The sequence below is a fragment of the Tritonibacter sp. SIMBA_163 genome, from assembly GCF_046535935.1.
Lineage (GTDB): Bacteria > Pseudomonadota > Alphaproteobacteria > Rhodobacterales > Rhodobacteraceae > Epibacterium > Epibacterium scottomollicae.
Genome location: NZ_JAWJBP010000010.1, coordinates 57,672 through 113,636 on the forward strand (window position 1 = coordinate 57,672; position 55,965 = coordinate 113,636).

At 63.8% G+C, this 55,965-nt stretch carries 52 protein-coding genes (2 of these 52 running past the window's edge); 22 read left to right on the forward strand and 30 right to left on the reverse strand.

Annotated elements, in window-relative coordinates:
• Positions 1–118, forward strand: partial view of a penicillin-binding protein 1C gene (gene pbpC, locus R0J92_RS14740; RefSeq protein ID WP_411052238.1) — the 3' end only. Its footprint begins 1,931 nt before the window's first position; the window shows 118 of its 2,049 coding nt (coding positions 1,932–2,049); its start codon lies beyond the left edge, outside the window; it ends in the stop codon at positions 116–118.
• A 27-nt stretch (positions 119–145) separates the two neighbouring features.
• Positions 146–1,012, forward strand: coding sequence for a 2-keto-4-pentenoate hydratase (locus R0J92_RS14745; protein WP_411052192.1), 867 nt, complete (start codon positions 146–148; stop codon positions 1,010–1,012).
• A 222-nt stretch (positions 1,013–1,234) separates the two neighbouring features.
• On the opposite strand, the gene R0J92_RS14750 is transcribed toward R0J92_RS14745, so the two are convergent.
• From R0J92_RS14750 to R0J92_RS14765, 4 genes are read right to left on the reverse strand one after another with little or no spacing between them, the layout of a single operon-like run.
• Positions 1,235–3,277 (reverse strand): hypothetical protein, encoded by a 2,043-nt coding sequence (locus tag R0J92_RS14750; protein WP_411052193.1) that lies wholly within the window; start codon positions 3,275–3,277, stop codon positions 1,235–1,237.
• Between the two features lie 45 nt (positions 3,278–3,322).
• Entirely contained in the window at positions 3,323–6,085 is a 2,763-nt protein-coding gene (locus R0J92_RS14755; RefSeq protein ID WP_411052194.1) for a DUF4159 domain-containing protein, read from the reverse strand.
• On the reverse strand, positions 6,082–6,990 hold the full coding sequence (locus R0J92_RS14760) for a DUF58 domain-containing protein (protein WP_411052195.1): 909 nt from the start codon (positions 6,988–6,990) through the stop codon (positions 6,082–6,084). The genes R0J92_RS14755 and R0J92_RS14760 overlap by 4 nt, the downstream gene beginning before the upstream one ends.
• The gene (locus tag R0J92_RS14765; protein ID WP_411052196.1) at positions 6,987–7,994 is read right to left on the reverse strand and encodes an AAA family ATPase; all 1,008 of its coding nucleotides are present in this window, start codon (positions 7,992–7,994) and stop codon (positions 6,987–6,989) included. Before R0J92_RS14765 ends, R0J92_RS14760 begins: the two co-directional genes overlap by 4 nt.
• Positions 7,995–8,058: 64 nt before the next feature.
• Between R0J92_RS14765 and R0J92_RS14770 the strand changes: the two genes are divergently transcribed.
• Both R0J92_RS14770 and R0J92_RS14775 read left to right on the forward strand, forming a co-directional pair.
• Positions 8,059–8,640 carry a DUF1285 domain-containing protein gene (locus R0J92_RS14770; RefSeq protein ID WP_411052197.1) on the forward strand — a complete coding sequence of 194 codons (582 nt, stop codon included), beginning with the start codon at positions 8,059–8,061 and terminating at the stop codon, positions 8,638–8,640.
• A 267-nt stretch (positions 8,641–8,907) separates the two neighbouring features.
• Positions 8,908–9,675 carry a hydroxypyruvate isomerase family protein gene (locus R0J92_RS14775; protein WP_411052198.1) on the forward strand — a complete coding sequence of 256 codons (768 nt, stop codon included), beginning with the start codon at positions 8,908–8,910 and terminating at the stop codon, positions 9,673–9,675.
• A gap of 153 nt (positions 9,676–9,828) precedes the next feature.
• On the opposite strand, the gene R0J92_RS14780 is transcribed toward R0J92_RS14775, so the two are convergent.
• From R0J92_RS14780 to R0J92_RS14795, 4 genes are all read right to left on the reverse strand, one after another.
• Complete coding sequence (locus R0J92_RS14780) at positions 9,829–10,077, reverse strand: hypothetical protein (RefSeq protein ID WP_411052199.1); 249 nt, start codon at positions 10,075–10,077, stop codon at positions 9,829–9,831.
• A gap of 106 nt (positions 10,078–10,183) precedes the next feature.
• The gene (gene polA, locus R0J92_RS14785; protein ID WP_411052200.1) at positions 10,184–12,988 is read right to left on the reverse strand and encodes a DNA polymerase I; all 2,805 of its coding nucleotides are present in this window, start codon (positions 12,986–12,988) and stop codon (positions 10,184–10,186) included.
• Positions 12,989–13,221: 233 nt separating this feature from the next.
• Positions 13,222–13,707, reverse strand: a complete 486-nt coding sequence (locus R0J92_RS14790) for a flavodoxin family protein (RefSeq protein ID WP_411052201.1) — start codon at positions 13,705–13,707, stop codon at positions 13,222–13,224.
• 42 nt (positions 13,708–13,749) lie between these two features.
• On the reverse strand, positions 13,750–13,932 hold the full coding sequence (locus R0J92_RS14795) for a zinc-finger domain-containing protein (RefSeq protein ID WP_106164358.1): 183 nt from the start codon (positions 13,930–13,932) through the stop codon (positions 13,750–13,752).
• Between the two features lie 70 nt (positions 13,933–14,002).
• Here R0J92_RS14795 and R0J92_RS14800 point away from each other — a divergent pair, with 70 nt between their 5' ends.
• Positions 14,003–14,932, forward strand: a complete 930-nt coding sequence (locus R0J92_RS14800; protein WP_411052202.1) for an ABC transporter ATP-binding protein — start codon at positions 14,003–14,005, stop codon at positions 14,930–14,932.
• Complete coding sequence (locus R0J92_RS14805; RefSeq protein ID WP_411052203.1) at positions 14,932–15,399, forward strand: GNAT family N-acetyltransferase; 468 nt, start codon at positions 14,932–14,934, stop codon at positions 15,397–15,399. Before R0J92_RS14800 ends, R0J92_RS14805 begins: the two co-directional genes overlap by 1 nt.
• Before the next feature lie 19 nt (positions 15,400–15,418).
• Here the strand turns inward: R0J92_RS14805 and R0J92_RS14810 are convergent, their stop codons facing one another.
• Entirely contained in the window at positions 15,419–15,880 is a 462-nt protein-coding gene (locus R0J92_RS14810; RefSeq protein WP_411052204.1) for a DUF1203 domain-containing protein, read from the reverse strand.
• A 328-nt stretch (positions 15,881–16,208) separates the two neighbouring features.
• Here R0J92_RS14810 and gpmI point away from each other — a divergent pair, with 328 nt between their 5' ends.
• The 4 genes from gpmI (at position 16,209) to R0J92_RS14830 (ending at position 21,462) form a co-directional block, all read left to right on the forward strand.
• Entirely contained in the window at positions 16,209–17,729 is a 1,521-nt protein-coding gene (gpmI, locus tag R0J92_RS14815) for a 2,3-bisphosphoglycerate-independent phosphoglycerate mutase (protein ID WP_411052205.1), read from the forward strand.
• Positions 17,729–18,877: a murein hydrolase activator EnvC family protein gene (locus tag R0J92_RS14820; protein WP_411052239.1), complete on the forward strand. Its 1,149-nt coding sequence runs from the start codon at positions 17,729–17,731 to the stop codon at positions 18,875–18,877. The genes gpmI and R0J92_RS14820 overlap by 1 nt, the downstream gene beginning before the upstream one ends.
• 7 nt (positions 18,878–18,884) lie before the next feature.
• Positions 18,885–20,222: a S41 family peptidase gene (locus R0J92_RS14825; RefSeq protein WP_106164352.1), complete on the forward strand. Its 1,338-nt coding sequence runs from the start codon at positions 18,885–18,887 to the stop codon at positions 20,220–20,222.
• 178 nt (positions 20,223–20,400) lie between these two features.
• Positions 20,401–21,462 (forward strand): bifunctional transcriptional activator/DNA repair enzyme AdaA, encoded by a 1,062-nt coding sequence (locus tag R0J92_RS14830; RefSeq protein WP_411052240.1) that lies wholly within the window; start codon positions 20,401–20,403, stop codon positions 21,460–21,462.
• Between the two features lie 173 nt (positions 21,463–21,635).
• Here the strand turns inward: R0J92_RS14830 and R0J92_RS14835 are convergent, their stop codons facing one another.
• The 3 genes from R0J92_RS14835 to R0J92_RS14845 form a co-directional block, all read right to left on the reverse strand.
• Positions 21,636–22,013 (reverse strand): hypothetical protein, encoded by a 378-nt coding sequence (locus R0J92_RS14835; RefSeq protein WP_411052206.1) that lies wholly within the window; start codon positions 22,011–22,013, stop codon positions 21,636–21,638.
• Between the two features lie 22 nt (positions 22,014–22,035).
• Positions 22,036–22,797: a DUF6478 family protein gene (locus tag R0J92_RS14840; protein ID WP_317385015.1), complete on the reverse strand. Its 762-nt coding sequence runs from the start codon at positions 22,795–22,797 to the stop codon at positions 22,036–22,038.
• Positions 22,798–22,930: 133 nt separating this feature from the next.
• Positions 22,931–23,617: a hypothetical protein gene (locus R0J92_RS14845; RefSeq protein ID WP_411052207.1), complete on the reverse strand. Its 687-nt coding sequence runs from the start codon at positions 23,615–23,617 to the stop codon at positions 22,931–22,933.
• 453 nt (positions 23,618–24,070) lie between these two features.
• On the opposite strand from R0J92_RS14845, the gene R0J92_RS14850 reads away from it, so the two are divergent.
• The 4 genes from R0J92_RS14850 to R0J92_RS14865 all read left to right on the forward strand — a co-directional run bounded on the left by R0J92_RS14850 (position 24,071) and on the right by R0J92_RS14865 (position 30,569).
• Positions 24,071–27,184, forward strand: a complete 3,114-nt coding sequence (locus tag R0J92_RS14850) for an ABC transporter transmembrane domain-containing protein (RefSeq protein WP_411052208.1) — start codon at positions 24,071–24,073, stop codon at positions 27,182–27,184.
• A gap of 51 nt (positions 27,185–27,235) precedes the next feature.
• Positions 27,236–28,117: a CPBP family intramembrane glutamic endopeptidase gene (locus R0J92_RS14855; RefSeq protein ID WP_411052209.1), complete on the forward strand. Its 882-nt coding sequence runs from the start codon at positions 27,236–27,238 to the stop codon at positions 28,115–28,117.
• A gap of 62 nt (positions 28,118–28,179) precedes the next feature.
• A complete protein-coding gene (gene accD / locus R0J92_RS14860; protein ID WP_106164347.1) occupies positions 28,180–29,136 on the forward strand; it encodes an acetyl-CoA carboxylase, carboxyltransferase subunit beta in 957 nt (318 codons plus the stop codon).
• Positions 29,137–29,297: 161 nt separating this feature from the next.
• Positions 29,298–30,569 (forward strand): bifunctional folylpolyglutamate synthase/dihydrofolate synthase, encoded by a 1,272-nt coding sequence (locus R0J92_RS14865; protein WP_411052210.1) that lies wholly within the window; start codon positions 29,298–29,300, stop codon positions 30,567–30,569.
• Positions 30,570–30,648: 79 nt separating this feature from the next.
• Here the strand turns inward: R0J92_RS14865 and zapE are convergent, their stop codons facing one another.
• The gene (gene zapE, locus R0J92_RS14870; RefSeq protein WP_411052211.1) at positions 30,649–31,719 is read right to left on the reverse strand and encodes a cell division protein ZapE; all 1,071 of its coding nucleotides are present in this window, start codon (positions 31,717–31,719) and stop codon (positions 30,649–30,651) included.
• A gap of 158 nt (positions 31,720–31,877) precedes the next feature.
• Here zapE and R0J92_RS14875 point away from each other — a divergent pair, with 158 nt between their 5' ends.
• A complete protein-coding gene (locus tag R0J92_RS14875) occupies positions 31,878–33,119 on the forward strand; it encodes an MFS transporter (protein ID WP_106164345.1) in 1,242 nt (413 codons plus the stop codon).
• Positions 33,120–33,158: 39 nt separating this feature from the next.
• Here the strand turns inward: R0J92_RS14875 and R0J92_RS14880 are convergent, their stop codons facing one another.
• The 9 genes from R0J92_RS14880 to R0J92_RS14920 all read right to left on the reverse strand — a co-directional run bounded on the left by R0J92_RS14880 (position 33,159) and on the right by R0J92_RS14920 (position 41,549).
• Positions 33,159–34,094: an alpha/beta fold hydrolase gene (locus R0J92_RS14880; protein ID WP_411052212.1), complete on the reverse strand. Its 936-nt coding sequence runs from the start codon at positions 34,092–34,094 to the stop codon at positions 33,159–33,161.
• Positions 34,091–35,008 (reverse strand): ornithine cyclodeaminase family protein, encoded by a 918-nt coding sequence (locus R0J92_RS14885; RefSeq protein ID WP_411052213.1) that lies wholly within the window; start codon positions 35,006–35,008, stop codon positions 34,091–34,093. Before R0J92_RS14885 ends, R0J92_RS14880 begins: the two co-directional genes overlap by 4 nt.
• Positions 35,005–35,625 carry an HAD family phosphatase gene (locus R0J92_RS14890; RefSeq protein ID WP_317385023.1) on the reverse strand — a complete coding sequence of 207 codons (621 nt, stop codon included), beginning with the start codon at positions 35,623–35,625 and terminating at the stop codon, positions 35,005–35,007. Before R0J92_RS14890 ends, R0J92_RS14885 begins: the two co-directional genes overlap by 4 nt.
• Before the next feature lie 14 nt (positions 35,626–35,639).
• Positions 35,640–36,602, reverse strand: coding sequence for a DMT family transporter (locus R0J92_RS14895; protein WP_411052214.1), 963 nt, complete (start codon positions 36,600–36,602; stop codon positions 35,640–35,642).
• Positions 36,603–37,255: 653 nt separating this feature from the next.
• The gene (locus tag R0J92_RS14900) at positions 37,256–37,555 is read right to left on the reverse strand and encodes a putative quinol monooxygenase (RefSeq protein ID WP_411052215.1); all 300 of its coding nucleotides are present in this window, start codon (positions 37,553–37,555) and stop codon (positions 37,256–37,258) included.
• Between the two features lie 15 nt (positions 37,556–37,570).
• Entirely contained in the window at positions 37,571–38,023 is a 453-nt protein-coding gene (locus tag R0J92_RS14905) for a YaiI/YqxD family protein (protein ID WP_106164340.1), read from the reverse strand.
• Complete coding sequence (gene sthA, locus R0J92_RS14910; protein ID WP_411052216.1) at positions 38,020–39,540, reverse strand: Si-specific NAD(P)(+) transhydrogenase; 1,521 nt, start codon at positions 39,538–39,540, stop codon at positions 38,020–38,022. The genes R0J92_RS14905 and sthA overlap by 4 nt, the downstream gene beginning before the upstream one ends.
• A 4-nt stretch (positions 39,541–39,544) precedes the next feature.
• The gene (fghA, locus tag R0J92_RS14915) at positions 39,545–40,378 is read right to left on the reverse strand and encodes an S-formylglutathione hydrolase (RefSeq protein ID WP_106164448.1); all 834 of its coding nucleotides are present in this window, start codon (positions 40,376–40,378) and stop codon (positions 39,545–39,547) included.
• Between the two features lie 238 nt (positions 40,379–40,616).
• Positions 40,617–41,549 (reverse strand): AEC family transporter, encoded by a 933-nt coding sequence (locus R0J92_RS14920; protein ID WP_411052217.1) that lies wholly within the window; start codon positions 41,547–41,549, stop codon positions 40,617–40,619.
• Between the two features lie 242 nt (positions 41,550–41,791).
• On the opposite strand from R0J92_RS14920, the gene R0J92_RS14925 reads away from it, so the two are divergent.
• The 3 genes from R0J92_RS14925 (at position 41,792) to R0J92_RS14935 (ending at position 43,691) form a co-directional block, all read left to right on the forward strand.
• Positions 41,792–42,418 (forward strand): TetR/AcrR family transcriptional regulator, encoded by a 627-nt coding sequence (locus tag R0J92_RS14925; protein WP_411052218.1) that lies wholly within the window; start codon positions 41,792–41,794, stop codon positions 42,416–42,418.
• Positions 42,419–42,601: 183 nt separating this feature from the next.
• Complete coding sequence (locus R0J92_RS14930; protein WP_411052219.1) at positions 42,602–43,315, forward strand: ArsR/SmtB family transcription factor; 714 nt, start codon at positions 42,602–42,604, stop codon at positions 43,313–43,315.
• A 31-nt stretch (positions 43,316–43,346) separates the two neighbouring features.
• Entirely contained in the window at positions 43,347–43,691 is a 345-nt protein-coding gene (locus R0J92_RS14935; RefSeq protein WP_106164336.1) for a DUF2794 domain-containing protein, read from the forward strand.
• 156 nt (positions 43,692–43,847) lie between these two features.
• On the opposite strand, the gene R0J92_RS14940 is transcribed toward R0J92_RS14935, so the two are convergent.
• From R0J92_RS14940 to R0J92_RS14950, 3 genes are all read right to left on the reverse strand, one after another.
• Entirely contained in the window at positions 43,848–44,588 is a 741-nt protein-coding gene (locus R0J92_RS14940; RefSeq protein WP_411052220.1) for an NlpC/P60 family protein, read from the reverse strand.
• Positions 44,585–46,003, reverse strand: coding sequence for a leucyl aminopeptidase family protein (locus tag R0J92_RS14945; protein ID WP_411052221.1), 1,419 nt, complete (start codon positions 46,001–46,003; stop codon positions 44,585–44,587). The genes R0J92_RS14940 and R0J92_RS14945 overlap by 4 nt, the downstream gene beginning before the upstream one ends.
• 131 nt (positions 46,004–46,134) lie before the next feature.
• The gene (locus R0J92_RS14950) at positions 46,135–46,473 is read right to left on the reverse strand and encodes a hypothetical protein (RefSeq protein ID WP_106164333.1); all 339 of its coding nucleotides are present in this window, start codon (positions 46,471–46,473) and stop codon (positions 46,135–46,137) included.
• Between the two features lie 196 nt (positions 46,474–46,669).
• Here R0J92_RS14950 and R0J92_RS14955 point away from each other — a divergent pair, with 196 nt between their 5' ends.
• A complete protein-coding gene (locus tag R0J92_RS14955) occupies positions 46,670–47,320 on the forward strand; it encodes a carbonic anhydrase (protein ID WP_106164332.1) in 651 nt (216 codons plus the stop codon).
• Between the two features lie 33 nt (positions 47,321–47,353).
• Here R0J92_RS14955 and R0J92_RS14960 read toward each other — a convergent pair whose 3' ends face one another.
• Positions 47,354–48,499, reverse strand: a complete 1,146-nt coding sequence (locus R0J92_RS14960; RefSeq protein WP_411052222.1) for a DUF3095 domain-containing protein — start codon at positions 48,497–48,499, stop codon at positions 47,354–47,356.
• Between the two features lie 275 nt (positions 48,500–48,774).
• Between R0J92_RS14960 and R0J92_RS14965 the strand changes: the two genes are divergently transcribed.
• From R0J92_RS14965 to R0J92_RS14975, 3 genes are all read left to right on the forward strand, one after another.
• A complete protein-coding gene (locus R0J92_RS14965) occupies positions 48,775–49,797 on the forward strand; it encodes an aspartate-semialdehyde dehydrogenase (RefSeq protein ID WP_106164330.1) in 1,023 nt (340 codons plus the stop codon).
• 161 nt (positions 49,798–49,958) lie between these two features.
• Entirely contained in the window at positions 49,959–51,605 is a 1,647-nt protein-coding gene (locus tag R0J92_RS14970) for a mucoidy inhibitor MuiA family protein (protein ID WP_411052223.1), read from the forward strand.
• A gap of 131 nt (positions 51,606–51,736) precedes the next feature.
• Positions 51,737–52,060 carry a hypothetical protein gene (locus R0J92_RS14975; RefSeq protein WP_411052224.1) on the forward strand — a complete coding sequence of 108 codons (324 nt, stop codon included), beginning with the start codon at positions 51,737–51,739 and terminating at the stop codon, positions 52,058–52,060.
• 78 nt (positions 52,061–52,138) lie between these two features.
• Here the strand turns inward: R0J92_RS14975 and R0J92_RS14980 are convergent, their stop codons facing one another.
• The 4 genes in view from R0J92_RS14980 to R0J92_RS14995 are tightly spaced (at most 12 nt apart) and all read right to left on the reverse strand, a layout consistent with a single transcriptional unit that may run on beyond the window.
• On the reverse strand, positions 52,139–52,918 hold the full coding sequence (locus tag R0J92_RS14980; RefSeq protein WP_411052225.1) for an aldolase/citrate lyase family protein: 780 nt from the start codon (positions 52,916–52,918) through the stop codon (positions 52,139–52,141).
• A 12-nt stretch (positions 52,919–52,930) separates the two neighbouring features.
• Positions 52,931–53,731, reverse strand: a complete 801-nt coding sequence (gene hpaH / locus R0J92_RS14985) for a 2-oxo-hept-4-ene-1,7-dioate hydratase (protein ID WP_411052226.1) — start codon at positions 53,729–53,731, stop codon at positions 52,931–52,933.
• Entirely contained in the window at positions 53,728–54,585 is an 858-nt protein-coding gene (locus R0J92_RS14990; RefSeq protein WP_411052241.1) for a fumarylacetoacetate hydrolase family protein, read from the reverse strand. Before R0J92_RS14990 ends, hpaH begins: the two co-directional genes overlap by 4 nt.
• Positions 54,585–55,965: the 3' portion of a pyridoxal phosphate-dependent decarboxylase family protein gene (locus tag R0J92_RS14995; RefSeq protein WP_411052227.1), read on the reverse strand. Its footprint extends 32 nt past the window's final position; only the last 1,381 of its 1,413 coding nucleotides appear in the window; its start codon lies beyond the right edge, outside the window; its stop codon occupies positions 54,585–54,587. The genes R0J92_RS14990 and R0J92_RS14995 overlap by 1 nt, the downstream gene beginning before the upstream one ends.

Here is a 55,965-nt window from a genome sequence, read left to right on the forward strand (position 1 = left end):
GCTGCGGTCCCGTGATCTCGACCTGCCGAGCCCCGGGCCGGGCCACGCCACGCTTGTGGTGATCGACGCGGACGGGCAATCTGCCCGGGTGACCGTCGAGATCGAGGAGACGGGCTGACGCGAGCGAAATGAGGAGGCGAGCGGAATGCAGCAGGCAGGACACTGGATTTGGGCGCTGATCGCGGCGGGGGTGATCGGGGCGGGCAGCGCTGCTGCCGATTGCGCCAGCGACGAGGAGGTGGCGCGGTTTGTGGCGGATTACATGGATCATCGTCCAACCGAAGCACTGGGGCAGGGCGGCACGATGGTGGACGCACTTTGCACCCAAGCCCGTCTGAGTGATGCCTTGGCTGCGCATCTGGGGCCGGTGATCGGCTACAAGGCAGGGCTGACCAGCACCCCGGCGCAGGAGCGGTTTGGCGCCAGTGCGCCGGTGCGCGGCGTGCTTTATCGTGACATGATGATGGAAAGTGGCGCGACGCTCGACGTGCCCTGGGGCGCGGTGCCGATGGTGGAGGCGGATCTGGTGCTGGAGATCGGCGATTCCGCCGTCAATTCCGCCACCACGCGCGAGGAAGTGATGCAGAACATTGCCAGCATCCGCCCCTTCATCGAACTGCCGGATCTTGCGGTGGACCAAAGCCAGCCGATGACGCCGGAAACGATCACCGCAATGGGGGTGGGCGCGCGACGCGGGGTTCTGGGCGCAGCGATCGCAGTGGAGGACGCCGCCGCAATGACCAAGGCGCTGGCCGAGATGCAGGTGCAGCTGCGCGACGGCGCGGGCGAGGTCGTGCTCTCCGCGCCAGGATCCTCCGTTCTGGGGCATCCGGCGGAGACGATCCTCTGGCTGCACGCGGTTGGCGTGACCTTCAAGGCGGGAGATTTGGTCTCGGTGGGCTCTTTCGGACCATTGGTGCCACCCGGCAGCCTCAAGGGCGGTGCGACGGTGAGTTACGAGGGCCTGCCGGGAAGCCCGGAGGTGTCGGTGCTGTTTGGGCCGTCGTCTTGAGGTACATTGTCCAAGCCCACCTGCCCGCGGTGGTTTGCAAGACCATCTGAGGAGTAAAGGGTTTCGCATCGGGCTTTGCCCGATGCGACCCGCGCCGCGCCAAAGGCGCAGCGCTTGGCCCACTGCGTGAAAAATGCCTCAGGCCACAAGAGCGGGCGGAGGTGCTGTTGCTCCAACGCCGCACGACTCAGGCTCAGGTCTGTAAGCGACCCATGAGTTACGTCAGCTGCGCCCTTCGCGCAGCCAGGCGCCGATCAGCAGTGACGCGGCCAGCAGTACCAACAGCCACGCGGGCAACAGCGGCGACTGGGTCACGGCGGTGGTCTCATAGGCGCCACGCGGCACCAGACCAATCCAGCCACGCCCCGCCGCGGGCCGCCCCTCGCGGATGTTGCGCAACGATGGCAGCCCATCCTCCAGCGCCACAGCACCGCCGCGCAGGCTGCGCACCAAGGGCGACATCACATCGGCGGTGGCGATGGTCTGTTCGAACTCCCGGGGCGCGGCGGGGCCAAGGCCGATCACCGCACGTTCGTCGCCCTCCGCCAGATGGTAGAGGCCGATCTGATCACTTTCATAACGCCCCTCCCAGAGACCCGGGCGTGCCTCGCGCAAGCGAACCTGCGAGGTGCTGCCGTCCGGGGCGGTCACCGTCACCGGGCCGACGGTTTCCCCAAGCGTGCGCCGCTGGATCCGCATGCGCTGGCCGGTGGCCTCGGCGGAGAGCACCTCTTCTTCCAGCTCCGGCTCCTTCATCATCCAATGGGCGAGACGGCGCAGCAGTTCCAGCTGCGGTCCGCCGCCCTCATAACCGCGACTCCACAGCCAGGCGTGGTCCGAGGCCAGTAGCGCGACACGGCCCTCCTCCACCCGGTCCAGCGTCAGCAGGGGGCGCTCGCCGATGCCACGCATCAGTGTGGTGCCGCCGGTGGTGTCCAGCTCCACCTGCCGCATCCAGCGGCCCCAGTCCTCGGCGCCGGTCAGCTCTGCGGTAACCGGATGCTGCAGGCCGGTCTCGCTGATGGTGGGGCGATAGGGCTCTTCCAATACGCGGGCCGAGGGGCTGGCAGGCAGAACTTCCGCGAGAGGTGTGCGAAAGATACTGTCGGCGCTGGCGAAATCCGGCCCCGCCGCCACCAGCACCGCGCCACCGCGGCGCACGTAGTTGGCCACATTCTCGAGATAGGCTGAGGGCAGGATGCCGCGTCGCTTGTAACGGTCAAAGATGATGAGATCGAAATCCTCGATCTTCTCCAGGAACAGTTCGCGGGTTGGGAAGGCGATCAGCGACAGCTCGTCCACCGGCACACCATCCTGTTTTTCGGGTGGCCGCAGGATGGTGAAATGCACCAGATCGACGGCGCTGTCGGATTTCAGCAGGTTGCGCCAGGTGCGCCCGCCCGGATGCGGCGCGCCAGAGACCAGCAGCACCCGCAGCCGGTCCCGCACGCCGTTGATCTGCAACAACGCGGCGTTGTTGCGCGCGGTCAGCTCGCCCTGGGCCTCGGGGACGCGGAACTCCACCACGTTGCGCCCGCCATGGGGCAGGGTCAGCGGCAGGTCGAAATCGACCCCCACCGGCAGGCGGAAAGTCTGCGCCTCGCCACCATCGATGGAGATCTGCAACTCTGTCAGCCGCGCACCCGCAGGCACCGCGCCCTGATCCTCGACCCGGAGCGTCAGGGTGATCGGTTCGCCGATGATGCCGAAGGAGGGTGCGTTCTTGACGATCAGGCGGCGGTCCCAGTCGTCCGAGCGGCCCGTCATCAGCAGATGCAGCGGTGCGGGCAGGTCAGGCGCGCGGGCCATGTCGTGCACTTGCCCGTCGGACAGCGCGATCAGCCCGGCCACCCGGGCGCGTGGCTCATCGGCCAGGGCTCGGGTCAGCGCGTCCATCAGCTGGGTGCCGCCATCGTCTGGGCTGTCCTCCACGGTGATCCAGCGCACCTCGGTGTTGGCGCGCCCGGCCAGTGCGGTTTCCAGTTCGGCGCGCGCAACCGTCATCTGGTCGGGGCGGTCGGACAGGTGCTGGCTGGCGGTGCGGTCCTCAGCCACGATGACGATATCACTGAGCGGGCTGCGGTCCTCGACCTGCATCACCGGGCCAGCCAGCGCGGCCAGCAGCACCAGTGCTGCGCCCGCACGCAGCGCCCAGCCTGAAAGCCGCCGCCAGATCGCCAGCCCCAGCCCCAGCGTGCTCAGCCCGGCCAGACCGGCCAGCACCAGCCAGGGCACCAGCGGGTCGAAGAGGATGGATTGCGTCATTGCGGATGGGCTCCTTGCGGCGCGAATTGGAAGGGGACCATGGCGCTATTGCCCCAATCGATCGAGCAGTGCCGGCACATGCACCTGGTCGGATTTGTAGTTGCCGGTCAGCACATGCATCAGCAGGTTGACGCCAAAGCGCCGTGCCAGTTCCCGCTGCCGTTCGCCGGCAAAGCCGCGTCCGACCGGGTAAAGGGGGGCGTTGTCTTGATCCACCGCCCAGGCCGCGGCCCAGTCGTTGCCGCCGATGACCACCGGTGTCACCCCGTCGTTGAGGTTGCGAAACGGCAGCCCCTCGACCTGTTCGGCATCCTCGGGCGCGGCCTCGACCCAGATCTGACCACGCGGATGACGACCAGGAAAATCCTGTAGCAGATAGAAGGCCCGGGTCAGCACGTGGTCGGCGGGCAACGGCTCCAGTGGCGGGATGTCCAGCGGCAGCGCCAGTTGCTGTAGTCGCCGCGCCGCGTTGCTGGTGGCTCCGGCCTGCGCCAGATCCGCATCGCGGGTGTCAAAGAGGATCATGCCGCCGGTGCGCAGATAGGCGTTGAGCTTGGCATAGGCATCGGAGGAGGGCAGCGGCTGGCCTTCCGTCACCGGCCAGTAGAGGAAGGGAAAGAACGCCAGCTCATCCGTCTCCAGATCAACGCCGTAAGGCGGTGCAGGCTCGATCGACGTGCGGAGGGTCAGAACGTTGCTCAGCCCCTGTAGCCCCTCGGAGGTAATGCGGTCGGTCTTGGCATCGCCGGTCAGAACATGTGCCAAAGTCAGCTCAGCGGTAAGGTCGGTCGGGGTGGTGGCCGGTTGGGCCAGCATCTCCTGCGGCACCCCAAGCATGAGACCACTCATCAGGAAGATTGCCGCGGTACGGGCAGGTGACCAGAGGCCGGACACCAGCAACGCTGCGGCAATATCCAGCGCCAGCATCACCAGCGCCGCACCTAACAGCAGACCGCCAAGCGGCCGTTCATCTGCCCCCTCATAAGTCATCACCGGCACCGACGCGGGCCAGGATGTGGGCAGCACATCATCGCCCTCCCGCAGGACGTTGCGGGCATAGGCACGGCTGCCGCTGGTATAAAGCCCCGGTTGCAGCTCGGGACCAGAGGGCGCATCGACCAGATCCGGCCCGGCGACCCCGGCCAGCGTGTCGGCGTCCGTCAGGCGGCCAAAGCCATCAAGAACCTCGGCGGCCTGCCAGGTGGTGCCCTCCAGATCAGCGGCCACCGGAGGTTTCGCGGCGGAGGACACCGCGAGGCGCTCCAGCATCTCGACGAACAGGCCCGACAGCGGCAGGGTGCTCCATTCCGCATTGGCCGTGACATGGAACAGGATGACCTGCCCCTGACCCAGCGGCTTGCGGGTGACCAGTGGCGTGCCGTCGCTCAGCTCGGCCACCACACGGCTGGCCAGCTCGGGGTCCGGCTGCGCCATCACCTGCGAGCTGACCGTGACCTCCTGCGGGATCTCCAGCCCGTAAAAGGGCGAGCCCTCGCCAAAGGGCGCCAGCGCCTTGGGTTCGCCCCAGCTCATGGCGCCGCCGATGCTACGTCCGCCGATGCGCAGGCGCACTGGCATCAGCGGCTCCTCGGTGTCGCGGGCGGTGTCGCTGGCGGCCAGACGTGGCCCGGCAAAGCGCAGCAGCAGCCCGCCCTGATCCACCCAGTCGATCAGGGCTTTTTCCTGTGCCGGGGCCAGTCGGGCCACATCGGCCAGCACCACCACATCCGGGTTGGCGGGCAGAAGGTCCGACAGCGCCCCTTCCAGCAGCTCCGCCGTTGGCTCCAGCGCCTGACGCAGATAATGCAGAGGGGACAGCAGTGCGAGACCCTCGTCGCTGCTCTGGGCCGAGATCAGCGCAACCTCGCGTCGCCGCAGCCGATCATCGGTCAGCGAAACTGCCCCGGCAGAGCGGGTGTTGAGGATTTCAAAGCGGCTGATGCGGGCGCGCAGCTCCATCGGCAATGCCAGCTGCGCCTCGGTATGATGCGCTGCCGCGTCGAACTCCAACGTAGCCGAGGCCAGTGCGCGTTCGGTGCCGCTGGGGTCGGGGCCAAGCGCCTGCACCGTGGCCTCTTGCGTCAGACCCGCCGTGCTGCGCGCGGCGTGGAGCACGATCAGGCCATCTTCATATGTGGCAGGCAGCAGGCCGATCACCGGCGCGCCGCTTTCGTAGACATCAATTTCGCCACGTTCTGCCAGCGCGGTGACCAGATCGCTGCGGCCCTGCATTTCCACCCCATCGCTGAGCCAGAGCGTGTCGAAACCGCCATCGGTCTCGGAAATCACGTCGAGGGCCGTGGCCACCTGAGCAGGGGCGGCGACCCATGGCGCGGGTGTCATCCCCGCCAGCTGCCGGGTCCATTGCGCGGCAGCGAGGAATTGCAACGGTTCCGGTGCGGTGAGACGCAGCATGGCGACGGGGCGCCCCGCCCGCCCGGCTTCGGAGAGCTCCGCTTCGATCTGAGCGCGGTTCTGCTCCCAATTTGGCGCTCCGCCCCAGCCCGAGTCCATCACGATCAGCAGGGGGCCGGAGCCGCCGTGTTCCTGTACCGGGTTCAGGACCGGACCAGAGAGGCCAATGATCGCCGCCGCAACCGCCAGCATGCGCAGGAGCAACAGCCACCATGGGGTGCGATCCGACAGGCTTTCGTCATCCTTCAACCCCAGAAGCAGCGTCACCGCAGGGAACGGCTGCCGCTTTGGCGCGGGCGGGATGGCGCGCAGCAGCAGCCACAGGATTGGCAGCACCAACAGCCCCAGCAGCAACCAGGGACTGGCAAAACCTATGCCCGCGATCATGGTCATTGGCGTCGCTCCAATGCGTGATAAAGCCAGAGCAGGCCAGATTGCGCGCTGTCCCCGGTATGATGCAGCCCCAGTGTCCAGCCCGCAGCGCGGCACAGGCGCTCCAGCGCGTCCCGCCGTTCGGCCAGGCGCTCCAGATAGCGGTCGCGCAGGGCGGAGGCTTTCAGTGTTTCATGGGTGACGCCATTGCCCGGACCTTCAAAGCGGGTGCGCCCGGCAAAGGGGAACAGTTCTTCGCTGGGGTCCAGGACCTGCAACAGCACGCCGCGCAGCCCACGATCCGCAGCTTTGGTGAGCGCGATCTCCAACTCCTCAAACGGGCCGAGGAAATCGGACACAAACAGCGCCCTGGCATGCGGGATCAGCGCCCTGTGCTCTGGCGGGGCGTAGGGGGTATCGTCATCATCGGTGAAATGCTGTGCCATGCGCAGGACTTGCATATTGCCACGGCGGGGCGGCAGCCGCCCGCCGGTCAGGCCGACACGCTCGCCCCCACGGATCATCAGCACCGCTGCAGCCAATGACAGCAGGCGAGCCCGGTCGATCTTGCGCGGCAGGTTTGTGTCAGAGGTAAAGCGCATGGATTGCCCCTGATCGACCCAAAGGTGAACGGTCTGGGCGATTTGCCATTCCCGTTCGCGGACAAATTGCTGATCGCCTCGGGCTGATCGGCGGTGGTCAATCATGCGGCGACTGTCGCCCTGCTGCACCGGGCGATACTGCCAAAAGTCATCACCGACGCCCGAGCGCCTGCGTCCGTGCTCCCCCAACAGAACCGCGCCCGCCAGCTGCTGCGCCTGCACGAGCAGGGGCGGCAGGACACTGGCGGCCTCTTCGGCGCGAGTGCGGAGATGTCCGGCGGGGCTATCCGCGATGCTATTGCGAGAGGACGCGGGCTGGCTCACGCTGCGGCCTCGGTCCGGACCAATGCGGCGGCGGTCTCGTCGATCAGATCCGCCAGGTTGTCACCGCGTGCCCGTGCGGCAAAGTTCAGTTGCATCCGGTGGCTCAGCACCGGGCGGGCCATGTCGATCACATCCTCGGCGTTGGGCGCCAGCCGCCCTTGCAGCAGCGCCCGCGCCCGGACCGCCATCATCAGCGCCTGCGCGGCGCGCGGTCCCGGCCCCCAGGCCACGGTCTGTGCCACCCGGGCGGTCACGTCAGGTTCGTCAGGACGGAAGGCGCGCACGAGATCGAGGATCACTTCGACCACCGATTCACCGACGGGCATCCGACGCAGAAGCGTCTGCGCGGCGATCAGTTCGGCAGCGGTAAAGACCTGATGTGCCTCCTCTTCCTCGACGCCGGTGGTGGCCAGCAGGATATCGCGCTCGGTGTCGCGGTCAGGGTAGGGGACGTCGATCTGCAGCAGGAAACGGTCCAGCTGTGCTTCGGGCAGCGGATAGGTGCCCTCCTGTTCGATCGGGTTCTGGGTGGCCAGCACGTGGAACGGCGCCTCCAGCGCCCGATCCGCACCGGCAACGGTGACGGTCTTTTCCTGCATCGCCTGCAAAAGCGCCGATTGCGTTCGGGGCGAGGCGCGGTTGATCTCATCCGCCATCAGCAGCTGGCAGAAGATCGGCCCCTGCACAAACCGGAACGCCCGAGTGCCGTCGGCGGCGGTGTCCAGTACCTCCGAGCCGAGGATATCGGCGGGCATCAGGTCGGGCGTGAATTGCACCCGGTTGCCATTGAGGCCCATAACCGTCGATAGCGCCTCGACCAGGCGGGTCTTGCCGAGGCCGGGCAGGCCGATCAGCAGCCCGTGACCACCGCAGAGCAGCGTCGCCAGCGTCAGGTCCACCACCCGTTCCTGGCCGATGAACCGGCGGGTGATGGAGGTCCGTGCCTCCTGCAGCTTGGTTTCCAGCGCTTCGATGTCGGACAAAAGATCCTGTGCTTCGCTCATGACTTCCCTTCCCGTGGGCTTATATGGTTTGAGTGTATCGCGCGCAGATGGAATGGCAAAACGAATGAGTGGACAAAAAGTTGTGACCCCCAATGCAGATGCCCTTGAAGCAAGCGCAAAGGCGGCTGGCAAGGGCGGATTGCCGCCGGTGCATCTGTGGAATCCGCCGTTCTGCGGTGATCTGGATATGCGGATTGCGCGCGACGGCAGCTGGTACTACCTCGGCTCCCCGATAAACCGGTTTGAGCTGGTGAAGCTCTTCTCCTCGATTCTGAAGCTGGAGGACGGGAAATACTATCTCGTCACACCGGTGGAAAAGGTCGGCATCACGGTGGATGATGCGCCTTTTGTGGCGGTGGATTTCGATGCCTCGGGACAGGGGGAGGCGCAGGATCTGATCTTCACCACCCATGTGGGGGATCGCGCGACAGCGGGACCCGAAAATCCGATCCGGGTCGAACGTGACCCGCAGACTGACGAACCGGCGCCCTATGTGCACATCCGAAACGGGCTGGAGGCACTGATCGACCGCAAGAGTTTCTACCGGCTGGTGGAGCGTGGCGTTGCGCGCGATGGCTGGTTCGGTCTCTGGTCCGGTGGCGAGTTCTTTCGCATCATGCCTGCGGACGAGCTGGATCTCGCCTGAAAGGGCGCCGCACGATCCTGACGCTTGCACCTGTGTGGGCTGCAGGCTCAGACTTTGGCCCGAGGCGGTGGCGAAGGGACGACATGGTGTGCGACGTGGATCATTAAAATTGCACAAATCGAGGGCATTTCCATCCGTGCTGCGCAAAGGCATATCTTCGCACCGAGAGAGCAGATGCAGTTCAAAGTTAAGTTAAATCGATCTACGCCAGCCGCAGGTCTGTGGTATAGTCAGACGTAGGGGCTGCATGCGCAGCAGGAGGTGAGAATGCCAAGGTTCGCGGCCAATCTATCCATGCTCTTTGCGGAGCTGCCCTATCTGGACCGGTTTGCCGCGGCATCCGCTGCCGGGTTCAAGGCGGTGGAAGTGCTGTTTCCCTATGAGTTTGCAGCGAAAGAAACTCAGAGAGCGCTCCTGGCCAATGGTCTGGAGCTGCTGCTGATCAATGCCCCGCCGCCGAATTATGCGGGCGGTGACCCGGGCTATGCTGCGGTGCCTAAGCTGACGGACCGCTTCCAGCGCGACATCCGTCGGGTGATGCGCTATGCGGATATGCTGAAAGCGCAACGTGTCCACGTGATGGCAGGGCCCGCCAAGGGGGATGCTGCACGGGCGACCTATGTGCAGAACCTGCAGATGGCTGCGGATTCTGCCCCCCATCAGCAGTTCACGATCGAACCGCTGAACAGCGGTGATTTCCCCGGCTATTTTCTGGATGACTATAACCTTGCGGTCGAAATCCTGGATGAGGTGGATCGGGACAACGTCACTCTGCAGTTCGACGCCTATCATGCTCAGCTGATACATGGCGACGCGTTGAAGGTCTGGGAGGTCTTCGGCCACCGCGCCACCCATGTGCAGTTTGCGGCAGCGCCATCGCGTTGCGAGCCGGGGCGCGGCGCGCTGGATTTCGATCAGTTCTTCGCGGCGGTGGATGACAGCGGCTATACCGGGTGGGTCAGTGCGGAATACACCCCAAGTACGCTGCGCACCGAGGACAGCCTGCGCTGGATGCGGACTTTGCAGGCGGCCTGATTACACCTGTTGTCACGCGGCGGGGCGCGATGCGTGATCTGTTACGCAATCCGGGCAGGGGGGCTCCCGCCCGCCATTCAATCATCACAGATGATCTCTGGCCGTTGGGCCCGGCGCCGCTGACGCGGCGCGGAGCCAGGCCGCCAGCTCAGCTTATTGCAGGCAAAGGAACAGGTCGAGATTGCGACCGCGGGCGCGATCCTTCCGGGTGGATGCATGTTCCGCCCGCTTGCCCTGTCCCTGACGACAGACACGCTCCGCTTCGTCAGAGGCCACATTCAAAGCCCAGCGGCGCTTGAACGTCTCGCTGGTGGCGATGGTGACGCTGTCGCCGTTATAGGCCGTGACTTCCGGGTTGATATGATGGGCGCAGGCAGACAGCGCCGCGAGCGCTGCGGTCAATATGATCGGTTTCAAAGGTTTTCATCCAATTGGCTTTGGTCAATGACCGGCGGCCACGTCGGGCGCCCGCCGGAAAGGGCTGTGCCGATGAGGGGCATGAGGCGCTTTAATGCGCCTCTGCCCAGTTCTGGCCGCGACCGGCGTCCACCACCAGTTTCACGTCCATATGCACCGCCGGATCGGCAGCGCCTTCCATGATCTTGCGGGCGACCGAAATGGTCTCATCCACGTGACCTTCTGGAACCTCGAATATCAATTCATCGTGCACCTGCAACAACATGCGGGCCGGCAGATGGGCGATCGCCTCCGGCATCCGAACCATGGCGCGGCGGATCACATCCGCCGCCGTGCCCTGGATCGGCGCGTTGATCGCTGCGCGTTTGGCAAAGCTCGCCCGGGGTCCCTTGGCGGCGATCTCCGGCGTGTGGATCTTGCGCCCAAACAGCGTCTGCACATAGCCGTGCTCCTTGGCGAAATTCACCGTGTCGTCCATATAATGACGAATGCCGGGGAAGCGTTCGAAGTAGCGGTCGATAAAGCCCTGCGCCTCGCCGCGCGGGATGCGCAGGTTGCGCGCCAGGCCAAAGCCCGAAATTCCGTAAATCACCCCGAAGTTGATCGCCTTCGCCTTGCGGCGGATTTCCGAGGTCATCTCGTCCAGCGGCACGTCGAAGATCTCCGAGGCGGTCATGGCGTGAATGTCATGACCGTCGGCAAAGGCCTGTTTCAGCGCGTCGATTTCCGCCACATGGGCGAGGATGCGCAGCTCGATCTGAGAATAGTCGAGCGACAACAGAACGTTGCCTTCATCCGCGACAAAGGCCTCGCGGATGCGCCGACCCTCTTCGCTGCGCACCGGGATGTTCTGCAGGTTCGGATCGGAGGAGGCCATGCGCCCGGTGTTGGCACCGGTCTGCAGGTAGGAGGTGTGCACCCGGCCGGTCTCCGGGTGGATATGTTCCTGCAGCGCGTCGGTGTAGGTCGATTTCAGCTTGGACAACTGCCGCCAGTCCAGCACCCGGGCGGGCAGCTCATGCTCGGTCGCCAGATCCTCAAGAATATCGGCGCCGGTGGAATACTTGCCGTTCTTGCCGCGCTTACCACCCGGTAGGGACATCTTGTCGAACAGGATCTCGCCCAGCTGCGCTGGTGAGCCGACGTTGAAGCTCTCGCCCGACAGCTCGTGGATTTCCGATTCCAAAGCCGCCATCTTCTGCGAAAAGGCGTTCGACATCCGGCTCAGCGTGTCGCGGTCCACCTTGATGCCGTGACGCTCCATCTGTGCCAGCACCGGCACCAGCGGACGTTCCAGCGTCTCGTAGACCGTGGTCACCTGTTGCTGATGTAGCTGTGGCTTGAACTGCTGCCACAGGCGCAGGGTGATATCGGCATCCTCTGCCGCATAGGGCGTGGCCTCGTCGATCGGCACCCGGTCGAAGGTGATCGCGGATTTGCCCGTGCCCAGCAGAGATTTGATCGGGATCGGCTGGTGGTCGAGATAGCGTTCCGACAGCGTGTCCATGCCATGCCCGTGCAGGCCGCCGTGCAGCGCATAGGACAGCAGCATGGTGTCGTCGATCGGCGCCACTGTGATGCCGTTGCGGACGAAGATCTTGGCGTCATACTTCATGTTCTGGCCGATCTTGAGGATCGCTTCATCCTCCAGCACCGGCTTCAGCATCTCCAGCGCCTGCTCCAGCGGCATCTGCCCCTCGGCCAGATTGTCAGAGCCAAACAGATCGTCGGAATTGCCCGCCTTATGGGTCAGCGGCACATAGCAAGCCTGCCCGGGGGTGACACAGAGGCAAATCCCCACCAGATCGGCGATCATCTCGTCAAGGCCGGTGGTTTCGGTGTCCACCGCGACATAGCCATGCTCGCGAATGCGGTCGATCCACTGCTGCAGCGTCTCGGCATCGCGCACTGTGGTATATTCGGCACTGTCAAACCCAGGGGCCTCGGGCAGATCCGCCTGCGCGGCCGGGGCGGCGGTCTCGGGGATCGTCGGTGCCTCCTGGCCCAACTGATCGGCCAGCCGTTTGGTCAGGGTACGGAACTCCATTTCCGACAGGAAGCCCAGTAGCACCTCCGGGTCGGGGTCGCGCACTTCCAGCTCGTCGAGAGTGAAATCCAGCGCCATCTCGCAATCCAGCTGCACCAGCGTTTTCGACATCTCGATCTGTTCGCGCTTGTCGATCAGGGTCTGGCGGCGCTTGGGTTGCTTGATCTCCTCGGCACGGTCCAGCAGTTCCTCAAGGCTGCCGAATTCATTGATCAGCAGCGCGGCGGTCTTGATGCCGATGCCGGGGGCGCCGGGCACGTTGTCGACCGAGTCGCCCGCCAGTGCCTGCACGTCCACCACCCGCTCGGGGCCGACGCCGAATTTCTCGCGCACGCCGTCGCTGTCGATGCGCTTGTTCTTCATCGCGTCGAGCATCTCGACGCCATCGCCCACCAACTGCATCAGATCCTTGTCCGAGGAAATGATGGTGACGCGGCCACCGGCGTCGCGCGCCTGACAGGCCAGCGTGGCGATGATGTCGTCGGCCTCGAAGCCTTCGGTCTCTTTGCAGGCGATGTTGAAGGCGCGGGTGGCCTCGCGCGTGAGCGGGAACTGAGGCACCAGATCCTCGGGCGCGGGCGGGCGGTTGGCCTTGTATTGGTCGTAAAGATCGTTGCGAAAGCTCTTGCCGGAATGGTCGAAGATCACCGCCACATGGGTCGGCGCGTCCGGGCCGGTGTTGCCCTCCACATAGCGCTGCAGCATGTTGCAAAAGCCCGCAACCGCGCCGATCGGCAGCCCGTCGGATTTGCGCGTCAGCGGCGGCAGCGCGTGGTAGGCGCGAAAGATGAAGGCGGAGCCATCGATCAGGTGAAGATGGCAGCCTTTGCCGAATTGCGTTCCGCTCATGACCGTCGCGCTCCTTCTCGGAAAATCGTTCGTGTTCTGTTTCTGGGTTATCAATGATCCGGGGGCCAAGGGCAATTGGAGTTTGGGATTGGAGGGCTGATCGGCAGGTTGCAGAGGACAGTGCCTGACCTTGGGGAGGCGTCACCGTCCGGCCGATAGGTCGGACAGCCCCCGACCCTCCCCCCGGGAGGGGGCTTCACCCCCACCCAGGCTCGGGGGCTGTCCTCAGTGCTTCAAAACATGCCCATCGCGAGACCCGCCGCCATTGCCTGACCCAAGTCGCGGCACATCTGCAAGTCAGCCTCGGGGATCACCTTGTCGGCCAGAATGTCCTCGGGCGTCTGCGCATGGGTGCAGACAATCAACGGATCCTGCACCGCCTTCAGTCGCCAGCCCTGCGCGATCCGTGCCAATTGCCGGGCGGCATTCTCGCCATCCGATCCGGCGCAGATCATTTGCGCATAGGCGCGCCCGTTGAGGCGCCCCAGAACGGGATAATAACAGCGGTCGAAGAATTCCTTCATCGCGCCGGATAGCGCGGCGAGGTTCTCGGGGCCGCAGAACAGATAGCCGTCTGCGGCCAGAAGATGCTCCGGCGTGGTCTCATCGGCGGTCAGCAGATGGGTGGTGATCTCTTCCGCAGCGCCCGCGCGGGCGGCTTCGGCCATTTGGTGACTGCCGCCGGTGCGGGAGTGATAGACAATCAACAGCTCTGCCATGCATCAAAGCCTAACGGCTCATGCCAAGGCGCGAAAGCCGGATCAGGCGATTTTGCCTTCGAAATCCTTGTGGATGAACCTGCAGTCGCAATAGGGGCATTCCACAAATCCAGTGTCCTCGGGGATCTGCAGATAGACTCGTGGATGTCCCAATGCGCCTTCGCTGCCGTCGCAGGCCACTCGCATGCTGTCCACGATTTTGGTTTCCGGCGCTTCAATGGTCATCGCTGGCGGTCCTCTGGCTAATGGGTTAGGAGCTTTATGAGCCATGAAAATACCGGGGGCAAGGGTCGCGATGACTGATGAGGCAATCCGAATTGAAGCTTTGCGCAAAACCTACAAAGGCCAGAAGGGCCAGCCTGAAAAGCACGCGCTGAAGGGCATCGACCTCACGGTGCCGCGCGGATCGGTTTTTGGTCTCTTGGGGCCAAACGGTGCGGGCAAGTCGACGCTGATCAACATCCTCGCCGGGCTGGTGCTGAAGACCTCCGGCAAGGTGACGATCTGGGGCTTCGATCAGGATCAGAACCCCCGTCAGAGCCGGGCCTCGATCGGGGTGATGCCGCAGGAGCTGAACCTCGATCCCTTCTTCACCCCGCGCGGCGCGCTGGAGGTGCAGGCAGGGCTATACGGCGTGCCAAAAGCCGAGCGCGACAGCGACGGAATCCTGAAGTTGATCGGGCTGGAGGACAAGGCTGAGGCCTACGCGCGGACCCTCTCGGGCGGCATGCGGCGCCGGCTGCTGCTGGGCAAGGCGCTGGTGCATCGCCCCAATATTCTGGTGCTGGATGAGCCCACCGCCGGTGTGGATATCGAGCTGCGCCAGATGCTGTGGCAGAATGTCCGTCAGCTCAACGCGCAGGGCATGACCATCATCCTCACCACCCACTATCTCGAGGAAGCGCAGGAGATGTGCGACGAGATCGCCATCATCAACCAGGGCGAAGTGGTGGCGCGGGATTCGACCGCAAACCTGCTGGGACGTCTGGATGCGCGCGCGATGGTGGTGCAGCCCGCAACCCCGGTGACGGAGCTACCGCAGGGCCCGGGCATTGAGGCCGAATTACGCGGCGACGGTGCCCTTGTGCTGCGCTATCACAGCAATGAGACCTCTGCCGAGGCGGTGCTGGAGGCGGTGCGTACAGCGGGAATTTCCATCCGTGATGTAAAGACCGAAGAAGCCGACCTCGAAGATGTCTTCCTCGCGCTGACGAAGTCCCGCTGATGCTGATCCGTCCGTTTGAGCCCCGCGATGCCGCTGACTGGGCGCGCATCTTTCATGCCGCCGTGCATCAGGTCGGCGCGCGTGACTACACCCCCGAACAATGCGCGGCCTGGAGCCCGGAACCGGCCCCGCTCGACCGCGTGCTGGAACGCGGGCAGGACGGTCGTCGGATTTGGGTTGCGGCGGATGCGCGCGACGTGGCGCAGGGCTTTATCGAGTTGGAGGCCGACGGCCACATCGACTGTTTCTACCTCGCGCCCGAGGTGGCCGGAACGGGCATCGGCGCGGACCTCTATGCCTGCCTTGAGGCAGAATCCCGCGCCCTTGGTCTTGCGTCGCTTTATGTGGAGGCCAGCGAGGCGGCGCGGCGCTTCTTCCTGCGGCAGGGGTTTGCCGAGGCAGGGCGCCGTGATTTTGAGCGTCGCGGCGTGGTGATCCACAACTACGCGATGACCAAGACGCTCTAGTGCCCCGACGTCGGGCTGCTCAGCGTTCGATTCTGGCCTGATAGCAGTTGTTGCGGGCGGAGCGTATGTGGATGTAGCGCACATGCGGGTCGGCGAGGATCTCCTCGGCCTGCGCCATCATCCGGTCCTTTTCCACCACCACGCCAGTGCCATAGACGATGCGGTCGTCGTCCGAGTAGCCCTTGATCAGATAGTCGGGCGAGCGGGTGAAGACCTCGGGCATCGCCGCACCCTCGTGCCGGGTGCAGGCCTCGGCACAGAGAAAGATCGGCCCGGTTTCCGCATAGGGCTGCGCTGCGGGAAAGGGGCGGTGGGCGAGGATCAGCATCTCGGCACCTTCCGGGATGTAGCGCAGGCAATGGCGGCAGGGGTTGCCGCCGCCGTTGGACGTGACGCGCTCTGGCAGTTGTCCGTGCGCATCGGGCTGGCCGGATTGATAGGCGCGGACGGTGTTGGTCGACATGGCGATGATATGGGGCATGTGCAGTGGTCCTGTTTTGTTTGGCTGCCCTTTGGATAGTCCTCTCGCTGCCCGCCCAGCGACCCGGATCTTGCGCCTTCGCCGCAGTGGCAAACCTCCCATGCCGGGGGAGGCTCCCGCCCGTGTCACCTGCATTGGACATGCCGGCGCCCCCGTTGGGCCCGGCAGCGCGCCTGGCGGCGCGCTGCGCATCGCGCGCCGTTTGCGATGTGCAAATACCGCAGGGCCCGGTGTCACAAAACTGCCGAGATCGCACTCGCCGGTTTCCCAACCGCGTCACAGGCTGTAGAACCCGGATCAAACCACTGTCGCTGACCGGAGACGAAACATGCCCGCACCCAAACCTGTCGTTCTTTGCATTCTGGATGGCTGGGGCAGCGCTGCGCCGGGACCGGCCAACGCGCCCTATCTGGCAGAGACCCCGACGCTGGATGCGATCATGGCGGACGGCCCGGCTGCCCGCCTCATCACCCATGGTCCCGACGTCGGACTACCCTCCGGCCAGATGGGCAATTCCGAGGTCGGTCACACCAATATCGGCGCGGGCCGGGTGGTGGCGATGGATCTGGGCCAGATCGACCTGGCGATCGAGGATGGGTCGTTCTTTGACAATGACGCGCTGCAGGCCTTCATTGCCAAGTTGAAGGACACCGGTGGCGCGGCGCATCTGATGGGGCTGGTGTCCGATGGCGGCGTGCATGGCCATGTCACCCATATCCTCGCGGCGGTGAAGGCGATCCGCGATGCGGGTGTGCCGGTCTGGCTGCATGCCATGACCGATGGGCGTGATGTGGCACCCAAATCGGCGCTGGGCTATCTGGAGCAGCTTGAGGCCGGACTGGCGGAGGGCGCACGGATCGCCAGCGTCACCGGGCGCTATTTCGCCATGGACCGCGACAACCGCTGGGAGCGGGTGAGCCAGGCCTATGAGGCGATGGTCCACGGCAGAGGCCAGTTCACCGCGCAGACCGCAAAAGCGGCGGTCGAGGATGCCTACGCGCGTGAGGAGTTGGACGAGTTCATCAAGGCCACGGTGGTGGCAGATTTTGACGGCATGCAGGATGGCGACGGGGTCTTTTGCCTCAACTTCCGCGCCGACCGCGCCCGCGAGATCCTGCGCGCCATCGGAGAGCCCGATTTCACCGACTTCGACACCGGGCCGCGCCCCGACCTTGCCGCGCTCTTGGGCATGGTGGAGTATTCCGCCGATCACAACGGCTACATGACCACGGCATATCCGAAAAAGGCCATCGTCAACACGCTGGGCGAATGGGTTGCCAAGCAGGGCAAGACCCAGTTCCGCCTCGCCGAGACTGAGAAATATCCGCATGTGACCTTCTTCCTCAACGGCGGCAAAGAAACTCCCGAGGTGGGCGAGGACCGTGCGATGCCCAAATCGCCCAAGGTGGCGACCTACGATCTGCAGCCGGAAATGTCCGCCCCCGAGGTGACCGAGAAATTCGTGGCGGCGATCAAGGCGGGCTATGATCTCATCGTCACCAATTACGCCAACCCGGACATGGTCGGTCACACCGGTGATCTGGACGCGGCGATCAAGGCCTGCGAGGCGGTGGACAAGGGGCTTGGCGCGGTGGTCACGGCGCTGAAGGCCGCCGGTGGCGCGATGATCGTCACCGCCGACCACGGCAATTGCGAGCTGATGGTGGACCCGGACACCGGCGGCGCCCATACGGCGCATACAACCAACCTTGTTCCTGTTGCTTTGGTAAATGGTCCAGAGGGTGTTGCCTTGCGCAATGGCCGGCTGGCGGACCTGGCGCCGACCCTGCTGGCGCTGATGGGGCTGGAACAGCCCGAGGAAATGACCGGGGAAAGCCTGCTCGCATGATGCGAAATCTCGCGACGACCTTTGCGCTGGGCCTGTGTCTGCTGGCTGGCGTGTCTGCCTCTGCGGCGACCCAGAGCCCCGGCGAGGCTGCCAGCACGGCTGCGGCAGCGTTGGAAGCGGCGGGCAAACGCATGGATGCCGCACAAACCGCGAATGACCGGGTCAAGGCACTGACCGAAACTGTGCGGGCCTATGAGGACGGGCTGCAAGCCATGCGCGAAGGCCTGCGCCGGGTGGCACGGCGTGAAACACAACTGACCACGCAGCTGCGGGCCCGTGATGAGGAGGTGGCCGAGCTGCTGGGCGTCATCACCACCATCGAGACCTCGACGCCGCCGGTTCTGATGCTGCATCCCTCCGGGCCGCTGGGTGCGGCGCGTTCGGCGATGATGCTTGCAGAGGTCACACCGGGGCTGCAGGCGCGTGCCGATGCGTTGCGCAATGACCTGCAAGAGGTGCGTGACCTGCGCCTGCTGCAGCAGAACGCGGCACAGAAGCTCGAAGACGGGCTGCAGGGCGTCCAGGCGGCCCGGGCTGCGCTCTCGACCGCGATCGCTGACCGTCAGGACTTGCCGCAACGGTTCACCGAGGATCCGGTGCAGACCGCAATCCTGATTTCCTCGACCGAGACGCTGACCGGCTTTGCTGATGGGCTTGCACTGATTGCCGAGGCCAATGGGGTCCAAACGTCGGGTTCTGATATTTCCGACCGCCGCGGCGATCTTGCGCTGCCGGTCGAGGGGTTGCTACTGCGTGGATATGGCGACAAGGACGCCGCCGGCGTAGCGAGGGCCGGCATTCTGGTGGCCAGCCGCCCCCGGTCGCTGGTCGTCAGCCCGACGGCCGCGACGATCCGCTACCTCGGTCCGTTGCTTGATCTCGGCAATGTGGTGATTCTGGAACCGCAGCCGGACACGTTGTTCATCCTGTCCGGCCTTGCAGAGGTCTTTGGCGCCGCCGGTCAGGTGATCCCCGAGGGCACGCCGGTCGGTTTGATGGGCGGTGACGCGGTCGCGACAAGCGCGATTTTGTCACTTAGCGGTGAAGGGGGTGGAACTGGCCGGACAGAAACGCTCTATATAGAGGTTAGAATGGAAAACAGTCCCGTGGACCCTGAGACATGGTTCCGGACCGGGCAAGGTGGATAGGCAAGAGATGAAGAAATTTGCGATGGCGGCTCTGGGCGGGACGCTCGCGGGCATTGTGGCAACGACCTATGTGGCAGCACCGCTGCTGGCGCAGGAAAGCAACGAGGCATCCGTCTATGAACAGCTGGACCTGTTTGGCGACATCTTCGAACGCATCCGCGCGCAATATGTCGAGGAAGTAGACGAGACAGAGCTGATCGAGGCGGCCATTGGTGGCATGTTGCAATCGCTTGACCCGCATTCCAGCTATCTCTCGCCCGATGACGCTGACAAGATGCGGGTGCAGACCCGGGGCGAATTTGGTGGTCTCGGCATCGAGGTCACGCAAGCCGACGGCTTCGTCAAGGTGGTCTCGCCAATGGACGGCACGCCCGCCTATGAGGCTGGAATCGAGGCCGGTGATTTCATCACTCATGTGGATGGCGAGAGCCTGCTGGGCCTCGGCCTCGACGAAGCGGTGGAGCTGATGCGCGGCCCGGTCGGGTCCGAGATCATCATCACCGTGGTGCGCGAGGGCGAGGACGAGCCGTTCGATGTCTCCATCATCCGCGACACCATCAAGCTCACTGCTGTGCGTGGACGTACGGAAGGTTCGTCGGTTGTCGTGCGGGTTACCACCTTCAACGAGCAGACCACCCCCAACCTGGAGGCCAATCTCGAAGAGCAAATCGAGGAACTGGGCGGGATGGACAACGTCAACGGCATCGTGCTTGACCTGCGCAACAACCCCGGCGGGTTGCTGACCCAGGCGATCAGCGTGGCCGACAGCTTCCTCGAAAGCGGCGAGATCGTCTCCACCCGTGGCCGTCAGGCGGCGGATGGTGAGCGGTTCAACGCCACTCCGGGCGACCTGATCGACGGCAAGCCGATCGTGGTGCTGATCAACGGCGGCTCTGCCTCGGCCTCCGAAATCGTCGCCGGTGCGCTGCAGGATCACCGCCGCGCCATCGTGGTGGGCACCAAATCCTTCGGCAAAGGCTCGGTCCAGACTGTGATGCCTTTGCGCGGCGATGGTGCCATGCGTTTGACCACGGCGCGCTATTACACGCCGTCCGGTCGGTCCATTCAGGCGCTGGGCGTCAGCCCCGACATCGTTGTTGCGCAACCGCGCAATCGCCCCGAGGCAGAAGAGGAAGAGCCCGCCAGCAGCGCCTTTGGCCCCCGGTCCGAGGCCGACTTGCGCGGACGCCTGAACAACGACAGCCTTTCCGAAGACGAGGTGCGTCAGATCGAGGCGGATCGCGAGAAAGCGGAGAAAGCAGCCGAACTGCGCGAGGAAGACTATCAGATGGCCTATGCCATCGACATCCTCAAGGGGCTGTCGGCACTGGGCCCGAAGCAGTAACATCTTCTGCTCGCAGGAGTTTCATCAAAGGCCGCCCTCACCGGGCGGCCTTTTTCATTGCTCACAACAATGTTCTGATCGTTGATCCACAGAGCACAGGCGATTTCGGGGTGTTTTCCATATAGACGCCCGAATTTCGGCGGCATGGACCGCGCGTGCGCGCTAAGGTTTGGGCATGATGATGTTTGATCTGCCTGATTCCGAAACCCTCTATGCTGCGCTGCTGGCCCGCGATGCGGCCTATGACGGGCGTGCCTATGTGGGCGTTTCTTCTACCGGGATCTTTTGTCGCCTGACCTGTCCGGCGCGAAAACCCAAGTTTGAGAATTGCCAGTTCTTTGCCACGCCAGGTGCCTGTATCGAGGCCGGGTTCCGGGCCTGCAAACGCTGTCATCCTCTTAGCGCTGCTGCAGGGAATGACCCGATGGTGCGCCGCCTGCTGGATGCATTGGAGGCCCGACCCAGTTACCGCTGGCGTGAGGAGGATCTCATGGCGCTGGGGGTGGATGCGTCCACCGCGCGCCGCGCCTTCAAGCGACAGTTCGGCATGACATTTCTGGAAATGGCCCGTCAGCGCCGGTTGCGCGAGGGCTTCACCGCGCTCAGCGCCGGTGAGCCGGTGATCGCGGCGCAGATGGATGCGGGCTTTGACAGTCCCAGCGCCTTTCGTGCCGCCTTTGCCCGGCTTGTCGGTGTGGCCCCCGGAGTTTTTCGCAAGGATGCACAATTGCTGGCGGATTGGATCGACACGCCCCTCGGTGCGATGGTGGCCGTGGCCTGTCGGCACAAGCTGCACCTTCTGGAGTTCGCTGATCGCAAGGCGCTGCCGCGAGAAGTGGCCAAACTGCAGAAACGCCAGCCCGGAGGTCTGGGCTTTGGTCGCCCTGAGGTGATCGATCAGGCTGCGGCAGAGCTGACAGAGTATTACGCGGGCCGGGCGGCACGGTTTGACACCCCATTGGCCTATCATGGCACCGCCTTTGAGGCTGAGGTCTGGCGTGCCCTGCGTGACATTCCGGCTGGAGAGACCCGCAGCTACGGTCAGTTGGCCAAAGGTCTGGGGCGCCCCGGTTCCAGCCGCGCCGTGGCCCGGGCCAATGGTGCAAACCAGATCGCCGTGATGATTCCCTGCCACAGGGTGCTGGGGGCAGATGGCACGCTCACCGGCTATGGCGGAGGTCTGTGGCGTAAACAACGCCTGATCGAGATCGAGCGGGATTTGAGTGCCACCTCGGCGTAAGGAAGACCTGATGGGGATTCTGGTGAGGTGTTTCCGACCGGATCGGTCGGACTCGCGCGCGCCGGGCCGATGGCCCGGCGCGCGCCCCACGGCGGACGCGCAAGCGGGCGCAATATCTCTTGCGCCACAGATTTTCCCAGTGGTGCCGTGTCACTCCCATACCGGAGGGCGTATCAGATGGTATCCCGGCAATGCCGTCGAAAGGCGCGCTTCAGCATGTCCAGTTCGGCGCGCAGCAACTCCACCTCGGCGCGCAGATCATCGGCCAGGGGCTCACCGGCGACCAGGGCGAAATCACCAAGTTTCACATCCGCTTCCGTGTCATAGATCAGGAAGCTTTGAACTCCATCGCCCACCGCCTCGCTTGGGATCGGGACGGACAGGCGCCAGCTTCCGGGGGCGTCCCCTTCGGTCAGCGTCACGTCTTCGACTTCCCGGTCCAGAAACCGAACCGAAATCTGCGGTCGGGCGCCGGAGGTGGGCGCATTGTCGATCTGTCCTTCCCAGAGGCCGGAACGGAAGCGGATTTTGCGAAGGGTCAGGGCGCTCATGAGGGGTCTCCTGCCACTGGGATCAGAGGTTGGCCCGGCGGAACCGGGCAAAAGTCACGTCGCGCAGCACCACCTGGTTCATGTCGGGCGCTTCAAAGATCAGATCCACCCAGGCTTTCTCGATCCGCTTTTCGTTCAACCGCGAATAGGCCAGATCATATTCCACCGAGACCGCCGTCTCGCCATGCGGAAGCTCCCGCACCAGCTGTTCGGTATTGGGACCGTGCTTGATGTTCAGGCGGGCAAAAATCTCGACAGGCTGTTCGCTCTCGACAATGCAGTCCAGGCGCACCAGATGCTGGCGGGTCAGGCCGATGGTCGCCTCCGCGGGCAGATCGATGACCAATGACAGAAACGAGCCATCGAATTTGAACACATCCATCCGCAGGCCAAACGGGGCCAGATCTTCTTCGCGGGTGTTGCGCAGCTGGCGCAGGGTCAGTTCTGAAATGGTGCAATCATGGAACAGCTTCACCTCGTGGCCGAGCGGCGTCTTGCTGGGCGCCGAGGACACGCCCGCAAGCGGCAACGGGCCGCGCCAAAGCTCCGGGCGCCAGGACCAGTCGGTACCGTGCGGACGGGCGAAATAGGACGATCCGATTCGCGGCAACGCAAGCTGGCCATCGGCGATATGGATCAGCTGGTCGAGGCGGGCACGCAGCTTGCGGGCCTCATTGCGCTGTTGCCGCAGGCGGGCAAGACCCGCATCCGGGGCTTTGCGCACGGCGGCTTGCCAGCGGCGAAATGTGCTGGCGTTCAGCACCTGTTCAAGAAATCTGCCCATTCTTCCCCCGCAGACCGCGCTGTCGCGTGCTTTACCAGAGCGTGCTGCTCTGGATTTCGTCTACATATTAACGGATTAGCACAAGGGAACAACACGGCGACACAGAGTTTCTCTCTCCTGTGGCGCTGTGATGTCACGCGCCCGGAGTGCGCGGCGTGGACCTGCGGGTGGCCAGCGCCGTCGCGGGCACGGCGGAGTGCGGTCCTGCCGCGGCAAGCTCCGCAGCATCGGTGGAGGCGGGCGGAGCCGAGGTCTCCGCCAGATGTGTTGCATTGCGGGTCGCGCGAACAAACTCGCGGATCAGGCGGGCGCCGGATTCACCCAGATAGCCGCTGCCGTCCGGCGCATAGAGCGCAATCGAAACGAGATGCCCATGCACCACAAACGCACCGCGCCAATGGGTGCCGCTGGCCCCCTCTGCGGAATGCCCGGTCAGGTGCAGCTTCACCAGCGGAACACCTCCGTCGTTGCGGGTTTCCAGAACCCTCGCGGTGGAGCGGGAGGTGGCAAACGCCGACCGTAGCGCATCGGCAGAGGGAGGCGGTGTGTTTTCGGCCACCGCGCCCACGGTGGCGGTCAGCATTGCACCATCGCCCGTCCTGAAACGCCCAAACGTGCCAAGCCGCTCGCAGCGGGCGAGCAGTGCAAAGCCGCCGCTGCCGGTGTGCTGTTCCATCTGGGCGTCAAAACAGAAACCGGACGGGGCGGCGAGGATCAGTTGCCCATCGCCAAAGACCGCCGTCAGTGCACGCCCGCGCCCATTGCCGGAATGAGGAATATCCTGACCCGGAGGGGCAAAGGCCAGACGGTTGCCTTCCATGCATCCCGCCAACACGAGCGGCAGCACGAGCAAGAGCAGACATCGGCGCAGATCCACTCGCCCGCCTGCACGATCTAACAGGCCGGCAAAGACCTCTGTCCGGCGCCGACCGAGGGCGCAATGAATGGCTGTGGTCCGTGCCCGTAATCCGGTCAATGTCTGCCCCTGCACCCAGATTCTGCGTGACCCCGGCACCGGGGCACACCCTTATTTTCATACCCAGTTTGTTTAAACGGAGCCTTGAATCGGAACAAGTGCTAACGGAGAGTGAACACGCGTGACTTGAATTGCGGCAACAACACGCTTACCTGACGCGCCTTCGCGGGATGCGGTGACGTATCAGGCGCTCTTTGACAGATTTTCGGAGCGCGTTTGTCTGCGACAGACGGTATCGCTCTTGTTTTCAACCCGCCATGGGCTTCACGGCGGTCCGACGGACAGAAAGGACACGGCGTGGAGCCGAGCCTGTTTTCCTTCATCTGGCGCCATTCGAAACGCCAGCAGCTTGGTCTTCTGCTTCTGACCCTGCTCACGTTTCCGTTCCTGTATATCACGCTGGAACTGCCCAAACGTATTGTCAACGACGCCATCGGTTCGCCCAGCGAATGGGTGGATCTCTGGGGCTGGCGGCTGACGTCCGAGGACTACCTTCTGGTGCTCTGCTTTGCCTTTCTCGGGGCAGTGCTGGCCAGCGGCATGATGAAGATGCGGCTCAACACGCTGAAGGGGATCCTCTCCGAACGCCTGCTGCGGCGGCTGCGCTATCAGATGATTGCCCGCATGATGCGGTTTCCATCGGGGCATTTTCATACCACCAGCCAGGGCGAGATGGTGTCGATGATCACCTCCGAGTCCGAGCCGATGGGCGGCTTGATGGGGGATGCGGTGGCGCAGCCGGTGTTCCAGGCCGGGCAGATGCTGACCATCGTGACGTTTCTCTTTGTCCAGAGCGTTTGGTTTGGCCTGGCTTCGGTGGCGCTGATCCCGCTGCAGGCCTGGCTGATTCCAATGCTGCAGCGCCAGATCAACCTTCTCAACAAGGATCGTATCGCCGAGGTGCGCGCGCTATCGGCCGAGATCGGCGAGACGGCGGCAGGGCTGAGCGATCTGCGCAGCAATGGCGGCTGGCGCTACCGGCTGGCGCAGGTCTCCAACCGTCTGGGCCGCCTGTTCGAGATCCGCCGCCGCATCTACATGAAGAAGTTCTTCATGAAGTTCCTCAACAACCTGATCGGCCATCTGACGCCGTTCTTTTTCTATTCGGTCGGCGGCGTTCTGGCGATCCGGGGCGAGATTACCGTGGGCGCACTGGTGGCGGCACTGGCGGCTTACAAGGACCTGTCGGCCCCTTGGAAGGAGCTGCTGACCTATTACAATCAGGTGCAGGACATGTCGCTGCGCTGGCAGATCATGGCGGAGAAATTCGCCCCTCCCGGCATGATTGATGAAAAGCTGTTTGAAGGTGAGCCCCGGGAAGTGCCGCATCTGCGCGGAGAGATCGAGCTGCGCGACGTCACCGTGAAGGACGCCGAGGGCAAGCCGATCCTCGACGGGCTCAGCCTGACCATTCCGGCGGGCGCGCAGGTCGCAATCCAAAGCAGCTCAACCGCCGAACGTCAGGCGCTGGCGCAGGTGTTGACCCGTGAGGTGCTGCCAAGCCGTGGCGAGGTTATCGTGGCAGGCCGTCCGCTGGCAGAGCTGCACCAGGGGGTGATCGCAAGCCGCATAGGCTATGCGTTCAACGCGCCCTACCTGTTTGACGGCTCGCTCGGCGACAACGTGTTGATGCCGCTGCGCAGCCGTCCACGCGCAACCGGCCCCGAACTGCAATTGCTGCAGCGGGCGGAATCCCTGCGCGCGGGCAACAGCCCGGATCCCCTGAACGCCGATTGGGTGAACCCGGATCTGGCCGGGCTGGGGTCCGAGGATGGCCTGCGCGACTGGTGGTTCCAGCTGGTCGAGGCCATGGGCATCGACGGGCAGCTCTTCCATCGCACCCTGCACGCCCGGCTGCAGGACCGCCACCGCGCGCTCGAAGCGCAGATCACCGCACTGCGCCCCCGGATCGAGGCGCGCCTGCAGGAAAAAGGCCTGCGCGATGTGGTCTATCGCTTCCTGCCTGATCACTACAATCCGGCGCTGTCGCTGGCGGAGAACATGATGTTCGCCTTTCCGGTGCAGCCGGTCCCGGCCAAACTGTTCACAAACCCGGATGGCCCCTTTCAGCGCGTGTTGCGCGCCGAGGGGTTGGAGGCGCAGACCCGTGACATCAGTCTGGCGCTTCTCGACACCTTGCAGCGCACCTTCGGTCGCGGCGACACCTCGCATCCGCTGTTCCGTCGCCTCGGCCTTGACGAGGATCTTTATGCCCGCATTACCAAGGCCGCGGAGCGCCATCTGGCGGCGCAGGAGCTCAACCGCGAGGATCGCGCGCTGTTGTGTACCCTGCCATTCCTGCTCACCGAAGAGCAGATCGGCCCCGGCCTGCCGCGCGCGTACAAGACCCATATCCTGCGCATACGCGAGAACCGCAGCGATCTGCTGTTGAGTGAATGCAGCGGCGTCTATCGGCGCCTGCGGTCGGAAGAATACGCCCGCAAGCTGACGGTGCTGGAAAACGCTCTGTTTGGCCGTATCTCGGCGCATGCGGGCGCGCGGGCGCAGGCGGTCGAGGATGCCGTGGCGGATGTAATGGCCGACCATGACCTGAAAGCGCGGCTGGCATTGATGATCTACGACCTGCCCACCGGCCTCGGCGGAGCGCTGCTGGAGCCTGTGTTCCGTGAACGTGCCGCCTTTACCCGCGCCGCGATCAAACGCCCGGACATCCTGATTTTGGACCATGTGCTGGCCAGCCACGACTCTGACAGCCGACTGAAAACCCGGACCCGACTGCAGGCGCTGCTGCCCAAGACCACCATGATCCACTTTGAGGATCATTTTGAAAACCCATCGCGCTATGATCTCTATCTGGAGCTGAAGGACGGGCGCGTCGACGGGCAGGAGGGGGCGGCAACGCCGGTCTGGACCGACACGGACGACACTGGCGGTGATTTCGACCGCAAACTTGCGGTCATCAGCGAGATTGATCTGTTTGCGCGGCTCGACGCGCGGCATCGCCGGCTGCTGGCCTTCTCCGCATCCTGGGTGAATGTTCCAACCGGGGCCGCAGTCTTTCGCGCGGGCGAAGAGGGCGATGCGGTCTATCTCTGCCTGTCCGGTCAGGCATCGCTGCGCTTTCCCGAGGATGGAAGCCATCTGGACATGATCGGTCCGGGGCGGTTGATCGGCGACCTGGCGGTGATCACCGGTGACCCCAGGCAACTGGATCTTTTGGCCGCAGAAGATTGTGTTTTCCTGCGCATCGGGTCACAGGAATATCGTACCGTGATCGAAAGCGACATTTCGGTGGCCCTGCAATTGCTGAAGACCGTGTCGGGCCACTTGTCCAGCGCGGCAGAGGCCCTGCAGGAGGCGCGCTCAGGTCGTATGCCTGCGGCCCCCTCCGCACTGGCGACCTCGGCGGATGACGGGACAGCCACAGCCTCGGTGGCACCAGATCATTGATGCTGATGGTCGCCTGCGCCAATACATGATGACCAAAGAAGGCCCGCCGACATGAGCTACCACCCGCATGAGACCCTGCTGCAGGAGGCGCGCGCCAAATCGGAACTCTGGCGCTTTGCCCTCGGTGTGGTCTTGGTGATCGTCGTCTGGTTTGCCCTCAGCCTGTTGTCGGACGTGTTCCTGCTGCCCGTTTTGCTTGCGGCGACCGGCCAAGCCGATTTCATCACCGGCACCAATCCGGCCGGAATGGCGATGCTGCTCGGCAGTTTCATCTACGCGATTGTCGCTGTCGGGCTGGTGGTGCAGGGGCTGCATCACCGCAGCCTCGGGTCGGTGATCGGTCCGAAGCACCGCGCCATCTGGCAGGGAACGCGCGTGTTGCGCATCCTCGCGGTGCTTGTGGCCGTGCTGATCATCCTGCCCCCCTACAGCATGGGCGCGCCGTTGGGTCGAAATCTCGACCTTGCGCGCTGGCTGATGTGGCTTCCGCTTTCGCTCGCACTGGTGCTGATTCAGGTCAGCGCAGAGGAAATCCTGTTTCGCGGGTATCTTCAGCAAGGTCTCGCGGCCCGGTTCAAAAGCCCGCTGGTGTGGATGGTCTTGCCCTCGGCACTGTTCGGCATGGGACACTACATGCCAGCCGAGGCGGGAGAAAATGCTTGGCTGATCGTGGCGGGCTCGACCCTTTATGGTGTGTTGATGGCGGATCTGACGGCGCGGTCCGGCAGCCTTGGCCCCGCGATCGCAGTGCATTTCGTCAACAATGTCTGGTCGCTTCTGGTAATTGCCTCTCCGTCCAGTCTTCACGGGCTGGCGCTCTACCTGCATCCCTTTGCCATGGACGACATTGCCGCCCTGCGCCCCTGGCTGCTGGTGGATCTGCTGGTGATCCTCGTGTCATGGCTTGCGGCACGGGTTGCGATCAGGGCCTGATTGCAATTGACTGAAAGTCACCTTATCTGGGGACGCAACGCCAATCAGGCAGAGGCCATTTGATGAACTGGATCACCAACTACGTCCGTCCCAGGATCAACTCGATCTTTTCGCGCCGCGAAGTGCCCGAGAACCTGTGGAAGAAATGCGACGACTGCGGCACCATGCTGTTTCACCGCGAGTTGAGCGACAATCAGAACGTCTGCACCAACTGCGGGCACCACATGCATATCACGCCGCGGGATCGCTTTGACGCGCTGTTTGATGGCGGCATCTTCGCAGAGGTCAAGGTGCCGGAACCCGTGGTGGATCCGCTGAAGTTCCGCGATCAGAAACGCTATCCTGATCGGTTGCGCACTGCACAGCGGACCACTGGCGAAAAGGAAGCGATGCTGGTCGCCACTGGCGAGATTGGCCGCACCCCGATCGTGGCCGCGGCGCAGGATTTCTCCTTCATGGCGGGCTCCATGGGCATGTATGTTGGCAACGCCATCATCGCCGCCGCCGAAGAGGCTGTGAAGCTGCACCGCCCGCTGGTTCTGTTCTCCGCCGCCGGTGGCGCCCGCATGCAGGAGGGCATCCTGTCCCTGATGCAGATGCCGCGCACCACAGTTGCGATCGAGATGCTGAAAGAGGCGGGCCTGCCCTATATCGTCGTGCTGACCCATCCGACCACCGGTGGCGTCACCGCGTCCTACGCGATGCTGGGCGATGTGCATATTTCCGAACCCAACGCACTGATCTGCTTTGCCGGTCCCCGCGTGATTGAACAGACCATCCGTGAAAAGCTGCCTGACGGGTTCCAGCGCGCGGAATACCTGCTGGATCACGGCATGCTGGACCGCGTGACTCCGCGCACCGCGATGCGCGGCGAGCTGGTCACCATCATCCGGATGTTGATGGGGCTGCCGCCGCAAGTGCACGGGGACCTGCCCGCGCCGGATCCGGAGCCGGAACAGATTTCGGTCGAAAAAGACGAAAAAGCGCCCGCAGAGGACGCATCGGGCGAAGACAAATAAGCCTGCGTCCCTTCATTGTAAGTCTTGCCTGACCGAAGGTCGGGCAGCGCCCGTCCCGCCCTCAACCGGGACGGGAGCTTCGCTTCCACCCCGACGGGACGGGCGCTGCCCTCATCGCATGTGGCACCGCCTGGCTCCGTGATCAGACCGGATCACGCCAGATGACTGACCAGAATTCCGACGCCATCCTCGCCCGCATGATGGCGCTGCATCCCAAGATCATCGACCTGACGCTCGACCGGGTCTGGCGCCTGCTGGCGGCGCTGGAGAACCCGCAGGACAAGCTGCCCCCTGTGGTCCATATCGCCGGCACCAATGGCAAGGGCTCCACCCAGGCGATGATCCGCGCCGGGCTTGAGGGCTGGGGTAAATCCGTGCACGCCTATACCTCGCCGCATTTGGCGCGCTTTCACGAACGCATTTGTTTGGCGGGCGATCTGATCTCCGAGGATCACCTGACGCAGGTGCTGGACGAGTGCTACAGCGCCAATGGCGACGAGACGATCACCTATTTCGAGATCACCACCGTGGCGGGGCTGCTGGCGTTTTCGCGGAGCTCTGCGGATTACACCCTGCTGGAGGTTGGCCTTGGCGGGCGGCTCGACGCCACCAATGTCATCACGCCCGAAGTCTCGGTGATTACGCCGATTTCCATCGACCATGAACAATTCCTTGGCAACACGCTGGCCAAGATCGCAGGCGAGAAGGCGGGCATCATCAAGCGCGGCGTGCCGGTGGTGGTCGGCCCGCAACCCGACGAGGCGATGGAGGTCATCGAAGACACCGCCCTGCGCCTAGGCGCGCCGGTGATTGCCTATGGTCAGCACTGGCATGTCCATGAGGAACGTGGCCGTCTGGTCTATCAGGACGAGCGCGGTCTGCTGGATCTGCCACTGCCCGCATTGATGGGCGCGCATCAAGTGCAGAACGCCGGGGCAGCGCTGGCAGTGCTGCGTTACCTCGGCGCGGATGAGGCCGCCTGCGAGGCTGCGATGACCGGCGCCGAATGGCCCGCCCGCATGCAACGCCTCAAAACCGGCCGGCTGGTCGAGGCCGCAGGCGCGGCAGAGCTATGGCTCGATGGCGGTCACAACGCCGCCGCCGGGATTGCGCTCGCCGATGTGCTGGCCAAGCTGCCCAAACGTCCGACGCATCTGATCTGCGGCATGCTCAACACCAAGGATGTGACCGGCTATATGCGCCCCCTTGCAGCCCAGGCCGACAGTCTGACCGCAGTGTCGATCCCCGGCGAAGCGGCGACGCTCAGCGCGGCAGACACGGCGGCTGCGGCGGCCTCCGTCGGGCTTGCAGCGCAGGAGGCCGAGAGCGTTACGGCGGCGCTGGACGCGATCCTGGCCCGCGATCCCGATTGCCGGGTGCTGATCTGCGGCTCGCTCTACCTCGCGGGCAATATCCTGCGCGAAAACGGCTAAAACCCACCGCGCCTTCATCTTTTCGGAAATACCTCGGGGGAGGCCCAAAGGGCCGGGGGCAGCGCCCCCAGCTCCGGCTTCAATCCCCGCGCCCCCAGTCCTTGTCCTGCATTTCCCGCAGGCGCGAGGCGGTGCGTTCAAATTCAAAGGCGCCGTCGCCCTCCATATAGAGGTACTCCGGCTCTGCCGCCGCCGAGCAAATGAGCCGCACGCGCGCCTCGTAGAGGGCGTCGATCAGGGTCACGAACCGCTTGGCTTCGTTGAAGTTATTACGCCCGAGGCTGGGGATGTTATCCAGCACCAAAACCTTCACCGCATTGGCCACCGCCAGATAGTCGCCCGGACCAAGCATGGTGCCGCAGAGGTCGTAGAATGTCGCCCGCGCCACCCCGTTGCGATAGGCGGGCAGGGTGACCTCGCGGCCCTTCACAGTCAGCACCAATGGCTCCGCCGCGCCGCCGGTGAGATCGCGCCAGATCTCTTCCATCTCTGCGCGGGTGTCGGCGTTCAGCGGCGTGAAATAGACCCGAGAGCCGGTCAGACGATCCTGCCGGTAGTCCTTCGGGCTGACCATTTCATGCACCTGCATCTTCTCTTTGATGAGGTCGATGAAGGGCAGGAACAGCTGCCGGTTCAGCCCGTTTTTATAAAGATCATCCGGCACCCGGTTGGAGGTGGTCACCACCACCACGCCAGCCTCGAACAGCGCCTCGAACAAGCGGCCGACGATCATTGCATCGGTGATATCGGTGATCTGCATCTCGTCAAACGCCAACAAGCGCACCGAGGCCACCACGTCTGCCACCACCGGCGCCAGCGCATCCTCGGTGCCGGCCTCACGGGCGAGGTGCATCTTGGCGTGGATTTCCTGCATGAAGGCATGAAAATGCACCCGGCGGCTGGGAATATCGTCGAGGCTCTCGACAAAGAGATCCATCAGCATCGACTTGCCACGCCCGACGCCGCCCCAGAGATAGAGCCCCTTGACCTCTTCCCTGACCGCCTTGCGGAACAGGCCGCGCTTGACCGGCTCGGCGCGCAGGCCTTCGGCGATGCGGTCAAACTCCGGCAGGACCGCCTCTTGCGCTGGGTCCGGCTGGATCTGCCCGGCGTCGACGCGGGCCTGATAGAGGTCAGTCATATGTGTCATGGTCCAGCCATAGCGGGATGATTTTGCAAAGGAAAGCGGCACGGGCACGGCGAGCGCGCCTGAGTGTTCAATTTTTCTGATGTATGCACACAAAACTCCTGAATTGACGGCCCCTGCCGGATCGCCACACTGTCGCGCAACAAGAACCGGAGACCGCCATGGACCGCCCCGCCCCCCTGTTCACGCCCGTCCTTTTGGTGGGCTGCCTGATCATCATGGTCAGCTTTGCCGTGCGCGCCTCCTTTGGGGTGTTCCAGATCCCGATCGCCGAGGATTTCGGCTGGTTGCGCAGTGAATTCTCCCTCGCCATTGCCATCCAGAACCTCGCCTGGGGCATCGGTCAGCCGATCTTTGGCGCCATCGCCGAGAAGATCGGCGACCGCAAGGCGATCATCATCGGCGCGGTGATCTATGCCGCCGGTCTGGTGCTCAGCTCCGGCGCCACCACCCCGTTTGAAATGCAGAGCTACGAATGGCTGGTGGGCTTTGGCGTTGCGGGCACCGGCTTTGGCGTGGTGCTTGCGGTGGTGGGGCGTGCCAGCTCGGACGAGAACCGCTCCATGTCGCTGGCGATCGTCACCGCGGCAGGCTCGGCGGGGCAGATCTTTGGCGCGCCGACGGCTGAATATCTGCTGGGGCTGATGTCCTGGCAATCGGTGTTCCTGGTCTTTGCCGGCGTGGTGCTGGCGCTGATCCTGTCGCTGCCGCTGATGCGCGCGCCGGTTTCTGCCGGCAAGGCCGAACTGGAAGAGAGCATGGGCGCGATCCTGAAGAAGGCCTTTCGCGATCCATCTTACACGCTGATTTTCCTCGGCTTTTTCAGCTGCGGCTATCAGCTGGCCTTTGTCACCGCGCATTTTCCGGCCTTTGTGACGGAGATGTGCGGCCCGATCATGCCGGGTGGTATGCTGCATGGGCTGGGGATCACCACCACCTCGGCGCTGGGGGCGGTGTCGATCTCGCTCATCGGTCTGGCCAATGTGGGCGGCACGCTGCTGGCAGGCTGGGCAGGCAAGCATTATTCCAAGAAATACCTGCTGGCGGGGATCTATACCGCGCGCACCATCGTGGCGGGGGCCTTCATCCTGCTGCCGATCACGCCGTTGTCGGTGATTATCTTCTCAGTTGCGATGGGGTCATTGTGGCTGGCGACGGTGCCACTGACCTCTGGCCTCGTGGCGCATATCTATGGGCTGCGCTACATGGGCACGCTCTATGGTATCGTCTTCCTCAGCCATCAGATCGGTGGCTTCCTCGGCGTGTGGTTGGGCGGTCGGATGTATGACATCTACGGCGATTACACCATGGTGTGGTGGATCGGTGTGGGCGTCGGCGCCTTCAGCGCCATCGTGCATCTGCCGGTGCGCGAACGCCCCTTGCCGGTGGCACCGGCGGTCTGAGCGTCAGCCGGGGCAAGCGGATCGCGCAGCCCGTGCAGCTTAGTGCAGGCCGTGACGGATGTTGTCGGAGATGATCCGCGCCACCTCCTGAGGGTGAGTGTAGACCACGCCATGTCCGGCGCCTTCAACCACGTCCTGCTTGGCGGAACGGTTGATCTCCGCTAGCCGCCCGATCACATGGCCGGGGATGATCCGATCCGTGCCGCCCCAGATTGCCAGGACCGGCAGGCCCTGAAGATGAAACAGCCGGTGCTCGGGGCCAAAATCATCACGCAGGATGCCGCGCATGGCCGCCAGGTTGGAGGGAAAAAAGCCCCGCCGCCGGGTCTGCGCCACCTGCGCACGGATGACGTCGGGCGGTGTATCGCTGTCTGTCAGGTGACTGCGAAGGTAGCGCCGCGCCGCCATCGGATAGGTCCAGCGCAGGAACAGGTCACGCAGGCCGGGGCGGTGCTCCATGAAGCTTGCGACCGGAGACGTCGGTGAATGCAGCCCGACCGAGGCGATCAGGATCAGCTGGCGCACCCGTGGCAGGTTCTCGGCGGCAAAGGAGGTCGCGATGCATCCTCCGGCGGAATAACCAATAAGGGTGAAGTCCTCCACCACGCCCTCATGCGCCAGCAGATCCTGCAGTTGCTGGTGAAAGAAGGCGCGGTCCTGCGGTCCCGACACATGGTCCGACAGCCCGCGCCCGTAGAGATCATAGAGCAGCACCCGGTATCCGGTTTTTGCCAGTTCCTCGGCCAGCGGCACCAGCCCTTCTGACGGGGTGGTGATGCCATGCACGCAGACCGCAACCGGACCGCGTTCTGGTCCGATCCAGTAGAAATGGGTCATCCCCTCGCTCAGCTCAGCAAAGCTGCCACGGGCAAAGCGGCGCATCGACTCCGTCATTGGGCTGCGCAGGGTTTCCTGTACCGAGGGCAGGAACAACAGGCTCAGGAGCAGAAGGCCAATGACCGGCAGCCAGATCATTCACTTTGGGTCCAGAGATCCAGAATATGACGGCTGACCATCAGGTCGAGATGCGCACCGCCGCCGTTCTTGAACAGGGTGATCGCCTGCGGATCATAGGCCGGGAATTGCGCGATGTTGTAGAAATCCGCCAGCACATCGGATCGCTGCAACGTTCCGGCGGCCAAGGGGATTTTGAACTCGCCGATATGGTCCAGCGTGGTGTCGAAACTGTCGCAATAGATCTGGGACTTTGCCAGCGCCGCATCGTCGGCCTCGCGCATGTCGGGTCGATAGGCGCCAATCATGTTGAGGTGCTGACCGGGCCGCAGCCATTCGCCGCGGATCACCGGTTCGGTGGACATGGTACAGGTCAGGATAATGTCGGCGGCCGACACAGCCTGCGGCAGATCGGTGGCGACCGCGGTGCCGGGGTGGTCCGCCGCCAGCGCCTCGGCCTTGGCGGTGGTGCGGTTCCACACGCGGATCTGCGCATCGGGCCAGACGGCCGAGAAGGCTTCGATCAGGGTGCCCGCAACCGTGCCGGCGCCGACGATCAAGATTTCTTTCGCGTCCGGATTGGCCAGACGACGCGCGCCCAGCAGGCTGTCTCCGGCGGTTTTCCACTTGGTGACCAGATGGAAATCCACCAGCGCTTCCAGCAGGCCGTTGGTGTCGTTGAACAGGCTCACGCCGCCGTTCACTACCGGCAGATTGTGGTCTGGGTTGCCGGGGAAGATCATCGCGGTCTTGACGGCGATGCCCAGCCCGTCGATCCAGGCAGACCGCGACAGCAGCGTATCGTCGCCCCGGTAGAGAAACGTGTCGTCGACCTTTGCCTTGGGATGGCTGTGCCCCTCGGCAAGCGCATCACTTAGCGTGACCCAGTCCAGCAAGGCCTCTCCTTGGTCAAATTCAATGTTGGTCAGGCTCATTGCGCTTCCTCTTCAGTCAGTAGCCCCTCTGCAACCAACCGCGCGGCCCAGGTTTCGGGCTGGTCGAACAGATGGGTTTTCCAGCCGCGCACGGCGGCGGCGGTGATATTTTCGGGTCGGTCGTCGGTGAACAGCAGCTCATCGGGGCGGCGCCCGGTGCCCTGTTCCAGCTGCGCATAGATCTCCGCATCCGGCTTTATGCAGCGCAGATGGGCGGAGACAAAGGCCTGATCGAATTCGCGCAGGAACGGATAATGCGTCTGCGCGATCACGAAGGTCTCTGCCCCGAAATTGGTCAGCGCATAGACCGGCACGCCCTTGGCCTTCAGCGCCCGCAGCAAGCGCACCGAATGGGGGATTTCCGGGCTGGCCATCTTGATCCAGCTGTCGTGCCAGTGGCGGATTTCCTCGGCCCAGTCGGGATGTTTGTCGGCAAGGCCATAGATCGTCTCGCGGAACGGGTGGCCACGGTCGACGTCGAGGTTGGCGCCATGCAGATCGACCTCCTTGAACAGGGCGGTGCGGCGCGGCTCGCCAATGAGGCGGTCGTAAAAACGCTCCGGCTCCCATTCGAGTAGAACGCGACCGATATCAAAGACGACGGCGGTGATGGACATAAGGGCAGGCCTTTCTAGCCGGAGGAACTGGGCCGCGGACGTGGCGGGGGGCCGGGGGTGCGGGTTTCACGCCAGAGAGAAACAAGACCAGCGCCGATAATCAAGGCCGAGCCGAGCCAGACAGACTGATCCGGCCATTCTGCAAACACCAGAACCCCCCAGACCACAGCCAGCGGCATGGCGATATATTCAAAGGGAGCCACCAGACCGGCCTCGCACATGCGATAGGCTTGACCAACCAGATAGCCGCCGATTGCGCCGGACACCCCGGCAATGGCAAAAATGCCCCACTCAAAGCCTTCGGGCCAGGCCCAGGGTTTGAGTACCACATCCGTAAGCGGTGCGCCGGTGGCCCAATTGCCATGACCGAAGATCAGGCCGGCGAGGGCGCTGATGATGAGAAATCCGAGGGTGGGATAGAACGACAGCGTTGCCGCCTTGTCCGACCCTCCGGCGCGTCGGGTCAGGATATGCAGCGTCGCATAGCCACAGGAGCCGAAGAAGGGCAGCAGCGCATAGGGCTGAAACGCGTCCATGCCGGGTTTGACGATCACCAGGATGCCACTGAACCCCACAATGACGGCGCCCCAACGCCAGGGTCCGACGCGTTCCTTCAGAAACAGGACGGAGAGGATGGTGACGATCAGTGGCGTGGCAAAGGCAATGGCCACCGCTTCGGCCAGGGGCAAGACCGCAAGACCGGAGAAGAAGGAGATATTGGCAAAGGCCACAGCGGTGATCCGCATCAGGTGCAACCGCGTGTTGCGTGTCCGCAGGATGCGATAGCCGCCCTCCAGCGGGATGATGATCGCCAGCAGCAGGGCCAGCGCCACAACAGAGCGGAAGAACACCACCTGGTAGAGCGGATAACCGTCGGAGAGGAACTTGAAGGTCACATCAATCACGGAGAAGGCGACGGCGGCGCCAATCGCAGCGAGGATGCCGAGAACATTCGAATTGATCAGTGTTGTACGCATCGGTGTGTGCCTCCCCGGCGGTTGTCGCGCATGGTCAAGCACAGGGCAACGAGAATGCGGCACGGGTACAATTTCGCAAGATGTACCAATCGGTCAGAGTGGAGTGCGTGGCAAAGAGGGAGGGCTCCCGCCCGTCCGCCCTGCGCCAGAGGCGCAGGCCTGTCGGTTGGGGGTGGCACCGCGCGCCCGTGGGGCGCGCGGTGCGGCCTTCCGCCCCGGACCGGGGCGGAAGGCCCGGCCCAACGCAACCAGGGGGGCTTGCCGCAGGGCAAGGCACCCGTTGGGGCGGGAGGGCCCCCGTCTCGCCTGCACCCGGTGTTGCATGCGGGCCGTGCGCACTGGTTGCGAAATCCTGACGCATGTCTTTTAGGTTGTAGTGGATCGCGATCATCTGCCGGGCGTAAAATACTCGGCAACATACCAGGAACCGGCTCCCCCGCTTTGGGGGGCAGTGCAGAGATAACGTTGAGCACGCGGGGGGATACCCCCGGTCACCTCCGCCCCTGTGGCGGCGCCGCCATCCTTATCGGACAGTAGACCTTAGATGATCCGTTGATTGTCATTGGGGATCAGGATCCCGGATCAAAGCGGGGATGAGAGATCCAACCGGGGCGCTTTGGCGTGATCCCGGCGTTTGGCGTGGCGATCTGGGCTTATGTCAGACCAAAAACTTCATACTCGCGCGGAATGTGCTGGGTTGCGGCCCACCAGTCCGATGCCCGGGAGCGGGTCTGGTGAAGGTCAAACGCCGCCGGATCCGTGAAACATTCCTCGACGCTCCAGATCAGCGGATCGTCTGTCTGTCGCACCTCGAATGAGACGCAGCCGGTCTCGTTCCGCGTCAGGCGGATATGTTCGGGCAGCTTGGCTTTGACCAGCGCGACATCCGCAGGGGTTGCGCAGATCATCCGCCCGCTCAGGCGCACCACATCGTCTGAGATGTCTTTGGTCATGTCAGCCTCTGCCCCTCACCCTTTCGCCGCGCGGATTTCCCGCTCCAGCGAGTCCAGGAACCGTGAGCGGTCCGCCTTGGAAAACCCCTTGCCGCCGCCTGCCATGCCAAGCGGGTTGGCGGCGCGCAGATCCGCCATCAGGTCGCGCATTGCCAGCTGCTGACCGATATTGGCCTCAGTGAACCGCTCACCGTTGTGGCGCAGCACCCGGGCGCCGGCCTCGATGCATTTTGCGGCCAGGGGGATGTCGCCGGTCACCACGATATCGCCCGGCCCGCAACGCTCGGCGATCCACATGTCGGCCACATCGGCGCCCGCATCGACGATGACATTCTCCACCAGCGGGTTCTGCGAGGGACGCAAGCCGCCGTTGGAGACCACGAACATCCGCAGTTTGTGGCGGCTGGCCACGCGCTCCGCCTCGGCCTTCACCGGGCAGGCATCCGCATCGATATAGAGCGCGCTCACTCTGCGGCCTTGTCCTTGCCGGTCTCGCCATCCGCCTTATCGGCTTTGGCCTCTGCCGTTTTGGCGGGGGCTTTCTTGGGCTTGGCGGGCTTCTTGTCCTTGTAGGCCTCCGGGATCGGCATCCGGTTGAAGGCGTCCAGCCCGGCGATCTTGTAGGCCTCGGCCAGGGTCGGGTAGTTGAAGGTGTTCTGCACGAAGTAATCCACCGTGCCCTTGAGGTTCAGCACCGCCTGGGCGATGTGGATCAGCTCGGTGGCGCCCTCGCCGACGATCTGCACGCCCAGCACCCGGCGGGTTTTGAGCGAGAACAGCATCTTCAGCATGCCATGCTCCAGCCCCATGATATGCCCGCGCGAGGTCTCGCGGAACCGCGCGATGCCGACCTCGTAAGGCACGCCGCGCTCGTTCAGCTCCTCTTCGGACATGCCGCAGGTGGACATTTCCGGCACCGAGTAGATGCCATAGGGAAACCAGGGGCTTTCGGGCACCGTGGGCACTTCCATCGCGTGACAGGCGGCGACGCGGCCCTGCTGCAGCGAGGTGGAGGCCAGCGACGGATGGCCGATCACATCGCCGGTGGCGTAGATATGGGACACTTTGGTCTGATAGGTCTTGCGCTCCACCTCGAGACGGCCGCGATGATCGGTCTCCAGCCCCACGGCCTTGAGGTTCAGCCGGTCGGTGTTGCCCATGCGCCCGGCGGCAAACAGCAGCATCTCGCCGCGGATATGGCGGCCATTGTCCAGCGTCACCTCGATGTGGCTGCCCTCGTCCTCGATGCTCTCGATCGGAGAGCCGAGCCGCAGATCGACGCCGTTTTCGCGGATCTGATGGGTGAACTCCTGGATCAGGGTGCGGTCGATGAAATCAAGGAAGGTGTCGCGCGGCTCGATCAGCGTGACGCGCACATCCAGAGCCGAGAACATGGTGGCATATTCCACCCCGATCACCCCGGCGCCCACCACGATCAGCGAGCGCGGGATTTCCCCCATCTCGAGGAACTCGTCCCCGTCTACCACGGTGGTGCCGTTGAAGGGCACGGTGTCGGGGCGATAGGTGCGGGTGCCGGTGGCGATCAGGAATTTCTCGCCGGTGACGCGGGTAGTGTCGCCTGCTTCGACTTCCACTTCGACCTCATTGGGGCCGGTGAAATGCGCCATGCCGGCCAGCATGTCCACGTGGTTGCGGTTGAACTGGTGTTCCAGCACGTCGACCTCGTGATCGAGCGTCATGTGCAGGCGCGCCTTCAGGTCATCGGCCTTGATCTGGTCCTTCACCCGGTAGGCGCGGCCATAGAAACTGCGCTCGCGCCAGCCGGTGAGGTTCAGCACGGTTTCGCGTAGTGTCTTTGATGGCACCGTGCCGGTGTGGACCGACACCCCGCCCAAGCGATCCTTGCGGTCGATCACCAGCACGCGGCGCTTGAGCTTGGCGGCCTGAATGGCGGCTGTCCGGCCGGAGGGGCCGGAACCGATGACGATCAGATCATAGTCGAACTTGGAACGGGTCGCGGTCATGGTGTTACTCCCGGTAGAGGGCGTCGGCGTGGAAGGAGACATGCTCCTCCATGAAGGTGGAGACGAAGAAATAGCTGTGGTCATAGCCCTTCTGCATCCGCAGGCTGGCCTCTTGGCGGCGCGCGGCGATGGCACTTGCCAGCGCTTCGGTCTTCAGCAGATCGCCGAACTGGTCCGCCGTGCCTGTGTCGATCAGCACCGGACCATCAAAGCCCACGTCGCGCATCAAGAGCGCGGCGTCATGTTTGGCCCAGAGGCTCTCGTCCGCGCCGAGATAGGCGCCGAGCTGCTTGCGGCCCCAATCGGAGGCGGTGGGGTTGCAGATCGGCGCAAAGGCCGAGACCGAGCGGAACCGCCCCGGCAGGTTCATCGCCAGCGTCAGCGCGCCGTGGCCGCCCATGGAGTGGCCAGTGATGCCTTGCCGGGCCATGTCGAGGTTGAAGTTCTCCGCCAGCAGCGCCGGCAGCTCCTCGGCCACGTAGTCCCACATCTGGAAATGCGGCGCCCACGGGTCCTGAGTGGCGTTGACATAAAAGCCCGCGCCCTGTCCCAGATCATAGGCCTCGTCATTGGCAACCCCCTCGCCGCGCGGGCTGGTGTCGGGAAAGACCATGGCGATGCCCTGCTCGGCACACCAGGCCTGCGCGCCCGCCTTGGTCATGGCGTTCTCATGGGTGCAGGTGAGGCCGGAGAGATACCACAGGAGCGGCACCGGACCGTCGGTCGCCTCTTCCGGCAGGAACAGGCCAAAGGTCATGTCGCAGTTGGTGGCGGAACTGGCGTGGCGGTAGACACCCTGAATGCCGCCAAAGGCCCGGTTCTCGGCCAGGGTTTCCATCGAAGTTGCCATCGAAGACCTCCATAAATCGGTGTTGGCTCATCGCTAACCGGATGGGGCGTATTAATCCAGTGCTGGGGCGTCGTCTTGACTCCTTTTTGCGCCGGAAGGTTTCAATTGGCTGAAGATCGCATTTTTCAAATGGTTGGGTTGCTGATTAGGACAGCACCTGACCTTGGGGAGGCGTGAAGCGCCTTCCCGGGAGAAGGTCAGGCGCTGTCCGGCCATACGGCCGAACTCATAACAGCGTATTGGCCCAGGCGATCACCAGCGGCACGGACACGATCGACACCACAGTGGAAATCAGGATCGCTGCCGAGGCGCGTTGCGGTGCGACGCGGTAGTGCTGCGCCAGCATGTAGACATTGCCCGCCACCGGCAGCGCGGCGGCAGAAATCGCCACCGCTGCAGAAAACGGCGCAACCGGCATCAGCCACAACACGCCCGCCGCCACGCCCAAGGGATGCAACACCAGCTTGGCAAACGAGAGCCAGCCTGCGACCTCCACCCGTTCGGCGGATTTCGAAGCCAGCGACGCGCCAATGGCAAACAACGCGCCGGGGGTGGCTGCACCGCCCAGGATCGCAAGGAAATCATTCATCGGCGTCGGGATCGGCACCTGTCCGGCAGACCATGCAAGCCCCGCCACAATGGCCAGGATCATCGGGTTCTTCAGCAGCCCCACGCCGACCAGTCGCAGCGTTGCAAGGCTCAGACCCGCACCGCGATGGATATTGATCAGCACCACGATCAGCGAGGAAAACACCACCAGATCCACCGTGAGCACAAGCATCATCGGTCCCACGGAAGCCTCACCAAAGAGGATCACCATCATCGGAATGCCAAGAAAGCCGACATTGCCGATCGCCGCGCATTGGGCCTCTACTGCGGCGGTCGATATATCCTGTCGCCGCAGCATCGCCACAACGGTCGCCACCGCATAAACCCCAAGCGTGCCTGCAAGGTAGCCGAGGATCAGGTTGGGATCGAAAATCTCCGCCACCGACAGATTCGCGGCAAAGCGGAAAATCATCGCTGACAGTGGAAAGAAGAACACGAACTTGGTCAGGAACGCGGTGGCTTCTTCGGTGAAAAAGCGCGTGCGCCCGGCCCAGTAGCCCAGGCCGATGATTGCAAAGAACGGAAGTGTGCGAAAGAAAATCTCGGCCATTTCCAGAATTGGTAACCTGAACTGACCAGAAGAAAAAGGCTTTTTGCCTGCGCTCTGCACGCATGAACACGGCACTGTCGCTTTCCTGCTGTCAGCTTGTGCGTTAATGCTGGTCCATTGCACGGATCGGGGCTTGGGACGGCCTCGGAGGTGTGCAACTGGACTGGAGTGTATGTGTCACGCAGCCCGCATGAGTGGGCAAGGGACGGCCCCGGCTGCGTGCAAGGAGGATGGACAAGGTGATGAACCAAAGCGCAACCGCCGTGCGCAGGGGCCGGAAATTCGATCAGGTGCTGGAGGGGGCCCGCAAGGTCTTCATGGCAGATGGGTTCGAAGGCGCAAGTGTCGATGACATTGCCCGCGCGGCAGAGGTCTCCAAGGCGACGCTCTACAGTTATTTCCCCGACAAGAGGCTGTTGTTCATGGAGGTGGCGCGCAGCGAATGCGCCCGTCATGCAACGCGGCAGCTGGACATCCCCGAAGGCTCCGGGCCGCGTCAGGTGTTGACGCAGCTGGCACGCCATATCCTGTCGGTCATCCTGTCCGAGGTGGGTCAGAAGATCTATCGCATCTGCGTGGCAGAGACCGAGCGGTTTCCCGATCTGGGCCGCGAATTCTTCGCCAGCGGCCCGCAGGTGGAGCGTGACAAGCTCAAGGACTACCTGCGGGCGGCGGTGGCGCGCGGCGAGCTGGAGATCGAGGATTTCGACATGGCCGCCGAGCAATGGATGGCGCTGTTGCGCGCAGATCTGTTCCCGCGCCTGATCTTCAATCTGCGCGATGGTGTTGAGGAGGCCGAGATCAACCGGGTTGCCGACGCCACAGTCGATATGTTCCTCGCGCGCTATGGCGCCTCGTCGTCCAGTTAAAGCCTGGTTGAGACCGCAGGTCGTACTCCCGGTGTCATCTGGCTTCGGAGCCGAGGGGGCGACCCGTTGATGCCCGTGAGCCGTGGTGCGGCGGTCGATCAATGCGCCCTCGGTGCAAAGACTTCGATGCGGGGCGAAGCCTTTGCCGTGGGCAACGCCCGGCATCGACGTTAATATCGGCGCATGGCGACACCGCGTTTTGATATCATCGGACAGGCGATTGCGGATGCAAGCCGCACCCGGATGCTCTGCGAGCTGATGGAGGGGCGCGCCTTCACCAACAAGGAACTGGCCAGCGCCGCAGGGGTCACGCCGCAGACGGCCTCTGCCCATCTGCGCCTGTTGCAGGACGCCGGTCTGGTGGTGGCGGAGAAGCGCGGGCGTTGTGTTTTTCATCGCCTGTCGGGACCAGAGGTGGCGCACACGCTGGAGCAATTGGCAGCGATTGCCCCCATGGACAGCCTGTACCGCGCACAGCGCCGCAAGGCCGGCGGGCTCGCGGAGGTGCGCAGCTGCTATGATCACCTCGCCGGGCCGCTGGCCGTGGCACTTGCGGATGCGCTGATCGCGCGCGGTCATCTGCGCGAAGAGGCAGGCGGCTTTCATCCGGTTGCAGGCGCCGTCTGGGCAGGGCTTGGTGTGACGGTGCCGGAGCATGTCGGGCGCACGCCCTTTGCCCGGCCCTGTATGGATTGGACCGAGCGGCGTTTGCATATCGCAGGCCCGATGGGGCGGCAGATCCTCACCCATGCGCTGGAGGCTGGCTGGCTTCGCCGCCCTGTGCGCGGCCGTGGGCTGGAGGTGACGGCACCGGGGCACCGTGCCCTCCATGATATGCTTGGTTTGGGTGGCGTGCTGGCGCGTGGGACCACATCGAAAAGCTGTGAAGAGGCTTGATTTACGGCGCAAATGCCCCGACGTTAAAGAGATGAACGATCACAGCACCGGGTCCTTCCCGACACCGCCGCCGTCTGAACAGATCGCCTTTCACCGGCGCGAGCTCTCCGTGATCATGTCGCTCTATGGCCGCATGGTGGCGGCCGGGGAATGGCGCGATTATGGCCTGTCACATCTGCGCGAAATGGCTGTGTTTTCAGTGTTTCGCCGCACGGCTGAAAATCCTCTTTACCGGATCGAGAAACGTCCCAAGCTGCGCAACCGGCAGGGGCAATATTCCGTGGTGGGGATGGACGGCCAGATCCTGAAGCGCGGCAATGACCTCAAGACCGTGCTGCGGGTGTTGGAGCGCAAACTGATCCGCGCCGTGGAGTAACAGCCCGTGAGGCGCATCGCGCAACGGTTTCATGGGGATGGCCGGGGCCGCGCGGGGGCCTGAGGCCCCCGCGCGGCCCCGGCCCGGATCGGATCGCTGCGCGATCCGATCGCTCTTGATCGCACAGCCTTCGCGCCCTGCAACCTGGATGCTTGGTCAGCCCAGGCGTTTATGTGCTGTCACTGGCCCGTCGCCCTGATCAACGATGCGGGTGATCGCCGCGTGGAGTGGTTCCAGAGTCACCGCCATGGCATGCGCATTTGCGTGCAGCAGTGTCAGCGGGTCGCGCACCCAGCCCACATGCCCTTTCCAGAATAAGAGGTCCCCCCGCTCATACGGGCTGCCGTTGGGCAAAGCGCTGCCCAGAGAGGCCTCCTGCGGGCCGCTGTCGCCGGGGCATTCAAGACCGCAGGCATGGCACGAAAGCTGCACCAGTCCGGAGCAATCAATGCCAAAGCGGCTATTGCCCCCCCACAGATAAGGCGTGCCCAAAAGCGCTTCGGCCACCGTCACCGGATCGGGGGCGCGGGTCGCCAGTGGGGACAGATGCACCAGCGGCACGAACCCCTGATCTGACTGAGCAAAGCGGTCGTGCGTGCCACGTACCGCAACCTGGCTGCCAAGGCTGAGCGCGGTCAGCTCCGGCGATTTAAAGTCCGCCTGCGCATAGGCATGGGTGGCGGGCGCGCTGACCCAATGGGTCATGGGAAGCGGCTCCGCCAGATGCGTCTCGGCGACCCAGCCGGTGTAGCCGTCCTTTTCTGCGCGCAAATGGCACCAGCCGTTCTGGCGCGACAGGATCTCGGCGTGATCGCCCATCAGCAATTGCCGCTCGCGCGCGCCATTTGGCGCTTTGCACAGATCGCTGACCGGGCGGGCGATACGGGTACGGGTCATGACAGCGCCAGCATGTCCGGCAGCGCCTGAAATAGCGCGCGGGTGCCCTGACCGACACCACCTTTGGGACGGGCGGGCAGGCTGGATGGGCACCAGCCGAACACGTCGAAATGCATGTAGCGCGCCTCTCCGGCGAAGCGACGCAGGAACAATGCGGCTGTGATCGCCCCGGCCAATCCCCCGGATGGTGCGTTGTCCAGATCGGCAATGCCGGGTTCGATCATCGCCTCGTAGGGGGCGTGAAACGGCAGCCGCCAGACCGGGTCCGCCGCGTCCTGCGCGTTGCTCGCCAGTGTCACCGCATCGCCCTCGCGGTCCGTGAAAAACGGGGCAATGTCGGCGCCGACAGCCACCCGTGCAGCCCCGGTCAGGGTCGCTATGGAAATCAGCAGATCGGGGGTGTCTTCCTGGGCCAGCGCCAGCGCATCGGCCAGCACCAGACGGCCCTCGGCATCGGTGTTGTTGATCTCAACCGTCAGCCCCTTGCGCGACGTCAGAATGTCACCGGGGCGGAAGGCAGGGCCGGAGACGGCGTTTTCCACCGCCGGGATCAGCACCCGCAATTGCAGCCTGAGACCCGTCGCCATGATCATATGCGCCAAACCCAGCACATTTGCCGATCCGCCCATGTCCTTTTTCATCAAGGCCATGCTGGCGCCGGGTTTGAGGTTCAGGCCACCGGTATCAAAACACACGCCCTTGCCCACCAGCGTCAGCGTCGGGCCCTCGCTGCCCCAGCGCATGTCGATCAGACGCGGGGCGCGATCAGAGGCACGGCCCACCGTGTGAATGAGCGGGAAGTCCTGCGCCAGCAGATCCTCGCCGACCACGGTCGTGACGGTCGCGCCATGCACCTCTGCCAACGATTCGACCGCCTGTTGCAACTGTTCCGGACCCATGTCCTCGGCTGGAGTATTGATGAGCGTGCGGGTGAACGTCTCTCCCGCGGCCATCACCTCGACTCGTGCGGCATCGACGCCCTCGGGCGCGATCAACCGGGCCTTGGCGCCGGTGTTTTTTGCATAGCGATCAAAGGCGTATTGCGCCATCAGCCAGCCAAAGCACTCGACCTCGGGGGACAAGTCAGCGGGCAGGTCCGAGGCCAACGCATAGGTGCCTTCGGGCAGTTTGGCGGCAGCCGCGGCGAGCAGGAAGCGCTGGCGTTGGCGGCTTTTGGGCGATCCTGCGCCAACCAGGGCACCACTTGCAGTGCCATCCGTGCCGGGCAGCACCACCACCTGACCCCATGCGCCGCTAAAGCCCATAGTGCGAGCCCAGCCTGCGGTTGCGGCGTCTTGCTGGGACAGCCAAGCTTCCAGGGTGCGCTCTGTTACGATGTGCAGGGGGGTGCCCGCGTCGGAAGCGGGGGCAAAGGTCGGTACGGCCAGGTTGGGCACGGCAAAATGGGGCTGCATGGACAGGTCCTCTTGGTATGGCTTGGGTCTAATGCCTCTTGCCACCAGAGTATCTGTCGCAGCCGCCGCCGCAAGCCCAACCGGGCCGAACTCAAAACCAACATGGACGCGCCGCGTCTGCGGCGAATCCCTCAGACCGTCAGGTCGTGCTGTTCCCAGACCGCGGTCAGGGAGCTTTCGCCGACGCGGATCAGGCGGAACAGCGTCGCTGCCACCGCCGGAGAATCATCCGCGTCAATTGCGCTGGTAACATCGCATGCAATGCCGGCCATGGCCGTCATTCCGATCTGCTCCGAGATCGCGATCAGTGATCTTGCGCTCTTGCGCAGATTTTCGAAGTCGTCTTGACGCCAAAGTCGTTCGCAATGCGTCAGACGCACCGCGAGCTCCTCGATGGCGCGGCACACGACATCTTCGGCACTTGTTTCACCCAGCTGAGAGTAGAGCTCTGTCAGCTTTTGCGGGTCCAAGTGGACGTTTTCCCTAAGATTGACTGTGAGTATATTAGCCACCACTATTCACCCCGTATTCGGTATGCCCCCACGGCATGGCACCAATTTGCGCCGCACTGGTTGTCAAAAGGTTTCCATCCGAAACGTATATCTCTCGAATTTGCCGTGAATTGCGGTTATCACACCCGACAGTCGACAACCCGAGGTATATGACATGGACTATGCAAAGCCCCTGCCGAGCTATCTGGTATCCCGTTATCACGGCTGGAAAGCAACGGTCTATGAAGAGAACCAGGGCTGGTATCGCCGCCTTGCCAAAGAAGGACAGCGCCCGCGGGCCATGGTGATTTCCTGCTGTGACAGCCGGGTGCATGTGACCTCGATCTTTGGCGCTGATCAGGGCGAGTTCTTCATCCACCGCAATATCGCCAATCTGGTGCCCCCCTATGCGCCTGACGGCGATCACCACGGCACCTCTGCCACGGTCGAATATGCCGTGACGGTGCTCAAGGTGGCGCATCTGATCGTGCTGGGGCATTCGCAATGTGGCGGTGTTCAGGGATGCATCGACATGTGCAAGGGCCATGCGCCGGCGCTGGAGGAAAAGACCAGCTTTGTCGGGCGCTGGATGGATATCCTGAAGCCGCGATTCTCCGAGGTCGAGCACATCGAGGATGCGCATGAACAGGCCCGCCAGTTCGAGCGCCAGGCCGTTGTTGCCTCGCTGGAAAACCTAATGACCTTCCCGTTCATCGAGAGCGCGGTAACGTCCGGAGAGCTCAGCCTGCATGGGCTCTGGACCGATATCGGCGAGGGCGGGCTGGAGTGCTACGACCCCAAGTCGAGCAAGTTCACCAAGGTCTGAAGACACCGGAATGAGCAGCAGGTTCGGGGCGGTTCAGGCCCCGGATTTCAGCTGCTCCGCCGCCCTGGCGTAGCCGCCGGATGCGCCATCCACGAAATGCATGTGATCGTCCTGCATCGGTGATGGAACAATGCAGGTCACCAGAGCCTCGTCCTGCGTATGCAGCCCGTAGTGGGCAACGCCATTGGCCCGCGCCTCGGTCAGCAATCCCTCGATCACCGCCTGAGTCTGTGCGGTGCAGTCGACGGTCATTTTCAGCCCGTCATCAAATTTGCGAAAATCGGCGTTTGCGGCGATCACGGAACGATATCGGACCGGGTCAAAATTGCCCGTGGGGCGTCCGCGCAGGAACAGAATCCCCGCAAATACAGAGTTCGCAAGCAGCGCGCATTTTCGAAGAATTGCAGGTAAGTTTCCGCGTGACAGGCGGGCCTCCATCGCAAGGCCGCGCGGCGGAAACCGCATGTTCGGCCCGGCGACCGGCAGCGGGTGGCCGCCGCGATCACTCTTGCGGACCTCTGACAGAATCTCGCGCACCAGTTGGTCAAAGGCGGCGCGATCCGTGTCGGGTTGTGGCACCACCAGCAGGGACAGGATTTGCCCGTTGACCGAGGCGACGTTGTCCCAGCGACAGGACAGCCCGTCCAGATTGGGGGATTGCACCGGGTGGGCGGGCGGAATGTCGAACCGTCCGGCCTTCATCTGCCCTTCGACCCAGGCCACACCGCCGCCGTCGAACATCGCATAGTCCAGATGCTCGGAGGCCGCAAAGCGGGCGACGCGCACGTCAAAGCCCTCGGTCCGCACCTCCGCCACAGGCACCAGGGCGGCGCGCAGGGTGATGTCGAATTCTTGCTGCACCCAGGACCGCAGTTTTGCCAGCTCCCGCCGCGCGGTCTCGGCCAGATCGGGCGGCACCGCAAAGGAGGTGCCGTCGCCGCCAAACACAAACGGAAACGGCGCGTGGTCAAACGCGTTCATCAGCGCGGCGATGGCGGAGGCACCGACCATGTTCACCGTCTTGTAGCGTCCCTGCGCTAGCAGACCGGTCGAATCCACGATGTCGCAGCAGCCGACGAGCCAATCCTCGGGCAGCGGCGTGAACCGGGTGCCGCGGGTCAGCTCCGCAAAGCTCTTCATCTTGGTGAGGCTGGCGTAGAACGGATCTGCGCGTGTCATTCACTGTCTCTGCATTGGGCGGCCATGCGCCGCGAATTGGGCGCTGATGGCGTAAACCTGTAGTGATTTTCATGCGGAACAAGCCACCCTCGCGCAAGCGTGACAGGCCGAAACATCGCCTTCAACAGAGGGGCAGGGGCAGAAAAGCCGCAGTCTTATGGAACAAAACCCTGTGAAACGGTGTTTCACGCTGAATCGCGCCTTTCAATGCAGCCGCAGAAACTATATCACACCGCAGCCGGTCATGAGGCCGGACCAAATTTGGAGAAACTATCATGGGTTATCGCGTCGTTGTCGCCGGCGCCACGGGCAACGTGGGCCGTGAAATGCTGAATATTCTGGCCGAACGCCAGTTTCCAGTGGATGAGATTGCCGTTCTGGCATCGCGCCGTTCGTTGGGGACGGAGGTCACTTTCGGCGACAAGACACTGAAGACCCAGGACCTCGACACGTTCGATTTCACCGGCTGGGACATGGCGCTGTTTGCCATCGGGTCTGACGCCACCAAGCAATACGCGCCCAAGGCCGCAAAGGCGGGTTGCGTGGTGATCGATAACTCGTCGCTCTATCGCTACGACCGCGATGTGCCGCTGATCGTGCCGGAGGTGAACCCCGAGGCCGTGCATGGCTATGACAAGAAGAACATCATCGCCAACCCCAACTGCTCCACCGCGCAGATGGTTGTGGCGCTGAAGCCCTTGCATGACCGTGCCAAGATCAAACGCGTTGTGGTGTCGACCTACCAATCCGTTTCCGGCTCCGGCAAGGATGCCATCGACGAGCTGTGGGATCAGACCAAGGCGCATTACAATCCGACCGACGATTACCAGCGCAAGGTCTACCCGAAGGACATCGCCTTCAACGTGATCCCGCATATCGACGTGTTCCTTGATGATGGCTCCACCAAGGAAGAGTGGAAGATGGTCGCCGAGACCAAGAAGATCATCGACCCCAGCATCAAGCTGACCGCGACCTGCGTGCGGGTACCGGTGTTTGTCGGCCACTCCGAGGCGATCAACATCGAGTTCGAAGACTTCCTTGATGAGGACGAGGCCCGCGACATCTTGCGCGAGGCTCCGGGCATCATGGTGATCGACAAGCGTGAGGACGGCGGCTACGTGACGCCGAAAGAATGCGTCGGCGATTTTGCCACCTTCATCAGCCGCATCCGTCAGGACTCGACGCTGGACAACGGTCTGAACATCTGGTGCGTCTCCGACAACCTGCGCAAGGGCGCTGCCCTGAACGCGGTGCAGATCGCCGAGCTGTTGGGCCGTGAGGTTCTGAAGAAGGGCTGATCGTCGTCCAATACGGACACGGAGCTGACGCACGGATGGGACATACCATCAGGCAATCGGCCAATATCGGATCATGAGGGGCGTCCCGGCGGGGCGCCCCTTGCTTTTGCGCAGGCATCGGGCGAGCGTGGGCGCAATGATTTGATCTGCAGGTGATTTCCATGCGCGTTCTTCTGTCCTCCGCCCTCCTTGGGGCCGCCGCCCTGATGTCCACCACCGCCCTGGCCGATACGTTCTCGGCCACCAGCCGCGTCAGTGCGGTCACCGTCTACCCCAGCGAGGCGCTGATCACGCGCACCGCGGAGGTGGAGCTGCCGGCGGGCCGCCACCGTATCCTGATTGGCGGCATCCCCTTCATTGACGAGATCGAAGGCCTGCAGGTGATCCACCCCGGAGTGCGCCGTGTTGGCCTTTACATGCGCGAGGGCTATCCGGTGTTGCAGGATGCCTCGACACCAGAGCGCGAGGCCGCCAAGGTCCGCGTCGTGGAGGTGGAGGATCAGATCGACGCCCTGCACCGCGCGTCGGCAGAGGCGCGACTGGCCGCGGACGGGGCAGAGGCCTCGATCGCATTCCTGACCCAGCTGGGGCGGGGCGAGGGCACGGCCCTTCCCGATCCCGATCAGCTGCGCGCCCTTATCACCACCATTGGCGAGGAAACCGCGCAGGCGCGCGAGACCATCCTGCGTGCCGAAGCAACGGAACGCAGCTTTGAGCGGGACCTGACAGCGCTTGAGGCGGAGCTGCTGCGGGCCCAGGCCGAGCTTGAGGCGCTGTCGCAGCAGGACGAGAAGCAGATGTTCCTGGCGCTGGATGTGCTGGCCGCCGAGGGGGTGACGGTCCCGCTGCGCCTTAGCTACCCGGCGGATGCGGTGTCTTGGCAGCCTGCGTACGAGTTCAACCTTAAGACCGGCGACGCCCCGCAAGTCGCATTGCGTCGTGACATCATGATCCAGCAGGCCACGGGCGAGGACTGGGTGGATGTGGCGTTGCGCGTCTCGACCTCGACACCGGATCAGCGGATCAATCCAAACGAGCTGTGGCCCGCCCGGCGGTGGATCGAGGACGACTACGAAGCAAAGCAGCAGTTTTCCTCCGATAGCCGCGTCATGAGTGATTCTCTCGAGGCCTCGGTTGCAGCGCCCGTCATGATGGAAGAAGCAGGTGGCGGCTTTGGCACCGTGACCAGCGAGGCGGGCGTCTCCTACAGCTTTGAAACGCCGGTGACCCTGCGCTCCGGGGCGGAGCTTGCCTATCTCAACCTGCCGGATGTGACGATGATGGCCGAGGTGACCGCGCGCGCGGTGCCGCGTCGCGACCAGACCGCCTTTCGCATGGCCAGCGTGATCAACACCAGCGGGGAGGAGCTGCTGGGCAGTTCCAACAGCCGGTTCTTTGTCGATGGTGAGTTGATCGGTTCCGGGCATTTTGGCGGGCTGACCCCGGAGGCTGAGGCGGATCTGGGCTTTGGCCCCATTGATGGTCTGCGCATCAAACGCGACCTGCTGGATCAGAGCGAAGGCGGGCGCGGCGTGATCTCGCGCAGCAACCAGCGCAACCTTACAGCGGAGATCGAGGTGGAGAACCTGACCGGCGACACCTGGCCCCTGAGAGTGCTGGACCAGGTGCCCTACAGCGAGCAGGAGGATTTGGAAATCAACTGGTCCGCCAGCCCTGCGCCGAGCGAGGAGAACGTTGAGAAGCAGCGTGGCATCCTTGCGTGGGATCTGGAAATGCAGCCGGGCGAGACCCGTATTATCACCCTCAACACCCGCCTTTCATGGCCCGAGGGAAAAGTTCTGCGATAGGCCAAGTGCATCGGGGAACGGCTCAAAAGTACACTAAACTGTACTTTTGGGCCGCCTGAGTAACCTAAGAGCGCCCCATTTTTGCCTTCGATCAGCGTATTCTGATCTCAGAGTGGATTGGAGGGTGAACCATGAGTTTTCATGACCAGAATGACGAAGCCGAAAAGCTGACGTATGGGCAAACCGCTTGGGGCTGTGCCAGCACCCGAGAGCGTCTGGACTCCGAGTCAATGATGTTGCTGCGGGCCAACCTGAGCGAGCCGATGACCACGGCCGACAGCTGGCCGACCCTGCGGGAGATGCTGCGCGGCAAGGGATTTGACATGAAGCCCCGTGCGGGCCGTCTGCGTTTGGTGGACCTGCAAAGCCGCGTCGAGATCTGCACCTTTGGCCTGCTGGGCCACCCCCGCGTCGAGCTGGAAAAACGCTTTGGCGGCTTGCCACAGATGCACTGAGCTCGTCGCATGCACTTAGACCGCCGTTCCCGTGGGCAACAGGCACGGCGGTGGGGTTGCGTTGGCAGTGACCTTACCTCAGCCGGTTCCGTCGTCTGACCATCGGGAGGCCAGCGCCCGTGCGCTCTGGGCCAGCAAGACCACGTCGATCCCGACCGCGAGGAACTGCGCGCCCATCTCGGCATAGGCCTGCGTCGCCTCTTCGGTGACACCAAGAATGCCGGGCGCTTTGCCCGCCGCCTTGATCCTTGTGATGGCGTCGGCGATCACTGCGCGCACCTCCGGATGGGCGGAATTGCCCTGATGGCCCATGTCGGTGGACAGATCCGCCGGGCCGATAAAGATCCCGTCGACCCCCTCGACCGCGAGGATGGCATCGAGGTTCTCAATGCCGATGCGGTTTTCCACCTGCAACAACAGGCAGATCTGTGCGTCTGCGGTCTGAATATACTCCGGCGTGCCGCCAAAGCGGGTGGCGCGCGCTCCGGCCGCGCCGACACCGCGGGTGCCCTCGGGCGGATAGCGACAGGCGCGGACCAGTTCGGCGGCCTGATCTGCGGTTTCCACCATTGGCACCAGAACCGTCTGCGCGCCCGCGTCCAGCACCTGCTTGATGATCCAGGTCTCGCCGATCGGCACCCGCACCACCGGTTCGGCGCTGGATGTCGCAAGTGCGACCAGCTGGTCGCGGATCGAGCGGATGTCGTTGGGCGCGTGTTCGCCGTCGATCACCAACCAGTCAAACCCCGCGGTGCCCATCAATTCGGTTGTGATGGCCTCGCCAAAGCTGCACCAGCAGCCGATCTGACGCTGGCCCTCGGCGAGGGCCTGTTTGAAGTGGTTTTTCGGCGCGGCCATATCTAACCTCTTTTATTCAAATGAAATATCGACCGTGCCGAAATCGGCAAAATCGGCATGTATCTGGGTTCCGGTCGGGCATTCGACGGGCCGGATGAAGGAGCCTGACAGGACGATATCGCCCGCCTCGATCTGTTGTCCATAGTCCGCCATGCGTCGCGCCAGCCACAGGACCGAGGTGACGGGATCGTCGAGCACGCCCGCGCCTAGGCCGGTTTCCTCCACCACGCCATCGCGTTTCAGGATTGCGCCGACGCGGCGCAGATCAAAGGCGTCAACCGCGTGTTTGGCCGCGCCCATCACGATGCCCGCATTGGCGGCGTTGTCGCTGATGGTGTCGGTGATAATCCGCGCCTGCCCGGTTCTGGGATCGGCGCGCAGGATGCGGGTGTCGAGGATCTCCAGCGACGGGGCCACATAATCGGTGGCCTTCAGGATGTCGTCGCGGGTGCAATCGCGGCCCGCGAGTGGGGATTCCATCACAAAGGCAATCTCGGCCTCGACGCGGGGTTGGATGAAGCGACCGGCGGGCACGGTGCTGGCATTTTCAAACACCATATCATCGAGGAGCACGCCCGAGTCTGGCGTGGTGATATTCAGCGCCTGCTGCATGGCGCGGCTGGTGAGGCCGATTTTCCAGCCGATTTTGCGGCGACCCTGCGCCAGTTTCTGCGCCACCAGTGCGGCCTGCACCGCATAGGCGTCGTCCAGCGTCATGCCCGGATAAGCGAGCGAGAGGAGGTCGCATTGCTGGCCGGTCTCCTCGGCGCGCAGCAGCTGGGCGGCGGCCTCTGCGTGTTGATCCGGCGTCATGCCTCATCCTCCACAGTGTTGCGCAGAATGCCGATGCCTTCGCCCTCGACCTCGATCACGTCGCCGGGTTGCAGGAACCGTGGCGGCTCAAACCGCGCACCGGCGCCGGTGGGGGTGCCGGTGACGATGATGTCGCCGGGCACCAGCGTGGTGAAGGTAGAGATATAGGCGATCTGACGGCGGATCGGGAACAGCATTCGGGAGGTGCGATCATCCTGGCGCAGCTCGCCATTGACCTTGGTGGTGAGGCGTATGTCATCAAGCTGTGCTGGAGCCGTGAAGGGCACCAGCCAGGGACCGATCGCGCCTGAGGAGTCCCAGTTCTTGCCCTGCGTCACGTTGAATTTGGCATGGCGCACCCAGTCGCGGATTGTCCCTTCGTTACAGAGGGTTATCGCGGTGATATGGTCATAGGCGTCTGCTTCGGCAATTCGGCGGCCGCCCTTGCCGATGACAATGGCGATCTCGCCTTCGTAATCCAGCTGCGGGCTTTCGGGCGGGCGGATCAGCGGGCTACCTGCGCCGGTGAAGCTGCGCGCAAAACGCGGAAACAGAGACATGTTTGGCGGGGCCGCTTGCCCGTCCTTGTATTCCGCATTGCGGTCGGGAAAGTTGACGCCGACGCAGATGATCTTTTCCGGGCGGGGCACCGGGATCTGATAGGTGATCTGGTCGAGTGTATGGGTCAGATCCCGCCCCTGCGCGGCTTGGGCGAGGATATGGAGGGCGTCGGCCTCGATCACCTCGCGCAGGCTTGGCCAGTCGGGGAAATCTGGTGAGAGGGCGATTGCGCCCGCGTCGGTGATCGCGCCATAGACAGTCTCACCCGCGGCGGTGTAGGTGGCAAAACGCATCATGTCAGTCCTCTTGCAATCTCGGTGATCACATCATGGGCCAGCATGATGTCAGCCTCTGTGGTTTCAAACGCGCCCGCCTGAAACCGGATCACCAGCGCGCCGTCGACGCGGGTCTGGGTGAGGTAGATGCGGCCATCGTCATTGATCTTGTTGACCAGCTCAAGGTTCAGCGCATCGAGGTCCGTGGCCCCGTCAGGCGTGTAGCGGAAGGTCCAGAGCGACCACATCGGCGGGGTTATGATCTCAAAATTCGGCTCTTGCGCCAGGGCGTCGTGAAGCTGGCGCGACCATGCAACATGGTTGCGGATGCGTTGTCGCAATCCTTCAATGCCGTAGGTGCGGATCAGAAACCAGATCTTCAGCGCGCGGAAGCGACGGCCCAGGGGGACCGACCATTCGGAATAGTTGATGATGCCGTCGTGACCGTGGGTTTTCAGGTATTCCGGGCTGATGGCGAGAGTGCGTACCAGATCGTCCGCATTGCGCAGGAAATGCGCCGAGCAATCGAACTGCGCGCCGAGCCATTTGTGCGGGTTGAAGACGATGCTGTCGGCGTTCTCAACGCCGGGCCAGTAGTCGCGAAACTCCGGGCAGATCATCGCGGAACCGGCCCAGGCCGCGTCCACATGGGTGTAGAGGTCGTGGGCTTGGGCGACCCTGATGCAATCGGCCACGGGGTCAGTGGCGCCGGTGCCGGTGCCGCCCACGCAGAGGATGACACCCGCCGGATGCAGGCCCGCGGCCTTGTCGGCGTCAATGGCGGCATCAAGGGCGGCGGGGTCCATGCCGCGCCAGTCGCCTTTGATTGGCACGCGCACGAGGTTGGCCTGACCGATGCCCGCAACCCAGATGGCGCGATCCACAGACGTATGCACCTCTGCCGAGCAATAGATCCGCAAGGTCGGCTGGCCGGACAGCCCCTGTTGGTTGCCCTGCCAGTTCAAGGCCCGTTCGCGCATGGTGAGCACGGCGGCAAGGGTGGCTGAGGAGGCGCTGTCCTGAATGACGCCGCGAAATTCCCCGGGCAGGCCAAGGGATTGGCGCAGCCAGTCCATCATCCGGGTTTCCATCTCGGTCGCCGCCGGAGAGGTCTGCCAGAGCATGCATTGCGGTGCGATGGCGGAGGTCAGGAATTCTGCCAGCACCGAGGGCGCGGCGGCATTGGAGGCGAAATAGGCAAAGAAGCGCGGGTGCTGCCAATGGGTGATACCGGGCATCACCTTTTCCTCAAAATCGGCAAAGATCGCCTCCATCCCCTCGCCTTGTTCTGGCGGGGTTTCTGGTAGGGCGTTCAGCATATCGCCGGGTTTGGTCTGCGCGCGCACCGGGCGCTCGCCCACGGTGAGGTGATAATCCTGCGCCCAGTCGGCGACCTTG

Excerpts from the sequence above, each read along its gene's own strand:
- R0J92_RS14820 (WP_411052239.1), top strand. The coding sequence starts at position 17,729 with ATGCGAAATCTCGCGACGACCTTTGCGCTGGGCCTGTGTCTGCTGGCT.
- R0J92_RS14830 (WP_411052240.1), top strand. The coding sequence starts at position 20,401 with ATGATGTTTGATCTGCCTGATTCCGAAACCCTCTATGCTGCGCTGCTG.
- fghA (WP_106164448.1), bottom strand. The coding sequence starts at position 40,378 with ATGGAAACCCTGGCCGAGAACCGGGCCTTTGGCGGCATTCAGGGTGTC.
- R0J92_RS14895 (WP_411052214.1), bottom strand. The coding sequence starts at position 36,602 with ATGCGTACAACACTGATCAATTCGAATGTTCTCGGCATCCTCGCTGCG.
- R0J92_RS14745 (WP_411052192.1), top strand. The coding sequence starts at position 146 with ATGCAGCAGGCAGGACACTGGATTTGGGCGCTGATCGCGGCGGGGGTG.
- R0J92_RS14885 (WP_411052213.1), bottom strand. The coding sequence starts at position 35,008 with ATGAGCCTGACCAACATTGAATTTGACCAAGGAGAGGCCTTGCTGGAC.
- R0J92_RS14840 (WP_317385015.1), bottom strand. The coding sequence starts at position 22,797 with ATGGGCAGATTTCTTGAACAGGTGCTGAACGCCAGCACATTTCGCCGC.
- gpmI (WP_411052205.1), top strand. The coding sequence starts at position 16,209 with ATGCCCGCACCCAAACCTGTCGTTCTTTGCATTCTGGATGGCTGGGGC.
- R0J92_RS14805 (WP_411052203.1), top strand. The coding sequence starts at position 14,932 with ATGCTGATCCGTCCGTTTGAGCCCCGCGATGCCGCTGACTGGGCGCGC.
- R0J92_RS14990 (WP_411052241.1), bottom strand. The coding sequence starts at position 54,585 with ATGCGTTTTGCCACCTACACCGCCGCGGGTGAGACTGTCTATGGCGCG.
- R0J92_RS14880 (WP_411052212.1), bottom strand. The coding sequence starts at position 34,094 with ATGATCTGGCTGCCGGTCATTGGCCTTCTGCTCCTGAGCCTGTTGTTC.
- R0J92_RS14755 (WP_411052194.1), bottom strand. The coding sequence starts at position 6,085 with ATGACCATGATCGCGGGCATAGGTTTTGCCAGTCCCTGGTTGCTGCTG.
- R0J92_RS14900 (WP_411052215.1), bottom strand. The coding sequence starts at position 37,555 with ATGACCAAAGACATCTCAGACGATGTGGTGCGCCTGAGCGGGCGGATG.
- R0J92_RS14955 (WP_106164332.1), top strand. The coding sequence starts at position 46,670 with ATGGACTATGCAAAGCCCCTGCCGAGCTATCTGGTATCCCGTTATCAC.
- accD (WP_106164347.1), top strand. The coding sequence starts at position 28,180 with ATGAACTGGATCACCAACTACGTCCGTCCCAGGATCAACTCGATCTTT.
- hpaH (WP_411052226.1), bottom strand. The coding sequence starts at position 53,731 with ATGACGCCGGATCAACACGCAGAGGCCGCCGCCCAGCTGCTGCGCGCC.
- R0J92_RS14890 (WP_317385023.1), bottom strand. The coding sequence starts at position 35,625 with ATGTCCATCACCGCCGTCGTCTTTGATATCGGTCGCGTTCTACTCGAA.
- R0J92_RS14975 (WP_411052224.1), top strand. The coding sequence starts at position 51,737 with ATGAGTTTTCATGACCAGAATGACGAAGCCGAAAAGCTGACGTATGGG.
- R0J92_RS14930 (WP_411052219.1), top strand. The coding sequence starts at position 42,602 with ATGGCGACACCGCGTTTTGATATCATCGGACAGGCGATTGCGGATGCA.
- R0J92_RS14825 (WP_106164352.1), top strand. The coding sequence starts at position 18,885 with ATGAAGAAATTTGCGATGGCGGCTCTGGGCGGGACGCTCGCGGGCATT.
- R0J92_RS14855 (WP_411052209.1), top strand. The coding sequence starts at position 27,236 with ATGAGCTACCACCCGCATGAGACCCTGCTGCAGGAGGCGCGCGCCAAA.
- R0J92_RS14750 (WP_411052193.1), bottom strand. The coding sequence starts at position 3,277 with ATGACGCAATCCATCCTCTTCGACCCGCTGGTGCCCTGGCTGGTGCTG.
- R0J92_RS14920 (WP_411052217.1), bottom strand. The coding sequence starts at position 41,549 with ATGGCCGAGATTTTCTTTCGCACACTTCCGTTCTTTGCAATCATCGGC.
- R0J92_RS14965 (WP_106164330.1), top strand. The coding sequence starts at position 48,775 with ATGGGTTATCGCGTCGTTGTCGCCGGCGCCACGGGCAACGTGGGCCGT.
- R0J92_RS14775 (WP_411052198.1), top strand. The coding sequence starts at position 8,908 with ATGCCAAGGTTCGCGGCCAATCTATCCATGCTCTTTGCGGAGCTGCCC.
- R0J92_RS14875 (WP_106164345.1), top strand. The coding sequence starts at position 31,878 with ATGGACCGCCCCGCCCCCCTGTTCACGCCCGTCCTTTTGGTGGGCTGC.
- R0J92_RS14940 (WP_411052220.1), bottom strand. The coding sequence starts at position 44,588 with ATGACCCGTACCCGTATCGCCCGCCCGGTCAGCGATCTGTGCAAAGCG.
- R0J92_RS14765 (WP_411052196.1), bottom strand. The coding sequence starts at position 7,994 with ATGAGCGAAGCACAGGATCTTTTGTCCGACATCGAAGCGCTGGAAACC.
- R0J92_RS14935 (WP_106164336.1), top strand. The coding sequence starts at position 43,347 with ATGAACGATCACAGCACCGGGTCCTTCCCGACACCGCCGCCGTCTGAA.
- R0J92_RS14865 (WP_411052210.1), top strand. The coding sequence starts at position 29,298 with ATGACTGACCAGAATTCCGACGCCATCCTCGCCCGCATGATGGCGCTG.
- R0J92_RS14800 (WP_411052202.1), top strand. The coding sequence starts at position 14,003 with ATGACTGATGAGGCAATCCGAATTGAAGCTTTGCGCAAAACCTACAAA.
- R0J92_RS14770 (WP_411052197.1), top strand. The coding sequence starts at position 8,059 with ATGAGTGGACAAAAAGTTGTGACCCCCAATGCAGATGCCCTTGAAGCA.
- R0J92_RS14980 (WP_411052225.1), bottom strand. The coding sequence starts at position 52,918 with ATGGCCGCGCCGAAAAACCACTTCAAACAGGCCCTCGCCGAGGGCCAG.
- sthA (WP_411052216.1), bottom strand. The coding sequence starts at position 39,540 with ATGACCGCGACCCGTTCCAAGTTCGACTATGATCTGATCGTCATCGGT.
- R0J92_RS14945 (WP_411052221.1), bottom strand. The coding sequence starts at position 46,003 with ATGCAGCCCCATTTTGCCGTGCCCAACCTGGCCGTACCGACCTTTGCC.
- R0J92_RS14790 (WP_411052201.1), bottom strand. The coding sequence starts at position 13,707 with ATGGCAGAGCTGTTGATTGTCTATCACTCCCGCACCGGCGGCAGTCAC.
- polA (WP_411052200.1), bottom strand. The coding sequence starts at position 12,988 with ATGAGCGGAACGCAATTCGGCAAAGGCTGCCATCTTCACCTGATCGAT.
- R0J92_RS14960 (WP_411052222.1), bottom strand. The coding sequence starts at position 48,499 with ATGACACGCGCAGATCCGTTCTACGCCAGCCTCACCAAGATGAAGAGC.
- R0J92_RS14925 (WP_411052218.1), top strand. The coding sequence starts at position 41,792 with ATGAACCAAAGCGCAACCGCCGTGCGCAGGGGCCGGAAATTCGATCAG.
- R0J92_RS14835 (WP_411052206.1), bottom strand. The coding sequence starts at position 22,013 with ATGAGCGCCCTGACCCTTCGCAAAATCCGCTTCCGTTCCGGCCTCTGG.
- R0J92_RS14795 (WP_106164358.1), bottom strand. The coding sequence starts at position 13,932 with ATGACCATTGAAGCGCCGGAAACCAAAATCGTGGACAGCATGCGAGTG.
- R0J92_RS14810 (WP_411052204.1), bottom strand. The coding sequence starts at position 15,880 with ATGCCCCATATCATCGCCATGTCGACCAACACCGTCCGCGCCTATCAA.
- R0J92_RS14845 (WP_411052207.1), bottom strand. The coding sequence starts at position 23,617 with ATGGAAGGCAACCGTCTGGCCTTTGCCCCTCCGGGTCAGGATATTCCT.
- R0J92_RS14970 (WP_411052223.1), top strand. The coding sequence starts at position 49,959 with ATGCGCGTTCTTCTGTCCTCCGCCCTCCTTGGGGCCGCCGCCCTGATG.
- zapE (WP_411052211.1), bottom strand. The coding sequence starts at position 31,719 with ATGACACATATGACTGACCTCTATCAGGCCCGCGTCGACGCCGGGCAG.